This is a genomic window from Methylobacterium sp. Ger2507 (genome assembly GCF_055231875.1).
Genome location: NZ_JBUYVC010000001.1, coordinates 7,501 through 61,732, shown reverse-complemented (window position 1 = coordinate 61,732; position 54,232 = coordinate 7,501). Strand labels below are relative to the sequence as shown.

The 54,232-nt window shown below is 68.8% G+C and carries 61 protein-coding genes, 1 tRNA gene and 1 pseudogene (2 of these 63 running past the window's edge); 37 read left to right on the top strand and 26 right to left on the bottom strand.

Annotated features, from left to right (window positions below; all coding sequences use genetic code 11):
• The 4 genes in view from ACV7NL_RS00340 to ACV7NL_RS00325 are tightly spaced (at most 14 nt apart) and all read left to right on the top strand, a layout consistent with a single transcriptional unit that may run on beyond the window.
• Positions 1-107 carry the 3' portion of an ATP-binding protein gene (locus tag ACV7NL_RS00340; protein ID WP_463354577.1) on the top strand. The gene continues 1,825 nt to the left of window position 1, outside the view, so 107 of the gene's 1,932 nt are visible here — the last part of the coding sequence; its start codon lies off the left edge, out of view; the stop codon is at positions 105-107.
• Positions 79-1,827 carry a GAF domain-containing sensor histidine kinase gene (locus ACV7NL_RS00335; RefSeq protein ID WP_463354576.1) on the top strand — a complete coding sequence of 583 codons (1,749 nt, stop codon included), beginning with the start codon at positions 79-81 and terminating at the stop codon, positions 1,825-1,827. The genes ACV7NL_RS00340 and ACV7NL_RS00335 overlap by 29 nt, the downstream gene beginning before the upstream one ends.
• Positions 1,811-2,236: a response regulator gene (locus ACV7NL_RS00330; RefSeq protein WP_463354575.1), complete on the top strand. Its 426-nt coding sequence runs from the start codon at positions 1,811-1,813 to the stop codon at positions 2,234-2,236. The genes ACV7NL_RS00335 and ACV7NL_RS00330 overlap by 17 nt, the downstream gene beginning before the upstream one ends.
• A gap of 14 nt (positions 2,237-2,250) precedes the next feature.
• Positions 2,251-3,420 (top strand): sensor histidine kinase, encoded by a 1,170-nt coding sequence (locus ACV7NL_RS00325; protein WP_463354574.1) that lies wholly within the window; start codon positions 2,251-2,253, stop codon positions 3,418-3,420.
• A gap of 82 nt (positions 3,421-3,502) precedes the next feature.
• On the opposite strand, the pseudogene ACV7NL_RS00320 reads toward ACV7NL_RS00325, so the two are convergent.
• Positions 3,503-3,865, bottom strand: a pseudogene (locus ACV7NL_RS00320) (SDR family oxidoreductase); the annotation flags it as partial.
• 33 nt (positions 3,866-3,898) lie between these two features.
• On the bottom strand, positions 3,899-4,645 hold the full coding sequence (locus tag ACV7NL_RS00315; RefSeq protein ID WP_463354573.1) for a glutaredoxin family protein: 747 nt from the start codon (positions 4,643-4,645) through the stop codon (positions 3,899-3,901).
• 343 nt (positions 4,646-4,988) lie between these two features.
• Between ACV7NL_RS00315 and ACV7NL_RS00310 the strand changes: the two genes are divergently transcribed.
• From ACV7NL_RS00310 to ACV7NL_RS00300, 3 genes are all read left to right on the top strand, one after another.
• The gene (locus tag ACV7NL_RS00310; RefSeq protein WP_463354572.1) at positions 4,989-5,408 is read left to right on the top strand and encodes a BA14K family protein; all 420 of its coding nucleotides are present in this window, start codon (positions 4,989-4,991) and stop codon (positions 5,406-5,408) included.
• A gap of 168 nt (positions 5,409-5,576) precedes the next feature.
• The gene (locus ACV7NL_RS00305; protein ID WP_463354571.1) at positions 5,577-6,758 is read left to right on the top strand and encodes a glycerate kinase family protein; all 1,182 of its coding nucleotides are present in this window, start codon (positions 5,577-5,579) and stop codon (positions 6,756-6,758) included.
• A gap of 4 nt (positions 6,759-6,762) precedes the next feature.
• Positions 6,763-8,142, top strand: a complete 1,380-nt coding sequence (locus tag ACV7NL_RS00300) for an SLC13 family permease (protein WP_463354570.1) — start codon at positions 6,763-6,765, stop codon at positions 8,140-8,142.
• A 27-nt stretch (positions 8,143-8,169) separates the two neighbouring features.
• Here ACV7NL_RS00300 and ACV7NL_RS00295 read toward each other — a convergent pair whose 3' ends face one another.
• A complete protein-coding gene (locus tag ACV7NL_RS00295) occupies positions 8,170-9,486 on the bottom strand; it encodes a DUF2254 domain-containing protein (RefSeq protein WP_463354569.1) in 1,317 nt (438 codons plus the stop codon).
• A complete protein-coding gene (locus ACV7NL_RS00290) occupies positions 9,483-10,019 on the bottom strand; it encodes a mechanosensitive ion channel family protein (RefSeq protein ID WP_463354568.1) in 537 nt (178 codons plus the stop codon). Before ACV7NL_RS00290 ends, ACV7NL_RS00295 begins: the two co-directional genes overlap by 4 nt.
• Positions 10,020-10,035: 16 nt before the next feature.
• Between ACV7NL_RS00290 and ACV7NL_RS00285 the strand changes: the two genes are divergently transcribed.
• Positions 10,036-10,464 (top strand): hypothetical protein, encoded by a 429-nt coding sequence (locus ACV7NL_RS00285; protein WP_463354567.1) that lies wholly within the window; start codon positions 10,036-10,038, stop codon positions 10,462-10,464.
• 97 nt (positions 10,465-10,561) lie between these two features.
• Here ACV7NL_RS00285 and ACV7NL_RS00280 read toward each other — a convergent pair whose 3' ends face one another.
• Together ACV7NL_RS00280 and ACV7NL_RS00275 are read right to left on the bottom strand one after the other, a co-directional pair.
• On the bottom strand, positions 10,562-10,849 hold the full coding sequence (locus ACV7NL_RS00280) for a hypothetical protein (RefSeq protein ID WP_463354566.1): 288 nt from the start codon (positions 10,847-10,849) through the stop codon (positions 10,562-10,564).
• A gap of 25 nt (positions 10,850-10,874) precedes the next feature.
• Positions 10,875-11,327 carry a PRC-barrel domain-containing protein gene (locus tag ACV7NL_RS00275; RefSeq protein ID WP_463354565.1) on the bottom strand — a complete coding sequence of 151 codons (453 nt, stop codon included), beginning with the start codon at positions 11,325-11,327 and terminating at the stop codon, positions 10,875-10,877.
• A gap of 386 nt (positions 11,328-11,713) precedes the next feature.
• On the opposite strand from ACV7NL_RS00275, the gene ACV7NL_RS00270 reads away from it, so the two are divergent.
• The 4 genes from ACV7NL_RS00270 (at position 11,714) to cax (ending at position 15,066) form a co-directional block, all read left to right on the top strand.
• The gene (locus ACV7NL_RS00270; protein WP_463357032.1) at positions 11,714-12,265 is read left to right on the top strand and encodes a fasciclin domain-containing protein; all 552 of its coding nucleotides are present in this window, start codon (positions 11,714-11,716) and stop codon (positions 12,263-12,265) included.
• 105 nt (positions 12,266-12,370) lie between these two features.
• Positions 12,371-12,604 carry a hypothetical protein gene (locus tag ACV7NL_RS00265; RefSeq protein WP_463357204.1) on the top strand — a complete coding sequence of 78 codons (234 nt, stop codon included), beginning with the start codon at positions 12,371-12,373 and terminating at the stop codon, positions 12,602-12,604.
• A 52-nt stretch (positions 12,605-12,656) separates the two neighbouring features.
• A complete protein-coding gene (locus ACV7NL_RS00260; protein WP_463357031.1) occupies positions 12,657-13,910 on the top strand; it encodes a cation:proton antiporter in 1,254 nt (417 codons plus the stop codon).
• Positions 13,911-13,998: 88 nt separating this feature from the next.
• Positions 13,999-15,066 carry a calcium/proton exchanger gene (gene cax / locus ACV7NL_RS00255; protein WP_463354564.1) on the top strand — a complete coding sequence of 356 codons (1,068 nt, stop codon included), beginning with the start codon at positions 13,999-14,001 and terminating at the stop codon, positions 15,064-15,066.
• A 112-nt stretch (positions 15,067-15,178) separates the two neighbouring features.
• Here cax and ACV7NL_RS00250 read toward each other — a convergent pair whose 3' ends face one another.
• Both ACV7NL_RS00250 and ACV7NL_RS00245 read right to left on the bottom strand, forming a co-directional pair.
• The gene (locus tag ACV7NL_RS00250) at positions 15,179-16,555 is read right to left on the bottom strand and encodes a UdgX family uracil-DNA binding protein (RefSeq protein WP_463354563.1); all 1,377 of its coding nucleotides are present in this window, start codon (positions 16,553-16,555) and stop codon (positions 15,179-15,181) included.
• Between the two features lie 19 nt (positions 16,556-16,574).
• Positions 16,575-17,825, bottom strand: coding sequence for a putative DNA modification/repair radical SAM protein (locus tag ACV7NL_RS00245; RefSeq protein ID WP_463354562.1), 1,251 nt, complete (start codon positions 17,823-17,825; stop codon positions 16,575-16,577).
• A gap of 505 nt (positions 17,826-18,330) precedes the next feature.
• Between ACV7NL_RS00245 and ACV7NL_RS00240 the strand changes: the two genes are divergently transcribed.
• The 6 genes from ACV7NL_RS00240 to ACV7NL_RS00215 all read left to right on the top strand — a co-directional run bounded on the left by ACV7NL_RS00240 (position 18,331) and on the right by ACV7NL_RS00215 (position 22,433).
• Positions 18,331-19,104: an SDR family oxidoreductase gene (locus ACV7NL_RS00240; protein ID WP_463354561.1), complete on the top strand. Its 774-nt coding sequence runs from the start codon at positions 18,331-18,333 to the stop codon at positions 19,102-19,104.
• 51 nt (positions 19,105-19,155) lie between these two features.
• Complete coding sequence (locus tag ACV7NL_RS00235) at positions 19,156-20,232, top strand: alkene reductase (protein WP_463354560.1); 1,077 nt, start codon at positions 19,156-19,158, stop codon at positions 20,230-20,232.
• 137 nt (positions 20,233-20,369) lie between these two features.
• The gene (locus ACV7NL_RS00230) at positions 20,370-20,759 is read left to right on the top strand and encodes a hypothetical protein (protein WP_463354559.1); all 390 of its coding nucleotides are present in this window, start codon (positions 20,370-20,372) and stop codon (positions 20,757-20,759) included.
• A gap of 491 nt (positions 20,760-21,250) precedes the next feature.
• Complete coding sequence (locus tag ACV7NL_RS00225) at positions 21,251-21,436, top strand: hypothetical protein (protein WP_463354558.1); 186 nt, start codon at positions 21,251-21,253, stop codon at positions 21,434-21,436.
• A 76-nt stretch (positions 21,437-21,512) separates the two neighbouring features.
• Positions 21,513-21,923, top strand: a complete 411-nt coding sequence (locus ACV7NL_RS00220) for a hypothetical protein (protein WP_463354557.1) — start codon at positions 21,513-21,515, stop codon at positions 21,921-21,923.
• A gap of 201 nt (positions 21,924-22,124) precedes the next feature.
• Positions 22,125-22,433 (top strand): hypothetical protein, encoded by a 309-nt coding sequence (locus tag ACV7NL_RS00215; RefSeq protein WP_463354556.1) that lies wholly within the window; start codon positions 22,125-22,127, stop codon positions 22,431-22,433.
• Positions 22,434-22,641: 208 nt separating this feature from the next.
• Here ACV7NL_RS00215 and ACV7NL_RS00210 read toward each other — a convergent pair whose 3' ends face one another.
• Complete coding sequence (locus ACV7NL_RS00210) at positions 22,642-23,250, bottom strand: hypothetical protein (RefSeq protein ID WP_463354555.1); 609 nt, start codon at positions 23,248-23,250, stop codon at positions 22,642-22,644.
• Between the two features lie 63 nt (positions 23,251-23,313).
• Positions 23,314-24,243, bottom strand: coding sequence for a hypothetical protein (locus ACV7NL_RS00205; protein WP_463354554.1), 930 nt, complete (start codon positions 24,241-24,243; stop codon positions 23,314-23,316).
• A gap of 218 nt (positions 24,244-24,461) precedes the next feature.
• Between ACV7NL_RS00205 and ACV7NL_RS00200 the strand changes: the two genes are divergently transcribed.
• The 10 genes from ACV7NL_RS00200 to ACV7NL_RS00155 all read left to right on the top strand — a co-directional run bounded on the left by ACV7NL_RS00200 (position 24,462) and on the right by ACV7NL_RS00155 (position 28,413).
• Positions 24,462-24,704 carry a hypothetical protein gene (locus ACV7NL_RS00200; RefSeq protein ID WP_463354553.1) on the top strand — a complete coding sequence of 81 codons (243 nt, stop codon included), beginning with the start codon at positions 24,462-24,464 and terminating at the stop codon, positions 24,702-24,704.
• Between the two features lie 211 nt (positions 24,705-24,915).
• Entirely contained in the window at positions 24,916-25,095 is a 180-nt protein-coding gene (locus ACV7NL_RS00195) for a hypothetical protein (RefSeq protein ID WP_463354552.1), read from the top strand.
• Positions 25,092-25,373, top strand: coding sequence for a hypothetical protein (locus ACV7NL_RS00190; RefSeq protein ID WP_463354551.1), 282 nt, complete (start codon positions 25,092-25,094; stop codon positions 25,371-25,373). The genes ACV7NL_RS00195 and ACV7NL_RS00190 overlap by 4 nt, the downstream gene beginning before the upstream one ends.
• Before the next feature lie 2 nt (positions 25,374-25,375).
• On the top strand, positions 25,376-25,600 hold the full coding sequence (locus ACV7NL_RS00185) for a hypothetical protein (protein WP_463354550.1): 225 nt from the start codon (positions 25,376-25,378) through the stop codon (positions 25,598-25,600).
• 78 nt (positions 25,601-25,678) lie between these two features.
• On the top strand, positions 25,679-26,098 hold the full coding sequence (locus ACV7NL_RS00180) for a hypothetical protein (RefSeq protein ID WP_463354549.1): 420 nt from the start codon (positions 25,679-25,681) through the stop codon (positions 26,096-26,098).
• Positions 26,098-26,352 (top strand): hypothetical protein, encoded by a 255-nt coding sequence (locus tag ACV7NL_RS00175; RefSeq protein WP_463354548.1) that lies wholly within the window; start codon positions 26,098-26,100, stop codon positions 26,350-26,352. Before ACV7NL_RS00180 ends, ACV7NL_RS00175 begins: the two co-directional genes overlap by 1 nt.
• A complete protein-coding gene (locus ACV7NL_RS00170) occupies positions 26,342-26,761 on the top strand; it encodes a hypothetical protein (RefSeq protein WP_463354547.1) in 420 nt (139 codons plus the stop codon). Before ACV7NL_RS00175 ends, ACV7NL_RS00170 begins: the two co-directional genes overlap by 11 nt.
• On the top strand, positions 26,748-26,945 hold the full coding sequence (locus tag ACV7NL_RS00165; protein ID WP_463354546.1) for a hypothetical protein: 198 nt from the start codon (positions 26,748-26,750) through the stop codon (positions 26,943-26,945). The genes ACV7NL_RS00170 and ACV7NL_RS00165 overlap by 14 nt, the downstream gene beginning before the upstream one ends.
• Positions 26,946-27,145: 200 nt before the next feature.
• Positions 27,146-28,009, top strand: a complete 864-nt coding sequence (locus ACV7NL_RS00160) for a hypothetical protein (RefSeq protein WP_463354545.1) — start codon at positions 27,146-27,148, stop codon at positions 28,007-28,009.
• 17 nt (positions 28,010-28,026) lie between these two features.
• On the top strand, positions 28,027-28,413 hold the full coding sequence (locus ACV7NL_RS00155; RefSeq protein WP_463354544.1) for a hypothetical protein: 387 nt from the start codon (positions 28,027-28,029) through the stop codon (positions 28,411-28,413).
• Positions 28,414-28,430: 17 nt separating this feature from the next.
• Here the strand turns inward: ACV7NL_RS00155 and ACV7NL_RS00150 are convergent, their stop codons facing one another.
• Positions 28,431-28,994: a metallophosphoesterase family protein gene (locus tag ACV7NL_RS00150; protein ID WP_463354543.1), complete on the bottom strand. Its 564-nt coding sequence runs from the start codon at positions 28,992-28,994 to the stop codon at positions 28,431-28,433.
• Positions 28,995-29,517: 523 nt separating this feature from the next.
• Here ACV7NL_RS00150 and ACV7NL_RS00145 point away from each other — a divergent pair.
• On the top strand, positions 29,518-30,987 hold the full coding sequence (locus tag ACV7NL_RS00145; RefSeq protein ID WP_463354542.1) for a site-specific integrase: 1,470 nt from the start codon (positions 29,518-29,520) through the stop codon (positions 30,985-30,987).
• Positions 30,988-31,086: 99 nt separating this feature from the next.
• Here ACV7NL_RS00145 and ACV7NL_RS00140 read toward each other — a convergent pair.
• From ACV7NL_RS00140 to ACV7NL_RS00100, 9 genes are all read right to left on the bottom strand, one after another.
• A tRNA-Pro gene (locus ACV7NL_RS00140) sits at positions 31,087-31,163 on the bottom strand.
• 81 nt (positions 31,164-31,244) lie between these two features.
• Positions 31,245-32,054, bottom strand: a complete 810-nt coding sequence (locus ACV7NL_RS00135; protein ID WP_463354541.1) for a 4'-phosphopantetheinyl transferase family protein — start codon at positions 32,052-32,054, stop codon at positions 31,245-31,247.
• 166 nt (positions 32,055-32,220) lie between these two features.
• Complete coding sequence (locus tag ACV7NL_RS00130; RefSeq protein WP_056185192.1) at positions 32,221-33,093, bottom strand: RNA polymerase factor sigma-32; 873 nt, start codon at positions 33,091-33,093, stop codon at positions 32,221-32,223.
• 307 nt (positions 33,094-33,400) lie between these two features.
• Positions 33,401-33,991, bottom strand: coding sequence for a CarD family transcriptional regulator (locus ACV7NL_RS00125; protein WP_056185126.1), 591 nt, complete (start codon positions 33,989-33,991; stop codon positions 33,401-33,403).
• Between the two features lie 462 nt (positions 33,992-34,453).
• Entirely contained in the window at positions 34,454-34,792 is a 339-nt protein-coding gene (fdxA, locus tag ACV7NL_RS00120; RefSeq protein WP_056185129.1) for a ferredoxin FdxA, read from the bottom strand.
• A 273-nt stretch (positions 34,793-35,065) separates the two neighbouring features.
• A complete protein-coding gene (locus ACV7NL_RS00115; protein ID WP_056185132.1) occupies positions 35,066-35,356 on the bottom strand; it encodes an RNA-binding S4 domain-containing protein in 291 nt (96 codons plus the stop codon).
• A gap of 166 nt (positions 35,357-35,522) precedes the next feature.
• Complete coding sequence (locus tag ACV7NL_RS00110; protein ID WP_463354540.1) at positions 35,523-39,017, bottom strand: helicase-related protein; 3,495 nt, start codon at positions 39,015-39,017, stop codon at positions 35,523-35,525.
• Between the two features lie 65 nt (positions 39,018-39,082).
• Positions 39,083-39,436 carry a hypothetical protein gene (locus ACV7NL_RS00105; RefSeq protein WP_247636876.1) on the bottom strand — a complete coding sequence of 118 codons (354 nt, stop codon included), beginning with the start codon at positions 39,434-39,436 and terminating at the stop codon, positions 39,083-39,085.
• Positions 39,433-40,392 (bottom strand): DUF3108 domain-containing protein, encoded by a 960-nt coding sequence (locus tag ACV7NL_RS00100; RefSeq protein ID WP_247636875.1) that lies wholly within the window; start codon positions 40,390-40,392, stop codon positions 39,433-39,435. Before ACV7NL_RS00100 ends, ACV7NL_RS00105 begins: the two co-directional genes overlap by 4 nt.
• 315 nt (positions 40,393-40,707) lie before the next feature.
• On the opposite strand from ACV7NL_RS00100, the gene rpmB reads away from it, so the two are divergent.
• The 4 genes from rpmB to ACV7NL_RS00080 all read left to right on the top strand — a co-directional run bounded on the left by rpmB (position 40,708) and on the right by ACV7NL_RS00080 (position 43,313).
• A complete protein-coding gene (rpmB, locus tag ACV7NL_RS00095) occupies positions 40,708-41,013 on the top strand; it encodes a 50S ribosomal protein L28 (RefSeq protein WP_056185141.1) in 306 nt (101 codons plus the stop codon).
• Positions 41,014-41,142: 129 nt separating this feature from the next.
• Positions 41,143-42,072: an AEC family transporter gene (locus tag ACV7NL_RS00090; protein WP_056185146.1), complete on the top strand. Its 930-nt coding sequence runs from the start codon at positions 41,143-41,145 to the stop codon at positions 42,070-42,072.
• Positions 42,073-42,184: 112 nt separating this feature from the next.
• Positions 42,185-42,673 carry a nuclear transport factor 2 family protein gene (locus ACV7NL_RS00085; protein ID WP_463354539.1) on the top strand — a complete coding sequence of 163 codons (489 nt, stop codon included), beginning with the start codon at positions 42,185-42,187 and terminating at the stop codon, positions 42,671-42,673.
• Positions 42,674-42,692: 19 nt separating this feature from the next.
• Complete coding sequence (locus ACV7NL_RS00080; RefSeq protein WP_463354538.1) at positions 42,693-43,313, top strand: TetR/AcrR family transcriptional regulator; 621 nt, start codon at positions 42,693-42,695, stop codon at positions 43,311-43,313.
• Between the two features lie 173 nt (positions 43,314-43,486).
• Here the strand turns inward: ACV7NL_RS00080 and ACV7NL_RS00075 are convergent, their stop codons facing one another.
• Positions 43,487-44,770, bottom strand: coding sequence for a PQQ-dependent sugar dehydrogenase (locus ACV7NL_RS00075; protein WP_247636871.1), 1,284 nt, complete (start codon positions 44,768-44,770; stop codon positions 43,487-43,489).
• A 393-nt stretch (positions 44,771-45,163) separates the two neighbouring features.
• On the opposite strand from ACV7NL_RS00075, the gene trxA reads away from it, so the two are divergent.
• Positions 45,164-45,484, top strand: coding sequence for a thioredoxin (gene trxA / locus ACV7NL_RS00070; RefSeq protein ID WP_056185158.1), 321 nt, complete (start codon positions 45,164-45,166; stop codon positions 45,482-45,484).
• A 167-nt stretch (positions 45,485-45,651) separates the two neighbouring features.
• On the opposite strand, the gene ACV7NL_RS00065 is transcribed toward trxA, so the two are convergent.
• The 4 genes from ACV7NL_RS00065 to trpA form a co-directional block, all read right to left on the bottom strand.
• The gene (locus ACV7NL_RS00065; protein ID WP_463354537.1) at positions 45,652-46,503 is read right to left on the bottom strand and encodes an outer membrane protein; all 852 of its coding nucleotides are present in this window, start codon (positions 46,501-46,503) and stop codon (positions 45,652-45,654) included.
• A gap of 129 nt (positions 46,504-46,632) precedes the next feature.
• Positions 46,633-47,958: a bifunctional folylpolyglutamate synthase/dihydrofolate synthase gene (locus ACV7NL_RS00060; RefSeq protein ID WP_056185161.1), complete on the bottom strand. Its 1,326-nt coding sequence runs from the start codon at positions 47,956-47,958 to the stop codon at positions 46,633-46,635.
• Between the two features lie 76 nt (positions 47,959-48,034).
• Positions 48,035-48,943, bottom strand: coding sequence for an acetyl-CoA carboxylase, carboxyltransferase subunit beta (gene accD / locus ACV7NL_RS00055; protein WP_463357030.1), 909 nt, complete (start codon positions 48,941-48,943; stop codon positions 48,035-48,037).
• 62 nt (positions 48,944-49,005) lie between these two features.
• The gene (trpA, locus tag ACV7NL_RS00050; protein WP_247636887.1) at positions 49,006-49,863 is read right to left on the bottom strand and encodes a tryptophan synthase subunit alpha; all 858 of its coding nucleotides are present in this window, start codon (positions 49,861-49,863) and stop codon (positions 49,006-49,008) included.
• 221 nt (positions 49,864-50,084) lie between these two features.
• Here trpA and ACV7NL_RS00045 point away from each other — a divergent pair, with 221 nt between their 5' ends.
• From ACV7NL_RS00045 to gluQRS, 3 genes are all read left to right on the top strand, one after another.
• Entirely contained in the window at positions 50,085-52,283 is a 2,199-nt protein-coding gene (locus tag ACV7NL_RS00045; protein WP_463354536.1) for an ATP-binding protein, read from the top strand.
• 152 nt (positions 52,284-52,435) lie between these two features.
• Positions 52,436-52,777, top strand: coding sequence for a hypothetical protein (locus ACV7NL_RS00040; RefSeq protein WP_463354535.1), 342 nt, complete (start codon positions 52,436-52,438; stop codon positions 52,775-52,777).
• A gap of 104 nt (positions 52,778-52,881) precedes the next feature.
• Positions 52,882-53,817, top strand: coding sequence for a tRNA glutamyl-Q(34) synthetase GluQRS (gene gluQRS, locus ACV7NL_RS00035; protein ID WP_463354534.1), 936 nt, complete (start codon positions 52,882-52,884; stop codon positions 53,815-53,817).
• Between the two features lie 53 nt (positions 53,818-53,870).
• On the opposite strand, the gene ACV7NL_RS00030 is transcribed toward gluQRS, so the two are convergent.
• A protein-coding gene (locus ACV7NL_RS00030) for a M23 family metallopeptidase (protein WP_463354533.1) crosses the window boundary here: on the bottom strand, positions 53,871-54,232 show its 3' portion. It continues 1,732 nt past the right edge of the window; 362 of the gene's 2,094 nt are visible here — the last part of the coding sequence; the start codon falls outside the window, past its right edge; its stop codon occupies positions 53,871-53,873.

The following is a 54,232-nucleotide window of genomic DNA, read 5'->3' as shown; positions in this document are numbered from 1 at the left end:
AGCCTTACTCGGCCGACCAGATCGGTCGATTGCTCCGCCGTGTCATCGCCGCCGCATGCCGTCCGGAGCCGGAAACACATGGACGAACCCTTGACGCACAGCCCTGACCCGACGGATGGACCTTGGTCGACCGAACGCCTCGCCGCCCTAGACAGCTACGAGATCCTCGACACGCCGTCGGAGCCGGGCTTCGATGACATCGTGCTCTTGGCCCGCACAGTCTGCGCCGCTCCGGTGGCCCTAATCAGCCTCGTCACCGCGGACCGTCAATGGTTCAAGGCACGCTCCGGGTTTCCGTTTGAGCAAACGGGCCTCGATACCTCCATCTGCGCGCATACGCTTGGTCGGAAGGGTCTCCTGGTCATCCCGGACCTGACCCGCGACGAGCGGACACGGGGAAATTCCCTCGTTACGGGAGGACCGCAAATCCGCTTCTATGCCGGCGCACCCCTCGTCACACCCGAGGGCCACTCGCTCGGATCGCTATGCGTCATCGATACGGTCGCCCGCCCGGACGGGCTGACGAGCGAACAAGCAGAATGCCTTCGCGCGCTCGCCGGGCAGGTCATGGCGCAGTTCGAAGGACGTCGGGTCTCGCGGGCGAACGGTCATAGGCCGGACATACTCCGCGGGCGCCCGAATGCTGCCGTCGACGACGCGACTGATACGCCGTCCCTCGACGCCGACCGTCCCAGCGCGCCGCTCCCAGACATCCACGAACCTTCGGAGGCGGACTTTCGCAATCTCGCGGATACGCTTCCTCAACTCGCCTGGATCGCGGACGCGGAAGGCAACGTCTTCTGGTACAACCAACGTTGGTACGAGTTCACCGGCACGACCATCGATACGATGCAGGGGTGGGGCTGGAAGGCCGTCCACCATCCTGATCATATCGACCGGGTCGTCGCACGCATCTCGGATGCATTCGTGGCCGGCAAACCGTGGAATGATACCTTTCCATTGCGGAGTGCGGAGGGCGAATACCGCTGGTTTCTGTCTCGCGCCAACCCTTTCCTCGACGAGGAGGGGCGCGTCGTTCGCTGGTACGGGACAAATACCGACATCACCGAGCGCAAGCGCATGGAGGCGCGGCTCGCCTTGAAAGCCCGCGACCTCAAGCGCACGAACGAGGAGCTTGAGCAGTTCGCCTACGTCGCCTCGCACGACCTCAAGGCGCCGCTCCGCGGCATTGAGAACCTCGTCGGCTGGATCGAGGAAGACCTCGAAGGTGCGCTGACCGGCGACGTCCAAACCAACATGGAGCTCCTGAAAAGCCGGGTCCGACGCCTTGAGAGCCTCCTCGATGACCTGCTTGCCTATTCGAGGGCCGGTCGCGTCGACGTTGCCTTCACGGAAGTCGACACGAAAGCGCTTGTCGGGGACCTAGCGCTTTTGGTGAGCCCTCCCGACGGCTTTGCGGTCATCGCCGCGGACGACCTTCCGACGCTGAATGCGGCGAAGGCCCCCCTGACCCAGGCGATCCAGAACCTCATCGGAAACGCGATCAAGCACCATGACCATCCGGGGGACGGCCACGTCTGGGTCGATGCGCACTCCGCGGCGGATATGGTAGAGTTCGTGATCACGGACGATGGTGCCGGCATCCCGGAGCAGTTCCGCGAGCGCGTGTTCGGTATGTTCCAGACCCTGCGGCCCCGCGACGAGGTCGAGGGCAGCGGCATGGGCCTGGCCATCGTCCGGAAACTCGTCGAGCGACAGGGCGGCAAGGTCTGGCTGACCGAGGGTCGCGAGGGACGAGGCCTCTCGGTCCATTTCACGTGGCCGAAGGACGGTGCGAAGGGGAGTTCGGATGGGTTCGACGGTTAACCTGCTGCTGGTCGACGACGACGAGGTCGACGTCCAGGGCCTCAAGCGCGCCTTCAAGAAGAGCAAGATCGGCAACCCGATCACGGTCGCCCGCGACGGCATCGAAGCGCTGGAGATCCTCCGGGGCCAGAACGGGTACACGAAGCTGCCCAAGCCCCACCTCATCCTCCTCGACCTCAACATGCCGCGGATGAACGGCATCGAGTTCCTTGAGGAGATCCGTGGGGACGAGAACCTCCGCACGGCCGTGGTCTTCATGATCACCACGTCGAAGGCAGACGAGGACCGGATGAGGGCCTACGGGCACAACGTGGCCGGCTACATCGTCAAGCGCGATCCGGCCAACACCTTCCTGGAGGCCGTCTCCATGCTGGAGCACTTCTGGAAGGTGGTCGAGTTCCCGCAATAGGTCGCGACACCGTCGTGGCGTCCCGGACCCGCATCCTCCTGATCGACGACGACGCCGTCGATAGGACATCCGTGCGCCGCGCCCTCAAGAAATCGGGGCTCAAGCACGACCTGACCGAGGCGCCGGACGGCACGACCGGCCTGCGCCTGGCGAGGGAGGGCGCATTCGACTGCGTTCTCCTCGACTACCGCCTGCCGGACGTCGATACCTTCGACCTCCTCGGCTCCCTCCTCGCCCTGCCGGGCGAAGGTCACGCGGTGCTGATGCTCACCGGCGAGGCCGACGAGGATCTGGCGTTCCGACTGATGCGCGCGGGCGCCTTGGATTACCTCGCAAAGGCGGAAGCGACGCCATCGAGCCTCGCCCGGGCGATTCGTTACGCCGATGCCCGGCGTGGGTTCCAGTCCGAACTCGACGAGGCGCGGCGCGAGGCCGAGGCCAAGTCGCTCGAACTCGACACCCTCAACCGCCAGAAAACGCTGCTGTTCTCGATCATCGCCCACGACCTTCGCAACCCGTTCCAGGCACTGCTCGGTCTGTCCCAGGTCCTGAGTATGGCGGTCGCCTCCAAGGATTACGCCTCGATCGAACGCCGCGCCAAGGGCATCAACGATGCGGCGAGCCAGGCCTACGCCCTGCTGGAGAGCTTGTTCTCCTGGGCGAGCCTGCAGATGGACACGATAGCGGTGACGTTGACCGACGTCGACCTCGATGCGGTCGCGCGCGAGGTGGTTCGGGGGAGCGCCGAGGCGGCGTCCGACAAAGGTATCACGCTCTCGATGGACTGCGCCGGGCTGCGGGCCTGCGCCCAGCGCGATATGCTGGCCACGGTCCTGCGCAATCTCGTGAGCAACGCGGTCAAGTTCACCCTGCCCGGCGGCACGATCAGGGTGACGGCAGAACGGCTCGATGGCGGCGTCGAGATCAGGGTCGTCGACAGCGGCGTCGGAATGCCGGCGGGCAAGGTCGAGGACCTGTTCCGGCTCGACCGGCGGACGACCACCAACGGCACGGCGGGCGAGCGCGGAAGCGGCCTCGGGCTCCTGTTGTGTAGGGACCTCGTCGAGCGACAGGGTGGCACCCTCACCGTCACGAGCGTCATCGGTACTGGGACCACGTTCCGGTTCGCGCTGCCGACCGCGGCACCCGCCAAGCACGTCAACTCGCCGATGGCCGCCACATGAGCCTGGCAAAGGACGGGGATGGTCGCCCGACGGTCCCACTACGGGATCAGGTCAAGCCTGATCCTGTCCTCGCGAGCTCGGCCTACGCCGTCCCATTGCCTCCGGTGGCGCCGTAGACCTCGCCGTTGACGAGGCTCGCCTCATGGAGCGCCAGGAAGACGTAGATCGGCGCGAGCTCGACCGGCTAGCCCGGGCGACCTAACGGAACCTTGGACCCGAACTTCTCGGGCGCCTCCTGCGGTTGGCCCCCGAATGGCTGCAGCGCCGTTCAGAACGGACCCGGCGCCACCGAGTTCACGCGGATGCACTTCGCGAACGCCTGCTTGGCCAGTGCCTTCGTAAAGGCGACGATGCCGGCCTTGGTGGTCGCGTATTCCAGCAGGATCAGGGGGGGGGTGTAGGCCACCACGGACGCGGTGGTGATGATGCTTGCCCCGGCTGGGAGATCGCCTCGCGGATCATCATCGAGCCGGACGCCTCAATGATCCATCGCCAGCATCCAGACGGCCATGGCGACCATCATCAGGTTCTCAGTCAGCGAGACGAAGCCAAGCGGAACGTTGCCGGAGCCGCCGACGCACGCACACTTGATCTCACGCTTCTCGACGTAGACCGCCTTGAACACCGAGACCGCGCCGATTGTGCCGATGAACAGGGCTACCGGGATCGACAACCACTTCAGTGCCCCCGCAACCATCAGGATGCCGGCCAGCGCCTCGCAGAACGGGTAGGCGTAGGCGTAGCGCACCCAGCGCCGGGCCAGCAGGTCGTAGCCCAGGAACATCGACGAGAAACTCTCGACGTCCTGCAGCTTCAGGATCGCGAGCACGCACATGCTGAAGGCGACGAACCATTCGCCGGCCCGCACGGTCAGCGGCGTGCCGACGGCAGCGTAGCTCGCTGCCATGGCCATCAGTGCAGTCACCGCGAACACCGTCACAACGGGCGTGTACGATGTCGCCTTCGGATCGGCGACCGGCTTGCCGAGGTGGCGGCGCAGGTCGTCGTAGCCGCCGATGCGCTCGCCCGCGATGAAGGTCTGCGGCGTGGTCTTGACGCCGTGCTCGGCCTTGAAGCGGTCGGTCTCCTCGCGCGTCGTGAGCCAGTAGTCGTCGACCCGAAAGCCCTCGCGTTCGAGCAGGTCCTTGGTCTTCAGGCCGTAGGGACAGACGTGCTTCTCCATCACCATGCGATGGACGGTGGCCCTGCGGGTGGTGTCGAGCATCGGGGAATCCTTTCGGCAAGCGCCAGGGGACAGGTTGTCTGACCCCCGATGACGCGATGATAGAGGTCGGCTTCCCAGCGTGCGTCGCACGGAGCGCCAAGTACCCAAGATGGGGCTTCCAACCGTTGGAAGGTCAAGGAGCAGAAGAGAGCACGGCAGGATATCATTGAGGACCTGCGCAGCGACCGCGGGACAGGCTGCCCGGAACGTCCGGGACGGGCAGGTGTTTGTGAACTTCGGACCGCTGCGGACAGACATCCTTTTTCCGCCGGTTCGATCACTCGCATCCCCGGCCGCACCGGTGCCGGATCGCATGCGGCGCCCATTCAGGAATCTGGTCTCGATGAAGCTCTCGTTTACTCTCGCCGCCGCGGTCGCGGCGTCCCTGCTCGGACAGCCGGCGGTCGCCGGGCCCGCAACCGCCCCCATCGAGGCGCTGTCGGTCGGAACCTTGCCGACCACCTACGTGCAGTTCCGGCGCTTCGGACACCGGCACCGCGGCTTCCGGCGGGGTTACGGCTACCGTCGTGGCTATGGCCGGGGATATGGCTATCGTCGCGGGCCGGGCATCGGTGCGGCCGTCGGCGCGGGCGTGGCCGGTCTCGCCGCCGGGGCCATCATCGGCGGAGCCATCGCCAACTCCCAGGCACAGGGGGCGGCGGGTTCCGAGGCCGTGGCCGGATGCGCACGTCGCTTCCGGTCCTACGACGCATCGAGCGGCACCTACCTCGGCAACGACGGCGCCCGGCACGCCTGCCCTTGAGCCATCGATGACGCTGGCGGAGGCCGTATGGCAGCCCTGCGTCCGAACCTTTCGAGCGATACGGTCGCCACAGCCCGAGGATCCGCCGGGCGTCGTCACGGCGGATCCTCCTCATAAGCATGTCGCCGGTCGCGCGGCGAGCGACGTCGCGCAGGGAGCCACACAGCCATGAGCATCCGTGTCCTCGTGGCTCCCTCGGGCTTCAAGGGATGCCTTGATGCCGAGCGTGTCGCAAGCGCGATAGCCGCCGGTCTTCGACGCGCGTCCGACACCGTCGAGGTACGGGAGATGGCCCTCGCCGACGGCGGCGAAGGCACGGCCGCGACGCTTGCACGTATGTCGGACGGCAGTCTCGTTTCGACGAACGTGACGGGGCCGCTCGGCGAGCCGTTGGAGGCGTCCTTCGCCATCCTCGGCGGGTCCCTACGGGGGACCGCGGTCGTCGAGCTCGCTGCTGCCGCCGGATTGAGCCGCGTTCCGAGCGACCGGCGCGACCCGATGCGGACGACGACGCGCGGCGTCGGCGAACTCATCCTGGCCGCGCTCGACGCCGGGGCTGTACGGATCATCGTCGGGTGTGGGGATTCGGGCGTCAACGACGGAGGCGCCGGACTGGCGCGGGCGCTTGGTGTCCGTCTGCTCGACGGCGCGGGCCGGGATATTCCTGAGGGCGGGCTCGGGCTGGCCGAACTCGAACGCATCGATCTCGCAGGGCGGGATCTGAGGCTTGACCACGTGCCGGTCGAGGTTGCCTGCAATATCGAGAACGTCCTCACCGGCCCGCAGGGCGTCGCCCGGGTCTACGGCCCGCAGAAGGGCGCGAGCGAGGAGGATGTCCTCGCCATGAGCGCGGCGCTCGACCGTTTCGCCGAGGTCGTCGAGCGCGATTGCGGCATCGACGTCCGCCTGATGCCGGGGGGCGGTGCGTCCGGGGGTGCCGGAGCAGGGCTCCATGCCCTGCTCGGCGCCCGGCTCGGATCGCGCTTCGACGTGCTGTTCCCGCACTTCGACATCGACGAGGCGGTGACCTGGGCGGACATGATCGTCACGGCGGAGGGCGGCCTCGACTACAAGAGCGCCCGCGGCAAGATCCCGGCGGAGATCGGCAGGCGGGGCAAGGCCGCGGGCAAGCCGGTGATCGTGCTGGCGGGCAAACTGGGTGAGCGCTCGGACGACGTAATGGACGAGGGCGTCTGCGCATACTTCTCGGTGATCGGCCGGCCCCAGTCCCTGGAGGAAGCCATGCGCGACGTCGAGGAACAGCTTGCGCGCTGCGCCGAGCAGATGATGCGGACATTCCTGGTGGGCGCGGCGCAGGGACGGGCGTCCGTCGGCGCCGGTCGGGACTGAGGCGATGCGGATACGGACGTTGTCGGTCGTGGGCGCCCTCGCGTCCCTGTATGTGGCCGTCTCCCTGCCGGAGGGGCTCGATTGGCCGGCCCGGGCCGCGCTACTGGCCTTCGGCGGCGCGGCCATCCTCTGGATCATGACCGGACTGAGCGGGTCCTACGTCGCGGTCGCCGCCGCCATGGCCCTCGTCGCTTCGCGGGCGGTCGAGCAACAGGCCCTGATCGACGGGCTGGGCTCGAAGGTGGTGTGGCTCGTCATCGGTACCTTCGTCCTCGGCGCGGCCGTCGAAAAGAGCGGCCTCGCGGGCCGGCTCACCGCGTTGATCGTCGGACGCGGAACGACGGTAGGCGCCTTGATGTGGCGCATGACGCTCGGCACCATCCCGCTCGCCTTCCTGATCCCGTCGACCTCCGGACGGGCCACCGTGCTCCTCCCGCTCTATCGCAGCCTGATCGAGGCCGACGACGACGAGCGGGTCGCACGCGCCGTCGGACTATTGATCCCCGCCGTGATCCTCACCTCGACGATCTGCAGCCTGACCGGCGCCGGTTCGCACTTGGTCGCCGTCGACCTGCTGGAGCGGTTGTCCGACCGAACCATCGGTTTCGGCCAGTGGATGCTCTGGGGCCTGCCGTTCGGCGTCGCCGCCAGCCTGATGACCACCTACCTCATCGGTCGCCTCTTCCTCGACCGCGAGACGCGCTCCCGCCGCATCGGGGAGGTCGACGCTCCGGCCGGCCCCCTCACGGGCGCTGAATGGCGGACGGGCGCGGTCGTGGCGGCGATGCTCGGCCTCTGGTTGACCGAGGGTCTTCACCCGTTCGGCATCGCGACGGTGGCGGTCGGTGGGGCGGTGCTGCTCACGATGCCGGTGGTCGGCGTGCTCGATTGGGACGAGGGCGTCGAATCCGTGAACTGGTCACTAATTCTGTTCATCGCCGCCTCCCTGGTGCTCGGCCGCGCCCTGATCTCGACCGGCGCCGCCAAGTGGCTCATCGGATCGACCCTGGCGGCGAGCGGGATCACCGGCAGCAGCCCGACCCTCGCGATCCTGCTCGGCCTGACGGCGCTCGGGCTGTCGGCGCACCTCTACATGGTCTCTCACACCGCGCGGGTGGCGGCGCTGCTGCCGCCCCTTCTCCTCCTGGCGCAGGCGTTCCACCTCAACCCGGTCGCGGTCGCGTTCCTGGCGAATGTCGGGATGGATTACTGCCTGACGCTGCCGGTCTCTTCCAAGGCCCTGCTGGTCTTTCAGGGCGGCGAGCGTCAGGCCTGGACCTCGACCGACCTGCTCAAGCTGGGTGCTTTCTTGGTGCCTGCCTATGCGGCCCTGATGGTAGGAGCCTATTACCTGTTCTGGGCGCATGCAGGCCTGGCCCTCTGAGAGGCAGCGCAGCTTCCGGACCCGGCCCTACGACGTCGTGGAAGGGCCGGTGACCCATTCCAGGGCGATGACGGAGCCGAATCGACGGTGGCGTTCCTCCAGGTCGGCGAGGTCATGCGGATCGGCCACATCGCGCTTGGCCGCTGCGATGACGAGGTCGGCATGGCGGGCGAGCTCGTCGGCCCGGTCGGTCAGCCGCTCGACCTCGGCGACGCGGGTGAGCATGTCGAGCATCCGGGCCAGGACGTGCACCGAGCCGGCCGCGTTCTGGCGGATCATGTGGAACAGGGCATCGCATAGGCCGTCGTAGTCGGTCACCGGCACGACGAGCACAACCTCGCCGTCGCGCACGACCGCCCCGGTCGGCAAGTGACGCGACGCCACGCGGCACAGGGCATCGCCGAGGTGGTCGACGACGCTGCCGGCCGTGAACGGGTCGTTGATGCCGGGCGAGAGCGCCCGGACCGCCATCTCGACCAGCTGCCGGATCGAATATTCTAGGTCCTGGAGGGCGGCAGGGCGACGACCGAAGGTCAATGCGCCGCGAATGGCATCATCGGCGCCCTCGACGGCGGTGGAGAGGAACGCGACCGGGAACCCGCTCGGCACGTAGTCGCCGGGTCGTATTCGCAGCGCGACGACGACGCCGTGCTCGTGTGCCCAATCCGCCAGCCCGTCCTCGTCGAGCGCCTGAAGGTAGCCGCTGCCGGTCACGGTCACCCCTCCCGCCTTCGGCAAACTGGTGGGAGGCGTCATGCCCGCGCTGTCGTGGGTGCGCGCCTCGACGGCGGCGCAGAGGTCGCCATGGACGGCGTCGACCACGGTCTCGACATTGATGCTGACGGCGATGTGGTGGACGAACCAGACCAGGGTGGCCAGCGACAGCAGCGCCAGGGCGATGGCCCCGGTGATCGCGAGGTGCGGGACGAACGGGCTCTCCTGCACGGTACGGACCGTGCGCAGGACCATCAGCGCGTAGGCGAAGGTGCCGAGGAAGATGCCCAGAACGACCTGGTTGCGGGCATCGCGCGTGAAGTTGCGCAGCAATCTCGGCCCCATCTGCCCGGAGGCTAGCGTCAGCGCCGCGATGGTGATGGAGAAGGTCGTGCCGGCGACACCGATGGTCGAGGACGCCACCGCGCTGAGGAGCGCCCGGGCACCCTCCGCCCCGCCCGAGTAACCCCAGTTCTGGTTCGGCGAGGAGGCGTCGTAGCCGGCCACGTGCGCTGTCTCCAGCCAGACGCCGAGCTGGGCCAGCCCGAGGCAGCCCAGAACGATCAGGGCGGGCCTGAGCCAGAACAGATCGCCCAACCACTCGATCCAAGCTTGGAGGCGCGCCCTCATGCCCGTTCCTCCTCGCGGAGGGCGGTCTCGTCATAATCCTCGCGGAGCACCTGCCAGTGCGCACGCGGCGGGCTTTTGCCGGCGGGCCAGCCCTCGCGCTGGCGGGTACGGTCGCCGTCAGAGGCTTCGGTCTGATCGTGCAGCAGCACCTGGCTCGTCGGGTACGGCAGGTCGATGCCGGCTGTGGTGAGCGCGTCCTTGACGTTCGAGATGGCGTGGTCGAGCGCGTCCACCGCATCGCGCCGCCGGGGCGGGTCGATCCAGAACCGCGCCGTCATATCGACGCCGGCCGCCCCGAGCCCTGTCACGAGCGCTTCCGGTGGCGGGTCGGCGAGGACGCCCTCGTTGCCGCGCAGGGCGTCGACGATGACGCGGCGGGCGTCCTTCATGTCGTCGCCGTTCCCGATGGTGAGCGGGAAGGCGAGCCGGCGCTTGTCGTGCGCCGTGATGATCGTGATCTTGTCGACGAACAGCGTCGCGTTCGGGATCAGGATGCGCTGATTGTCGTAGGTCCGCAGAACGGTCGCTCGCACCCAAACGTCCTCGACCGTGCCTTCGTGGGAGCCCGCCCGGATCTGGTCCACCGATGACGAAGGGGCGGGTCAGCAGGATGAGGATGCCCGCGAGCAGGTTCTGGAGCACGTCCCGGAACGCGAAACCGATGGCGACGCCGCCGATGCCGAGCAGGTTGAACAGGTCCGCGGCCGAGACGGAGGGGAAGGCCGCCGAGGCCGCCACCAGGAACGACACCAGGATGATCATGCCGCCCGCGATCCGGCCGAGCACCGCGGCCGAGCCGGGCGATGCCTGCCGCAGTTCCGCGGCCCGGCGCACGGCGGCGCGGACGCCGCGGACGACGAGCAATCCGACACCGAAAAGGACGAGGGCGATGACGAGCCCCGGCACGAGTGCCGCGGCCGAACGGCCCAAGACCTCCAGACGCCCGAGCGCTTCCGAGAAAATCATGCGGTGTCTTGACTCATGGAAAAGCCGCCGGTGGCGGATGTGCCAACCGGCGGCGCTTCATCGACAATCCGCGAGGGCGGCAGGCCCTCGCGGTTCGGTTCCGTACCAATCAGCGGCGCGGGCCGCCGGTTGTACCGCCGTACTGCTGCCCGCCGAACCCGCTGCGCGAGGGCATGCTGGCATTGCCGCGGCTGGCGGAGCCCTGTCGCATCCGGTGTTTGCGGTGCATCATGCGATGACGGCGCATCTCCCTCCGCGTCATGCGAACCTGAACCAGGTCGCTGCTGTCCGAGGCCGTCACGCCAGAGGCGTTCATCGGCAGGGCCGCCGAAGGAAGGGTCGATGCCCCGAGGCCGAGGCCAGCCAGGAGCGCCGAGGCGAGAATGGTGTACTTCATGGTCGTATCTCCTTCCTCTGGCCGATCACTTCTTCATCTTCGAGTAGGTGAACTTCGGCGCGTTCTTCAGCGTGTCCTTGTCAGTATCGGCGTAGACCGCCCACTTGCCGTCCTTGTCGTGGATGGCGAGGGTCGACGGGTCGAGCACGACGTAGCTCTCGCCCATGCCGAGGAAGCCGCCGACGCTGACCACGACGCCGGTCACGGTCTTGCCGTTCTCGATCACGAGATCCTCGACCTCGCCGACCGTCTCTTTTTTGTTGTTGTAGACGGTCGTACCGACGAGCTTGGACGACATCACGTCGGCCGGCTTCACGGTCACGTACTTGAGCTTCACTGTCGCGGTGTCGGCCATCTTCATCCCCATGTCGGAGGACGAGCTCATGCCCGTGGTCGAAGACGCGGGCGTCGTCTGGGCGAGCGCCGGGACCGAAAGACAGGCGAGCGCGAGGGCAGCGGTGATCGTGCGGTAGGACAAGATATTCTGCGGGTGGGGACTTCGAAGGTGCAAGTCGGGCTGCCCGACCAGGGGGCCAGTGATATGCCCTTCCAGGCTGCACGGTTCGAAGCGACAACGTCCTCGTTCAGGAAACGTTCAGAAAAATCGCCGGCCACCACATGAACGTTTGGTAAGTTGCTGACCAGAAACGGATCATAAACGGGCTTGGCGAGGTCGGTCATACCCTCTGATCCGTAGTACAATGACACGATGTATAACATGAACGATATTTAATCCCAGTCCGCGACTGCCGAATAGATGACTTTCTTGTGATCGTTGCGCTGAAACTACGAATGACAAGGACCCGTAACGCTATCACGAGCCTCGATGATCGAGCCTTGATGACGTCAACAGGACCTTCAATGATGCGTATGACCCTGACCGCCGCCTTCCTCGTCGCCGGCATCGCCGTCGCCGCCCCGGCCTTCGCCGAGACCTCCCCGATGGTCGGTGGCGCGCCGATGATGGCCGACAAGACCATCGTCGAGAACGCGTCCAAGGCCAGCAACCTCACGACCCTGGTCGCCGCGGTGAAGGCCGCCGGCCTCGCCGACACGCTCAGCGGCAGGGGTCCGTTCACGGTGTTCGCCCCGACGAACGCCGCCTTCGCGAAACTCCCGGCCGGCACGGTCGACACGCTGCTGAAGCCCGACATGAAGAAGACGCTGACGGGCGTGCTCACCTACCACGTCGTGCCCGGCAAGCTCGACGCCAAGGAGCTGATGGCCAAGGCGAAGATGGGCGGCGAGGCCGCCAACCTGAAGACGGTCGAGGGCCAGGTGCTGACCGTGAAGATGGACGGCAACCGGCTCGCGCTGATCGACCAGAAGGGTGGCGGCGCCTTCGTCGAGCAGGCCGACGTGTTCCAGTCGAACGGCGTCGTACACGTCATCGACAGCGTCCTGATGCCGAAGTAACCCATAGCCATGGACGGCCCGCCTGCCATGTGCCGGCAAGCGGGCCGAGTTTTTCCGCCTATCCCCTTCCGGGAACATTTGAGCTTGGCCATTCATTGGATGGCCATGAGGTTCCTGACGACGTTCCTGGCGGCGACGGCCGTCTGCATTGCACTGTTGGTCAGCGCATCCTTCTGGATCGACGCCCCGCGCCACGACACGCAATCGCCAGGGCTGACCGCAGCCACGGTCCTCGGTACCGACGGAATGGAGCCAACGGGTGTTCTGTCCGATACGGGCACGGGAACGGTCGCCTCCGGCCGGAACGACGAAGGCGTGGCGGTCGGAGACCAAGGCTAGGTTCGGCGCGCGAGACCTCCCCGTCGAGCCTCGCTACATTCGGAGGCTCTCCATCATCTCGATCTTCGACCTCGCCGCCCTGTTGCTGACCCTCTCGGCCCTGTTCGGCTGGCTGAATCGTCGCTTCCTGCGGATGCCGCATACCATCGGCCTGCTGGTGATGGGGCTGGCCGCCTCGCTCTCCCTAGTCGGCCTCGACCTGGCCTTCCCGAGCCAGCACCTCTACGCGGATCTCACCAAGGTCCTAGGCCAGGTCGACTTCACCGACGTGGTGATGAACGGCATGCTGGCCTTCCTGCTTTTTGCCGGCGCCATGAGCCTCGACCTGCGGATGCTTCGCGACCGGGCCTGGGCCGTCGCGACGCTGGCGCTCGTCGGTACGTTGATCTCCACGGCCATCGTCGGCGGCGCCTTCTGGCTGGCGGCCGACGCCATCGGACGACCGATCCCGCTTGCCTGGGCCTTCGTCTTCGGCGCGCTCATTAGCCCGACCGACCCGGTCGCCGTGCTGGCCACCCTGAAGAACGTCAAGGTGCCGGAAACGCTTGAGGTCGAGATGCAGGGCGAGGCGCTGTTCAACGACGGCATCGGCATCGTGCTGTTCACGGTGCTGGTGGCCTTCGCAGCCGGGATCGGGGGCGAGGCCACCAGCGCGGGTGGCGTCGTCAAGCTGCTTGTGCAGGAGGCTGGTGGGGGCATCGTCCTCGGGGTGGTCACCGGCTACGTCGCCTACCGGGCCATGCGGGCCATCGACGACTTTCCCGTCGAGGTACTGATCACCCTGGCGCTGGTCGCGGGTACCTATGCCCTCGCCCAGAAGCTCCACTTCAGCGGCCCTCTCGCGGTGGTCGCGGCCGGGCTCCTCGTCGGCGACCGGGCTCCGCGCGATGCGATGAGCGAGGAGTCGCAACGCTACGTTTCGGCGCTGTGGACGCTGATCGACGAGGTGCTGAACTCGGTGCTGTTCCTGCTCATCGGCCTGGAGGTGCTGGTGCTGCGCTTCGAGGCGAACGGTCTGCTCCTTGCGGTTTGCGCTGTCCCCATCGTACTCGTCGCCCGCCTGGTGGCCGTCTCTACGCCGCTCCTTGCCTTCCGCTGGGGCGGACACCTATCGCCCCGCAACTTGCCATTCCTGACCTGGGCAGGGGTGCGCGGCGGCATCTCGGTGGCGCTGGCTCTGTCCATCCCCGAAAGCGACGCCAAGCCCGCGATCCTGGCAGCGACCTATGCGGTGGTGCTGTTCACCATCATCGTCCAGGGCTCGACCCTGGGGCTGGTGGCGCGACGCACGCTGCGCGACGTCTGACGGCTCCCGACAACGGTCGCTGTTCGCCCTGTTCGGGGCTGGGCGTACCCATCATGCGACGCCCGCCATAGGACCCCGTATCCCCGTCATGGTCTTCACCGTCCTCCTCATCCTCATCCCGATCTCGGCGGCGTTGAAGTATCTCGTCGGCGCCTCTCCGCTCCTGGTGTTCATCTCCAGCGCGCTCGCCATCGCCGTGCTGGCCGAGTGGGTCCGGCGCGCCACCGACCAACTCGCGGACCGCGTCGGGCCTGCCATCGGCGGCCTGCTCACCGTGAGCTTCGGCAGCATCGCCGAACTCGTCTTGGCCCTGTTCGTGCTGATGCGCGGGGAGGCCGCCGTCGTGCAGGCCCAGATCGCCGGCTCGATTATGGGGACGAGCCTGTTCGGGCTCGGGCTCGCCATCATCGTCGGCGGCGCGACGCGGGAGCGGCAGAAGTTCAGCGCCGAGCGGGCCGGATTGCTGTCGACCCTGCTGATCCTCGTGGTCATCGCCCTGCTGCTGCCGGCGGTGTTCGACCTGAGCGGGCGAATGTCGGGACAGGCCGCGTCGCTCGGGATCACCGACGAGGAGGTCAGCCTCGGCGTCTCTATCGTGCTGCTTCTGCTCTACCTTGCCAACCTCGCCTTCACCCTCGTCACCCATCGAGACGTGTTCTCGAACGACAAGGGCAGCGGCGAAGCCGACTGGAGCCTGACGTTCGCCATCGGGGTCCTCGTCGCCGCGACGGTCGCCATCGCGTTCGAGTCCGAGATGCTGTCGGGGACGATCACCCAGGCCGCGGGGAGCCTGCATCTCTCCCCGATGTTCCTCGGCGTGATCGTGCTGGCCCTGGTCGGCACGGCCGGCGACTTGTTCGCGGCGGCGTGGTTCGCCCACGAGGACCGCATGGGGCTGGTGCTGAACATCTGCATCGGCTCGGCCATCCAGGTGGCGCTGGTGCTGGCGCCGCTGCTGGTCATCATCTCGTGGGCGCTCGGCCATCCGATGACGCTGGTGTTCTCAAACCCGCTGCACCTCTTCGGCATCGCGAGCACCGCCTTCATCGTCAACGCCATTGCCCGGGACGGCGAGACGACGTGGTTCGAGGGACTCCTGCTCCTCGGGGTCTACGTCCTGTTCGGCCTGGCCTTCTTCTTCGCGAGCTCGGCCTAATCGCAGCCGATTGAACGGCAGCTTTCGGGCAGTGTATCATATTATGTTTAGGGCCATGTTGGGTCGGAACCAGACGGTTCGAGGGTAAGGATGCCACACGCTAACTCTTGGCCTACAGGCGCAATGCCGCCATCTTCAGATCCGCGACGAAACTCGCGAACTCATGATCGGCGCGATTCTCGTCAGTGAGCCGGAGCAGGTAGCTTGGGTGGACGGTGACCCACGCCTCTCCGCCATCCGGCATCGCGACGGGTCGCCCACGTTCCCGCGTGACCGTCACGGCCCGCCCTAGCAGCGACCGAGCGGCCGTGCCGCCCATCGCGATTGTCACGCGGGGTCGCAGGATGGCGCGCTCCTGCTCGACCCACCAGCGGCAGGCATCGATCTCGCCGACCCCGGGCTTGGCATGGATGCGGCGCTTCCCCCGGGGCTCGAACTTGAAGTGCTTGACGGCATTCGTGACGTAGACCCGGGAGCGGTCGATCCCGGCGGCCGCGAGCGCCTTGTCGAAAACCTCGCCGGCCGGGCCGACGAAGGGCTGGCCCGAGAGGTCCTCCTGGTCGCCCGGCTGCTCGCCGACGACCATGATCTCGGCATCGAGCGGTCCCTCGCCGAACACGGTCTGCGTCGCCGGCTTCCAGAGGGGACACCGACGACACGTCGTCGCCTCCTCGCGCAGCAGGTCCCAGGGCTTGGCCCCGTTCCGGGCGGGGACCGTCCGGCCCTTCGCGATCATGCCGGCCTCGCGCGCCTGGGCGCCGGCGATGAGCTCGGGGACCAGCGCGGTCTCGAACATGTTCTTCCAGTATTTCTTCGGCATCTCCTTCAGCATCGCCCCGGGCATCAGGCGGGCCGGGTTGAAGGTTGACCGATAGTACGTGCGCCAGACGTCCTCCAGCGGGTCGCCCTCGGGCGCGTCGGAACGCTGCGCGCCCGGCCCCTCCGTCACGGTCTCGCCGTCCCAGTGGATCGAGGACTGCGGCGTGAGGATCGACCAGCGCATGGCCGTGAAGCGCCCGACGAAGAAGGCGGCGTTCGCCCGGACGATGTGGTGCTCGGGCTCGAACCAGCCCATGAAGCGCGGCTCCCCGTCGACCTCGACCTCGCGGAAGCGGAGGAAGGCCCGCATCTTGTGCATGTCGCGCCGGATGGTCTGGAACATCGCCTGCACCCGGCACAGGGCGGGGTCGGCCTGGTCGTGCAGCAGGCGCGGGTCGGCCGCGACCCGGACCATCAGGCCGTAGAGCAGCCCGAATCGTTCGGGATCGCGATGGAGGATGACCCTCTCCAGCATGTGCACGAACGCGCTGGGCAACCGGAGGGCCGGGGCCTCGCCCGCCGGGGCCGGCGCGCCGCCGAACAGGTCGGTCGGCCGGTCGCCCACCTGCCAGACGATCTCGCTCGCCGGAACGCGTGCGGCCGCGAGGTTGCGGGCGGCGGTCCTCCACCCGTCGAAATCGTCCTCGGCCTCCAGGATGGCGACGTGCATGGTTGTCCCGTCCCCCGACTCAGGCGGCGAAGAGTTCGAGCTGCTTCGGCTTCGGGGCCAACATCGCGCGCAGGTCGGCCTGGTCGGCGAGGATGACGGGCCGCCAGTCCGAGGCGACGATGAAGGGCCGAACCTTGGCGACCGAGACCGTGAGGCGCCCGATATCCTCCAAGCGCAGCGTCCGGCCGCGCCGTGCCTTGAGCAGGCCCGCCACCGCCCGGGGGCCGAGGCCGGGCACGCGCAGCAGCATCTCCCGGGGCGCCCTGTTCACGTCGACGGGAAAACGGTCGCGGTACTTCAGGGCCCAGGCGAGCTTCGGATCCATGTCGAGCGGCAGCATGCCCGTGGCCGGGTCGGCGGCCTCGGCCACCTCCTGCGGCTCGAAACCGTACTGCCGCATCAGGAAGTCCGACTGGTAGAGCCGGTGCTCGCGCATCAGCGGCGGGCGCTGAAGCGGGAGGACGGCCGAGGCGTCCGGGATCGGGCTGAAGGCCGAGTAGTACACACGGCGCAGGTGGAAGCGGTCGTAGAGGGTCGAGGCCCGATGGACGATGTCCCGGTCCGTGGCGGCGTCGGCGCCCACGATCATCTGCGTCGACTGCCCCGCCGGCGCGAACTTCGGGGCGGACCTGTACTTTTTGACCGCGTCCTGGCCGTCCTCGATGGCCGTGCGCATGCCGCCCATGGCGCCCTCGATCCGGGCCTCGGACTTCTCCGGCGCAAGTCGCCTCAGGCCGCTCGTCGTGGGGAGCTCGACGTTGATCGAGATGCGGTCGGCGTAGCGGCCGGCCCGCTCGATGAGCTCGGGGTCGGCGTCGGGGATGGTCTTGAGGTGGATGTAGCCCCGGAAGTCGTGGTCCTCCCGCAGGGATCGGGCGACCTCCGCGATCTGCTCCATGGTGTAGTTCGAGGTCGACATGATGCCCGACGAGAGGAACAGCCCTTCGATGTAGTTCCGGCGGTAGAAGTCCAGGGTCAGCTGCACGACCTCCTGCGCGGTGAACCGAGCCCGGCGCACGTTGGAGCTCTTCCGGTTGATGCAGTAGTGGCAGTCGAAGATGCAGCTGTTGGTCAGCAGGATCTTCAGGAGCGAGATGCAGCGCCCGTCGGGCGTGTAGGCGTGGCAGATGCCGCCCCCGCCCAGCGTCGAGCCGATGCCCTTGCCGTCCTTCGAGTTGCGCTTCGTCGTCCCCGAGGATGAGCACGAGGCGTCGTACTTGGCGGCGTCCGCGAGGATCTCAAGCTTCTCGCGCGTATCGAGCTGAGCCATTTCGTACCCTGTCTGTTCCGGCGGCGAGGGGCTTCCCGGAACCGCACGCGTCGACGCCCTGCGACGCGCCGTCGAAACGGTTTCTGATGGCCCTGAGGCCCGATGCGGGAAGCTCTTCCTGTGTCCGGTATAATCGTACTTGATCGTCCATTTGTAAAGCTAAGCCGTTAAAATCGGTGAGGATTTCGCATGGTCCGCCACCTCCGTCCGCGACGGTTCTGAAGGGCCTGCGGATGTGGCGGGACGCTCGTGCACCGGGGCTTCGGACGTTCGCGTCGGAGGCCACCGCCGGGATGGACGGCCTGAACCGAACCTGGGCGCGCATCGTCCAGGTCTCCGAGATCGCCATTCCACGTGGAACCAGGCGGGCCCGAGAGGCTTGTACATTAATAGGACGACATCGTACCATTAATTCCGGGACATCGGGTCGGGACGTGCGACGCGCTCCCGCCCGCCCCGGGCAACCTATTAGGATGAGCGATCCGCAATGCGATTGGATGGACAGGTGGCCCTGGTGACCGGGGCCTCGTCGGGAATAGGCCGCGCCATCGCCATGGCGTACGCCAAGGCCGGCGCCTCGGTCGTGCTGAACTACCGGAGCAACGACGACGCCATCGCCGAGATGGGCCGCGAACTCGATGCAATCGGGACGTCGTGGTCCGCTGCGAAGGCCGACACCGGGGACGAGGACGCCGTCGCCGGGATGTTCGAGGCCGCGGTGACGCGGTTCGGGGCCATCGACATCGTCGTGGCGAACGCCGGCGTCCAGCGGGACAGCCCGACCCTCGACATGACGCTCGACGCCTGGAATGCCGTCATCGCGACCAACCTGACGGGCCAGTTCCTCGTCTCCCGGGCCGCGCTGCGCCGGTTCGTGGCCCAAGGCCCCCGCGACGTTTCGGTGGCGTCGGGAAAGCTAATCCTGATGGGATCGGTCCATGACCGCATCCCGTGGGGCGGGCACGTGAACTATGCGGCCTCCAAGGGCGGCACGGCGATGCTGATGCGCAGCCTCGCCCAGGAATTCGCCCCGCGCGGGGTGCGCGTGAACGCCATCGCCCCGGGCGCCGTGAGGACCGGCATCAACGCCGACGAGATGCAGGGCGAGAACCTGCGGAAAACGGTGTCGCAGATCCCTTACGGCCGCATCGGGCGCGTCGAGGACATCGCCTCGGCGGCCGTGTTCCTGGCCAGCGACCTGTCCGATTACATCGTCGGCGAGACCATCCTCGTCGACGGCGGGATGAGCCTCTACGCGGCATTCGCCGACGCCGGCTGATCCCTTTTCCCCTCCGCCACCGAAACCAAACCCGCCCTCGCAGGATTAACCATGCCCACCCTCTTCGATCCCATCCGCCTCGGCAGCATCGATTGCCGGAACCGCATCTTCATGGCGCCGCTGACGCGCGGCCGCGCCACCCATGCCCACGTCCCGACCGACCTGATGGTCGAATACTACCGCCAGCGCGCGGGTGCCGGCGTCATCTTCTCGGAGGGGACCGGGATCTGCCAGGAGGGGCTCGGTTGGGCCTACGCCCCGGGGATCTGGAACGAGGAGCAGATGGCCGGGTGGCGCAAGGTGACCCAGGCGGTGCACGAGGCGGGGGGCAGGATCGTCCTGCAGCTCTGGCACATGGGCCGGGTGGTCCATTCCTCGTTCCTCGGGGGAGGCCGGCCCGTCTCAGCTTCGGAGACGACGGCCCCGGGGCATGCCCACACCTATCAGGGCAAGGAGGAGCACGTCATGGCTCGCCCCCTGACGGCGGAGGAGATCCCGGCCCTCGCCCACCAGTACGGCGCGGCGGCCCGCAACGCGATGGAGGCCGGTTTCGACGGCGTCCAGATCCACGCGGCCAACGGCTACCTCATCGACCAGTTTCTGCGGGAGACCTCGAACTTCCGCCGGGATGCCTACGGCGGCAGCGTCGAGAACCGCATCCGCCTGCTCTCCGAGGTGGCGGAATGCGTCGTGGATGCGGTCGGCGGGGATAAGGTCGGCGTCAGGCTGTCGCCCAACGGGGACTCGCAGGGGGTCAATGACTTCGATCCGGTCCCGCTGTTCACCGCGGCGGCCAGGCGCCTCGACGAGGTCGGGGTCGCCTACATCGAGGTGCGCGAGCCGCCGCCTGGCGGGGACATGCTGGTCGCCGCCTCCGAGCAGGTGCACGCCGACATGCGCAAGGCGTTCGGCCGGACCTTCGTCATGAACAGCAACTTCGACCTCGCCCGGGGCAACGCGACCCTGGCCGCGGGCGAGGCGGATGCGATCTCGTTCGGCCGCGCCTTCATCGCAAACCCGAATCTGCCGACGGTCCTGCGGGAAGGTCGGGAGCCTGCCAAGGACGACATAAAGACCTGGTACGCGCCGCCCACGGCGAAGGGCTACACCGACTACCCAGAGACCTGAGCGAACGTCGGCAGGACGCGGCAGGACGTCCGAGGGGACCTGCCAGCCCTGCCGCGCACATCGTCGTCGACGACGGCCCGGTCTCGGGCCGTCCGTGTCCCACCTGAGGGGGTGAGACCGCACGAGGCACTCAAGCCATGTCCAAAAAGCTCGCAGCCCCGATCCTGATCGCCACCACCCTGATCGCAACCACCCTCGCGGGTCCGACGTCGGCGTGGGCGCAGTCGGCGACCCGGCGCCCGGTCATGCTGATCCACGGCAACTACTGCGGCCCGGGCAACAACGCCCCCCTGGCGCCCATCGACGCCCTGGACGCCGCCTGTGCCCGTCACGATGCCTGCACCCCCGACGAGGGCTTGCCGTCCAAGGCATGCAATCGACGGCTGCAGGACGAGGCGGAAGCCCTCGCCAATAATCCCGGGCAATTGCCCGACATCCGTATGGTCGCCGGCATCGTCGCGTCCGGTGCCGCTATGATGCCCTTTCACTCGGAGGACCAGCCGAACCGACACGCTTCCGCAAGGTAGGCTTTCCGGTGATGCACCACCCTCGGTCCCTCGTCATTCGTCAGTCCGAGGGAAGGCTTGACGCTTGGCAGGCGAGCAGTGGTCGGCTTGCCCGGGGACAAAGGGCAGGCCGGTCCTCCACCGCGGAGCGCCCGGCCATCCCGGAGCGTCGTCGCTGGATCGCCTCGGCGTTGAAAGAAGCTCACGCCAAATGCGGTAGGTATCCTGGTCCCAGCTGGACCGACCGCCTGTCCACGAGGATGGTGCGCCTCCTCGGCGCTCCAGGGTCCGACAGTTTCGGTGTCAGAGAGATGATCGCCACCTTCCAGTCCGGCATGCCGGGCAGGGGGGCGTCGATCACGCCGACGAGGACGATCACCCCCCTTCGTCTGAAGGGACGAGCTCGTCGCCCGGCATGACGCCGAGGCCGGCCGCCGCGGGGCCGAGGCCCTGGAACGGGCCACCGCCGAGCGGATTGCCGACGCGAGGGGACCGCCGAGGACCTCTGCCGGGTGGCCAAGGCCCGCGTCTCGTCGGCCAAGCCGTGCCGGATGCCGGGGATGAATTCCCAAATAATACGGACGCAACTCAGGGCCGGCGACATCGAGGGCTGGGGGCTCGACCGCCTCCTCGCCGTCGCCGCGTCCCTCGGGCTCCGGGCCGAGATCCGCCTCGTACCCGTCGAGCCCGCCGCCTAGGACGCCGTCCGGCCGGACACCGTCCTTGTTGTAGGCGTGACGGCCCTGGACACTCCCTGTAGCAGGGAGACCGGTCATGACATTCTTCGACAACTCCGCCGTCCAGAGCATCGTCGACGAGCTCGCTGTCGACCTGGAACAGGACGACGATTTCGCCCCCCCGCCCACGCCGGAATCCGCGTCGGCCGCCGCAGCCAAAGCCCGCCGCGACGAGGCCGAGCGCAAGCGGAACGAGCGCGCAGCCCGCCGCGCGAAGGGCCTGCCCGATCCCCGCGTCGTCGACGGCCTCATCGTTCAAGCCCTCGTCGAGGCGTTCAAGGCGGCCGGGGCGCAGCAGCACATCCAGCGCAATGGAAAGCTCGGTGGCCTGATGCTCGATGCCGAGGCAATCGCCCGGACTGCCCTCAAAGGGCTCGCCGGCCGTGAGCTCTCGAAGGACATCCGCAGCAAGATCATCCGAGATCGGCTGTTCCCCCAGGCACGCTGAGGCGCGCCCGGCGTACCTTCAACAATCCGATTCACGGCCAGGGTGTAACGGGGCGCTTCCTTAGCTGGGGGTGCCCCGTCTGCTTTGGCGTCCGACCAGGGACTGGTTAACCGCGATGCGAGGTGGAGTGCGCACGACTCTTTCGGAGCCGCCCCAGAGCTGCGATCTTCAATGGGCAGCAGGCGACCGAGGGAGGCCAAGATGAGCAAGTCCTACAACAGCTACCCGGACGCCTCCCGCGTCGCCCACACCTTCGAGAGCGCGGCCCTGGGCCTCGCATTCGTCGCAGCCCGGGCCTGGGCCGACACGAACGCGCGCCTCCAGGCCGACGCCCAAGAGGCTGCCGTTTACCAGGCCGCCTCCGCCCGTCTCGCCGCCGCCCGCCTAAAGCTCGCCCGGGCCGAAGCCGCCGCCGATGCCGTCCGTCGCGAGGCCGCCCTCCGGGAGCGGGCCGCCCAGCGTCGGGATCTCGTCCGCCGGGCAGCCCTGCTCGCCCGTTTCGCCGCCTGAATGCTGACGTCAGCATGTGTGCGCACGTGGCGTGCTGACGAAGTGCGCACACGGCTGCACAGGGAAAGTATCTACCCATAATCGACATGGTGCGGCGGCGTGCCGCATGGGGTGCGCAGGTAAAAAAAGGCCCGCCAAGGGGTGTCCCGGGCGGGCCTTTCTCGTCTCGTGGGGTGGACGCCGTCCGGGTGAGCGGACGGTGTCCGGGTCAGCGGCCCCCGAAGCGGACGGTGTCCTGGGGCTCCTCGTCGACGTCGGCCCAGCGGATCGACTGGACGATGCGGGGGTCCGGGTTGTGCCCCTCGGCGGCGAGGCGGTCGTAGAGGGACTGCGTGTACTCGCGGTAGTTCGGGACCCTGGGCATCGTCGCAATGGGGACCTCTCGGGTGAGGTGCCGCCCGATCTGCTCGGGGCGGAAATTGACGAACAGGGCCAGGCGGTCGCGCGGCAGGCTGTCGAGGTAGTCCTTGGCCTGATCGTCCAACATGACGGCGATGGTCTCGTCGTCGCCCTCCATCGGCATCAGATACTGGAGTGCGGCGCGCCCGAGGTCGGTGTGGTGCGTCGGGCGGATGTCGGCCTTGTGGACACCGGCGGCGGTCATCGCGGCTTTCGTCTCGGTCTCGGCGACGAGCTCCTCGACCTGCTGGACGAGCTCGCCCTGGGCCTGGGCGGCCTGCTGCGGCGGCGAGAGCGCCTGCAGCACGAACTTCGTGCCGTCCCATACGAGCTTCGGCGCGGACAGCAAGGCGATGAGGCCAAGCTTCGCGGCCGAGGCGACGAGGGCGACGATTCGGGTGACGTAACGAACGGCCATGGTGTGCTCCTGTGCGTGGGGGTGGTGGTTGGATTGTGCCGGTGGCGACGAAAACCAGAAGGACTAGAAGTGCGCGGCTCCGAAGATCCGCATCCTCAGGGCGTCGGGTAGCTGCCGCCGGTGCCGGTGCACGGCGGCCAATGCCTGCGAGGCCATGATGACGCTCAGGCACTTCTCGGCCGCGAGGACGTGGCCGGCGTGCGAGTGGCTCTTGCCCCAGCCGCTGTCGTTCCTCACCGTCGCCAGGTCGGAATCGCGCCCGGACAGGATCTGGGTCGCCTCGTGGACGGCCTCCCGCACATCCGGGTCCTGAGCCAACGTCAGCCAGTCCCGTGACGGGTCCTTTGCGATCCTTTCCCGGACGCGGGCGATGGCGGCGTCGACCTCGCGAACGAGGCGGCGGGCGGTCTCGCCGGCCTTGATCGTGGGCACGTCGTCGTACTGCGGGGGCTCGGCGAGCACGGCGGCGGCAAGCTCTGCCTTCCCCTTCGACCAGGCCCAGTCGAGCTTGGTCAGGTGCGTCCGCAGGGCCTCGATGTGCGCACGGCTGTCCGTGGCGTAGAAGCCGGCGAGCCGGTCGGCATCGCGCTTCGCCGCCGCCGCCTCGTCGGCGAGCCGGGCATCCTCGGCCGCCAGCGCCTCCTCCGCGTCTGCCAACGCGGTCGTCAGGGTGATGCCCGGCAGCGTCGGGTCCTCCCAGCATACGGGCTGGAGCATGCCATTGTTCGGCTGGGCCGTGCCCCAGGAGAAGCCGGCGATCCGTAGCTCCTCGCGGGCGACGCGGTACGCGCGGGAGAACACGGTGGGATCGCCGTCGCCCAGCCAGAACACCCGCGGGCCGTTCCGCGTCGAGACCTCGCGGGCCCGGCGCCACGTCAGGCCGAGGGCGGCGCCAGGCAGGGCCGCCTCGACGTGTTGCGGCTGCTGGGCTGCGGCGTAGGCGGTGAGGACGATGCCCCCGGCCGCGAGGATGAGAAGGATCAAGGTCAGCATGGGCGCCTCCACGAATTCGCTAATTCGTGAATTGTGCCACGCCTCAGCGGCAATACAAGTGGTCTTCGAGATTTTCTCAAGATGTTAAGTTGACATGTCAACTTGCCATGTCGACATGACCAGCATTGATCGAGGTGCTTCGACTTTCGAAGCAATTATGTCGCAGGCGAATTAGCTAATTAGTGCTATCTATAGTCATCCATCACCGGGAGGCCGCGATGGCGGATGGCGATATTCAGCACACTTCGGAGCCCCTCACGCAGGATGCAGTCCTGCTGCTGCTGCGGCAGGCGTGCGTCGAGGCCGGCGGGCAGGCGGCATGGGCGGCCCAGGTCGGGATCTCGGGGGGCTACGTCTGCGAGGTTCTGAGGGGCCGCCGCACACTCAGCGATCGCGTCCTGCGCGGCCTCGGCCTGCAGCGTGGCGAGCCAACGTTCGTCCAGCGGTCGGTGCTGTCGTGAGCGTCGACGTCTACATCCGCCCCCGCCCGATCACCGTTGCCGACGTCTGGGACTATTGCTCGCCCGAGGCCGCCCACGAGCGCTGGTTCTGGCTCAAGCACCACCAACTCGTCCGGCTCGCCTCCGAGGGCCGACGTCTCCGTTGCGTCGCCGCCGGCGAGCCTGCCCGTCACTCCCAGGCCCGCTCGACGACCACGGCGAGGACGCTGCGGTGGTCGATGCTTTCCGCCGGACCGGGACCGTGGCCGCCGCCGGCGCCCAGACGGGGCAGACGTACTGGGTCGTGCTCCGAATCCTCCGCGAGGCAGGGATCACCGTGCCGCCGGTCGACCGATACGCGACCGCCCGCAAGGCCGCCGAGACGAAGCGCCAGAGGAGGCTCGCGGCATGACGGTCCGTAGTGAATTCGTCACCGGCCTCGCCCGGCTCGACGGCGCCGCATCCAAGGCCCGTCTGATTGCGGTCCGGAAGGCGGTCTACGCCCGGCTCGACGAGCTCCGCGATCCCGACCTTCGACACCCCCTGCAGCTTACCGCCGACGGCGTCGACCGGATGCTGTCCAAGACGAGCCGTCTCGCCGTCGAGCACCTCGCCGAGGGCCTCGCGGTCAGCCACGGCGAGCCGCCGACGCGGAAGCCGACGCTCCCCTCCGCCAACCCGAGGCGCTGACCATGGCCATCCACCGCGAAGGGGCGACCTTCACCGTCGACGCGCTCGTGGAGGTCGTGCCCGGCGCCCGCATCATGGTGTTCGCCAAGGGCACCGTCCCAGCCGAGGGCGACTTGCTCATCCTCAGGACCTCACCACCGCGGTGGCGGGCGGTCGAGGTCTACTCCGATGACACCGGGTGGCACGCCAAGTCGGTGCCGGCCCTCGGGCTCAGCATCGCCGGCTGAGCCCCCCCCCCCGCCGACGCGCCAGGCGACAGTGGCCACCGAGACCCCCGAGCAACCCACGCCCACGAGGAGCGTCCCATGCAGAACGAGACCGACGTTGTCGGCGCCATGGCCAAGGCCGTGGTCTTCGAGTCCCACAACCGCGGGTTCGACGACACCCCGGACGAGCAAGCTCGCGTCGTCATCGAGCAGCTTGCACAGGCCGGCTTTGAGGTTGTGAGTACCGGCTCAATCGAGAACCTTCACACCACCCTCCGGACGGTGGAACTCGGATTGAAGCTGGAGCGCGAGCGGAAGAAGCTCGCTCGGGAGAGGGAAACGTCCGTCCTGTTGAACTCCGGCCCCATCGACCTTCCCCGGTCCGTCGCCCGGGTCACTGTCGCGACCGACACCACGCCGGACGGCACCAACGTAATCACGTTCGGGTGGAGCGAGGACGGCACGGAATGCTGGGTCCTCAACCACACCTTCGTCCCCAGCCTAAAGGCGGCCGCCTGATGCGCACCGTCCTCACCCTGATCGCCGGCGGCCCCGAGCGGGTCGCCATCACCACGGTGGGAATCGCAGTGACCGGCTTCCTCGCCTCCGGGCACGCCGACGCGCTGCTGCGGGGCCTGTTCGTGACGACGGTGTTCGCGACCGCGAGCCTGCTGATCGGCCTGTCGCTGTGCTTCCTGGCGGCGGCCATGGGGCTCGACGTCGAGGGCGCGGTCGCCAAGCCGTCATCTAAGGAGGCCGATCATGGCCGATAGCAACATCCTCACCGACCGCTTCGATTCCATGGCGGCCTGGCGCTACCTCACGCGGGAGCAGAAGGAGATCGTGGGGCTGGCCGCCCTCGATCTTGTCGTCGCCCGGGGCATCGCCGAGCACGCGCCGGACCCGGCGTCGCGCGCCGGCTACGAGGTAGAGCGGCTCGCCCTAGCGGCCCTGCTGGAGGCCGTCCTCGATGGTGGAATCCTAGCGGACCACCACTGGGTCGAGGCGGCGCCACACGGTTCATCCTTCACCGAGGTCTACCGGCTGCCCGAGGTGATCGGACAAGTCTGCCATGCCTGCGGTTGCAGCCAAGAGGACGCCTGCGACGAAGGATGCGGCTGGGCGTCGGAGACGCTGTGCACCGCCTGCGCCGGCAAGGACCATGGCCATGGCGGCGCGTGACCTGGGGGCGTGGCGGGCCGAGACCGCCATCGTCGATGCCCTCGTGGACGGGCTCCTCGCCCGCGACGGGCGGGCTCAGGCCGCGGCCGTGGACGCCATTCCGGACGACGACGTCGCCCACCGGCGGATCTGGGCGCGCGCCGTGCTGCTGGTGTCCTGGCACGCAGCGCACGGGCCGGACTGAGATCGCAACTCTATGCTTGTTAACCACATTCAAGCATCAGCAAGCATCAGCATACATTTTTGGTTGCAAGCATTCGCGTGACCTGCGATGATGTCAACTCGGGTCAGTCTTAATCATTAACACTGGAATGACTCGCCTTCGGGCGAGGTTTCGGGATTCCTCCACGCATCGAGGCCGCATGCCTCTGCTGGGAGACGACCGTGACGGACTGGAAGAAGATCTTCGACAACGAGCTGACCGAACCCGAGCGGGATAGCCTGCGCGCGTTTCTGGCTCGCGCCGACGACGACGACACGCACGAGCACCTTACCCTTCACACGGCGGGCGGCTGGGTCCCGCAGTGCTCTGAGGAGCCGGTCACGCTCGATCACTGCGTGAGCTTCCTTGCGTCGCTCGTCGACGTACGGGCCGGGCACAACAGCCGCCTCGACTGGCGCATGCTCTTGGAGCTCATCGCCCCGGACGAGGACGCCAAGAAGCTGCTCGCTCTCTACGAGCGCGAGACCGGGGTCACGGACGACCAGGCGTTCCCGGCCCACCTCGACCCGGACGAGCCCGAAGGGTGGGAAGTCGCCGAGCGGCTAGCTCGGGAGCAGGCGCGCCTGGTCGAGGAGCATCAGCAGGAGCGGCGGGACTACCTGGAGGCGATGCGCATCCGGCGAGAGGACGAAGCGGAGCGCGTCCGCGAGGCCCAGGCGCGCCGGAATGCCCGGCGACCGGCAGTGCTCGCCGCAGACCCGAGCCGTCAATTCAACTTCGGCTTCCCCCAGGTCGCCCCGCCTCCCGTCGCGCCGCCTCGGTGGAGGAACAAGGAGCGTCCGGTCATCGAGAGGCTGATGGCCGCGTGGCTCCACGATGGGCGCCCTTCGCCCATCGTGTCGTACATCTGCACTGGCCGGCGGGGGCGTCTCGTCTGGGCTCTCGTCCGGGTGTTCGATGGCGGTCGCGCGCTGATCGTCTTCGAGGACGAGAACGCGGACGCCCGCGGCGCGGCGCCTTGGATGCGGTACCGCGGGCGGGACTTCGACTACTGTTCAGCCACGCACGAGTGGGAGCGGCTTTAGTGGAAAAGCAGGAGCCGATGATGGCCGAGGCTGACGGCTACGATTCCGACGAGATCCCCGAGGTCGCGATCCTGTCGGTGACGGCCTGGATCGCGGAGGTCGCAGCCGGGAACCCCGAGGAGGCGCGATACGCCGAGATCTACGGCATCGACGAGGATTACCTCGCGCGTCCGGAGTGGGTGATCCACCGCGTGTTCTCGGCCAGGCTCAACGACGAGGTGCGGAATGAGATCTACGAGGGGGCTTCGATGCTGCTGCACATCTGCGGTCCCCAGGCCTTACCCCACGTCGAAGAGCTTTACTGGGCCTACGAGGCCGACGACGGCGATTCCCCGACGACGCGCGCAGAACGCCGCGCCGCCCGCATCAAGGCCGGATGCTACAGCAAGGCCGACGTCGCCTGACTGCAGCGTGATGGCGCCTAGTCCTCGGCCTCGGCGTCCATCTCCGTCCCGAGGGCGAGCTCCTCGGGGACCGCCGGCGTCGCATCCTGCCGCTCGCGGATCTCGTCGAGGGATGCGGGCCGGTAGGACCAGCGATCCACGCCGACGTCGCACGAGCGGTTCGTGTCCGGCAGCAAACCATGTGTGTGCCCGTAGCAGTGGCGGACGCCCCTGAAAGCGCCCGGCCAGGCGCGCATCGGATAGTGGCTGAACACCCAGCGCTTGCCCTGCAACTTCGGTGTAGCGAACAGGTGCTGGGAGTGCCACGGCAGGTCCAGCACCCGCTTACGGTCGTGGTTGCCCCTGACGAGCACCTTGCGGCCTCGGAGCCTCCGAAAAATCTGGGCGCACCGCTCCGGGCTCGCCCCGAGGGCGAAGTCGCCGAGGTGCCAGACCTCGTCTCTGACGCCGATGGTGGCGTTCCAGGCGTCGATGAGGCCCTCGTCGTGCTCCTCGATGGAGGAGAAGGGACGGGCCATTGTCCGGATACATGAGCCGTGGCCGAAGTGGCTGTCAGCGGTGACAAAGGTCTGGAAGGTCATGGGGCAGCATCCTCTGGCGAGGGGGCTGCGCACGGTGTCACGCCCCCGGGGGAATGGGTCTCTCGATGGGCGCGCGTATCGGTTTCACGGGTCTCTCCGGAGGTGCCGGGTGAATCATCAGATGTAGACGAGGCCGGTTACGAAATCCCTGGCCCCCGGCGAGGTACCTGGGGATCCCGGGACCAGCAGGGGCACCACTTACAACGCGTCGCTTGCGGGCGACCAAAGGAACGTCGAGTCTCCCTGCCATGGCATCGACTTACGAACTCATCGTGTCCGACGACGTGTGGCGGGACGCCTCCGGTGGCCTCAGCCTGGCCCTGGAGGGCGCGCCCGACGGCATGCCGATGGGGCTGGAAGATGCGCAGTGGGCGCCCGAGTGCCGCGGCCTGTACGGCGCGCCGGCGTTCACGGTGCCGATGCTGCGCGGGGCGATAGCCCGGAGCGAGCTCCAGTCGGAGCGGCGGGGTCGGCTGATCATGGTGACTCGCGCGGGCTTGCGCGCATGGAGAGGTGGGGACGGATGGCAGGGCGAGCAAAGGCCGCAGAGCGCAAGAGAAAGAAGCCCAGGAAGCTCGGCGTCGGACGCCGCGGCGAGCCGTACCTGTGGTACCGCCCCGGCCGCATCGGCACCGACGGCATCGAGCGCGGCGGCGTCTGGATCATCATGCACCGCGGCGCCCAAGTCCGCAGCACTGATTGCAGCCTTGGCGAAGGCCCGGAACGCGAAGCGCTCCGGCAGCTAGAGGACTACAAGACCAGCCTCGCCATCCAGGCGGTCGACGCCGTCCCGATGACGAAGGGCCGGCCGGCGCACGAGGTGTCTCTCGCCGAGGTCCTGAGCCGATACCTGGAGGCCAAGCGCGGCACTCTCGATCCGGTCACGGGCCTGATGAAGGACGGCATCAGCCGTCACCACGAACTCGCCCAGCGGGTCGAGACGCTGCTCCTCTGGTGGGGCGAGCGCACCCTCACCGACGTCGACAGCGTGACGTGCAAGCAATACTGCGCCTCCCGCGTCGGGACGCCCTGGAAGGCGCATGCCCGGAAGGGTCTGACGCGGGACGGGGAAAAGCGCCCCGACGATGCCAAGCCGGTGCGCACGGGCTACTCGAAGCCCGCGAAGGCGAGGTTCGTCACCGAGGGCGGGGTGCGCCGGGAACTGGAGGACCTGCGCGCGGCGGTCAACACCGCGATTCGCGACAACCTGACGAGAGACACCGTCCATGTGACGCTGCCGGCGAAGGGCGAGGAGCGCAACCGGTGGCTGACCCGCGCGGAAGCCGCTAGGCTCCTGCTCCGGGCGTGGCGCAAGCGCGAGGTCCAGACGATCAGGAGCGGTCCCCGCGCCGGGGAGACCTACACGATGCCCCGGCGGCCATCCCGGCACACGGCGCGCTTCATCCTGGTGGGCCTCCGGACCGGAAGCCGGTCCGGTCCGATCTGCGGCGCATCGTTCATCAAGACGGTCGGGAAGCCGTGGATGGAACTGACGACCGAGACGACGATGGAGGAGCGGACCGAATCCGTCACCGTCGACGGGCAGGTCTACGAGCGGAAGGTCACGGTCCCGGTCATCAAGCGCGTCGCGATCTTCCACCGGAAGGCGCTGGGCAAGAAGGAGGCCGACAACAAGAAGGCCCCGACGGTGCGGATGCCGGACAGCCTCGTCGCCCATCTCTGGCGGTGGCATCACGTCCTCGGCCAGACCTACGTCGTCGAGTGGGAAGGCAAGCCGGTCGCCTCCAACAAGAAGGCGTACGCGAACCTCGTCTACGAGGAGGGCCTCGGCGACGAGGTTGTCAGGCATAGCCTCAGGCACACCGCCGTCACGTGGGGCATGCAGGCCGGCGTCGATATCTGGCAGTTGGCCGGGTACGTGGGACTGACGGTCGAGATGATCGAGCGCCGCTACGGGCACCACAGCGCCAAGCACATGGAGGGCGCGCGCGAGGCGCTCGGCCGGCGGGGCGGGAAACGGAAGGCGGCCTGACCTGCGGGGACGCGAAGGATTGCGCGACCAATCCTTGGTCGGATGTTTGGTCGGGATTTACCTCTGCGCCTCGGGAAGGCTCGTTGCAGAGGGGAAAACTGGTCGGAGTGGCAGGATTTGAACCTGCGACCCCCACGTCCCGAACGTGGTGCGCTACCAGACTGCGCTACACTCCGACAGTGCCGACGGCTTGGGCCGGCGACGAGCGGACGTATAGCGAGCCCCTTGCAGACCCGCAAGCGCTTCCTTGCGGGAAATCATCCGATGGTGGCGAGTCCGGTTCGCGCGGCCCAGTCGGTCGGCAGGCGGAGCCGGCGGACGGCTTGATTCGGCAGGGGGATCGCGACCGTCCCAACGGCGTCCGGTCCCAAGGGAAGGTCGCACAGCGACCAGCCGGCAGGGCCGGATCGCATCCACCGGACCGCGCCGGCGGCCGGGGGAACGCTGACGCTGAAGTGGTCGAGGGGCAGCGAGAGACCCGTGCCGAGGGCCTTCACCACAGCCTCCTTGCGGGTCCAGCAGCCGAAGAAGGCGGCGTCCCGGTCCGGCGCGGGCAGGCGGGTCAGGTCGGTGATTTCGTCGGGGTGAAAGTGGGGGCGGGCGATGGCCAGGGGATCGCCGATGGGTCGGATCGCCTCGACATCGACGCCGATCTCCGACTCGGATGCGATTCCGATGAGGACATGCCGACCCGAATGCGACAGGTTGAAATGCAGCGCGGGCCGTCCGGTCCGGATCAGGTGAGGCTTGCCGGTGGCGCTGGTGGCGAAGCGAAGGTCCAGGGGCGGCGCATCGAGGGTGTGGGCCAGGACCAGGCGCAGGGCCGCGTGGCTCTGGCGGTAGCGCTGGCGGTCCTCGGCGCGGCGAAAGCGATCGGCCCGCGCCTGCTCCTCAGGGGACAGCAGGCCGGTGCCCGGTTCGGCATCGTCCGGGTCGAGGTAGAGATCCACCCGCCACACCGTGGGGCCGGAACAGGGGCCGGGCATCGCCTCGACCCAATCGGATGCCGGGGCAGGGGGCACACCGATCGCGGCGGGGGAAGGTCGATGCTGGGGGCCTCGGGGCATGTCCCCATCGTGAACCAAGCGACGCCCGCTGCCCAGCCGCTTCTGACGAGCGCCCACGCCGCGTGGCCCCGCCCCTGAGAGGGGCCGGGACGCGGGATATCGTTTTTGCGATGGGTTCAGTCGACAGGCCCAGGCGCCGGGACAGAAGCTTCAGGCGCCGCGATCGCTACGCGTAGACGTTGCCGCCCGATTGCGGGAAGCGCTCGGCCAGCGCACGGCGCAGCTTCTCCAGGGCACGGTTCTCGATTTGTCGCACGCGCTCCTTCGAGATGCCGAGGCGATGCCCGAGGGCTTCGAGCGTGGCCTGGTCCTCGGCGAGGCGGCGCTCCTTGAGGATGCGCAGCTCACGCTCCGACAGGACGGTCAGCGCTTCGTTGAGCCAGATCAGGCGGCGCTCTCCGTCGACGGTCGCCGACACCGTCTCGTCGGGCAGAGCAGCTCCATCGACCAGGAAGTCCATGCGCTCCGAGGAAGCCTCGCTCTCTTCGCCCACGGGGGCGTTGAGCGACATGTCCGGACCGGAGAGGCGGGCGTCCATGAGGGCGACGTCCTCGCGCGAGACGCCGATGGCGGTGGCGATGCGGCGGTGGATCTCGTCGCCGACATGCTCCTCGGTCGATTGCATCAGGCGCGCCCGGAGGCGGCGCAGATTGAAGAACAGGGCCTTCTGAGCGGAGCTGGTGCCGCCCCGGACGATCGACCAGTTGCGCAGGATATAGTCCTGGATCGAGGCGCGGATCCACCAGGTCGCATAGGTGGAGAACCGCACCTCGCGCTCGGGCTCGAACCGGGCCGCTGCTTCCATCAGGCCGACATGGCCTTCCTGAACCAGATCGGCCATCGGCAGACCGTAATGGCGGAAACGGCCGGCGATCGCGATCACCAGACGCATATGCGCGGCGATGAGCCCATGCAGCGCGCGCTCGTCGCGTTCATCCTTCCAGCGAACGGCAAGCCCACGTTCCTCATCGCGTGCAAGGAAGGGCGCCTCCATCGCCGTGCGTATGAACTGCCGCCGGATCCCTGCGATATCCGCCATCCCCGCCTCCGCCTCGATGAAACGTGTGTTTCTGACCACAAGGCACCGGAACCGATCCCAATCGGAACCTGAGCCTTCGCGTGGTAACGCGACAACAAGAGGTGGGTGGGTTGGTTCCCGGCCGGTCCCCCTCGAACACGCGGTCGTGAGCGACCCGGCGGGAGCTTCGGGGCCGCGAGCGACGATCAGAGGCTGGGAGTAACGGAAGCAACCATGAAAAAAGCCCGGCACTGGTGCGCCGGGCTCGAAGTCGTCATTGAGGAACCCCCGATGGCGCGAGGCCATCGGCAGGCAAAAACTTGGACGATCAGGCCGCCTCTTCCTGAAGGTCGTCGCTCTCGGCTTCCCCTTCCGCCTCGGCTTCGCCCTTGGCGCGGCGCGGGGACTTGGCGAGGCTCTGCTCGATGAGCTTCAGCGCCTCGGTCTCGGTGATGCGGTTCACCGACGAGATCTCACGCACGACCCGGTCGAGGGCCGACTCGTAGAGCTGGCGCTCGCTGTAGGACTGCTCGGGCTGGGCCTCGGAGCGATAGAGGTCGCGGACCACTTCGGTGACCGACAGGAGGTCGCCCGAGTTGATCTTGGCCTCGTATTCCTGCGCACGCCGCGACCACATCGTCCGCTTGACCCGGGCGCGGCCGGTGAGGAGGTCGAGGGCCTTCTTGACGAGTTCCGGTTCGGCGAGCTTGCGCATACCGACGCTGTTGGCCTTGGCGGTCGGAACGCGCAGGACCATCTTGTCCTTCTCGAACGACACGACGAACAGCTCGAGCTTGTAGCCGGCGATCTCCTGCTCCTCGATGGCGGTGATGCGACCGACACCGTGGGCTGGGTACACGACCGCTTCGCCGGTCTTGAAGCCTTGGCGGCCTGCCGTCGTCTTCTTGGCTGTGGTCATGCGAGAAGCGCCTCCAGAACATTGCGCGGCCTTGAACGCCGCGCCGAACCCTGTAATCCGGGGTGGGTCACCCGGCTTAAGCCCCTTGTCCGGTGGATGGGCATCGACGATGCACAACCAGCCGGTTCCCGGGCAAGCCGATGCGCGCGCAACGAGAAATCGTCCACCGAAAGCGGGAGGGCTTTCGGAGACCGATCGCATGCGACCCCAATCCACATTGGAATGTGAGACCCATCAGGTGATGGCCGGAGGCAGCACGTCGAGCACGAACGACGGCAGGCCTTGTCAATAACACAAACCGACCGCCGAATCAAAGGATTGCCGGCGAGACGCAGCGTCGTTGGAGGCGGGACGCACACGCTCCACAGCCTCCCGGCGGCGTCCGTGCGCCGCCTCATCGATCGGCCCGTTGCGCCGGCCCGGCCCGCTGTCACGCGGGCCTTGGCGAGACGATCGCGGCGATCAGTCGCCGGTGCCGGGCTTGGCCGAGAAATGCGCCTCGAACTTTCCGGCGACGCCGTCCCAGGTCTTGGCGTCGGCCGGAGCGTCCTTCTTCTGGGTGATGTTCGGCCAGCTGCGCGCGTAGTCGGCGTTGACCTTCAGCCAGGTCTCCAGGCTCGGCTCGGTGTCCGGCTTGATCGCCTCGGCGGGGCATTCCGGCTCGCACACGCCGCAATCGATGCACTCGTCGGGGTGGATGACGAGCATGTTCTCGCCCTCGTAGAAGCAGTCCACCGGACACACCTCGACGCAGTCCATGTACTTGCACTTGATGCAGTTGTCGGTGACGACGTAGGTCATGGGGCCTTCAGTCCTTGATCCGGCGGGCATGTCCCGATGCCGGCGCATGGTCGCTCGCGCAGATCGATGCACGGATGTCTTGCTGCAGGGCGAGATGGGGCTGCAGGGTGACGGAGATGCCGGATCGCGCGGGCACGAGGAGTCGCGCTGGCTCTAGACCCTGTCCGGAGGGCTGACAAGCGCAGTGGCGCCTCGGTGCCGCAACCGCGCTGCGGTGTCGCTCCGCCGCCACGCTCCCTGGAACCTTTCGACCGATCGCCGTCGGTCCGCTCCTCAATCCGGCATGTCGCCGACCACAATGTCGCCGACCACTTCGTACAGCTGCTGCGCCTCGGGTGCCGGTCCGCGACGCTCACCGAGGTCACGGATGCGGGCGATCACCGTGGCGTGGGCGGCCGCGACCGTGACGACGTCGCCGAGGCCCACCGCCGTGGCCGCGGAGGCGGCCCGCTGCCCGTTCACCCGGACGTAGCCATCGGTCACGAGGCGCGCGGCCAGGGTTCGGGTCCGGGCGAACCGCGCGAACCACAGCCATTTGTCGAGCCGCTGACGTCCCGGCTTCATCCGAGTCCGGGCAGGGTTCGCGACAGGAGGCTGCGGTTTTGCGGCGAGGGCGGGCGTTCCAAAGGCCTGCTTGTCAAAAACCTGCGTTCCAAAACCCGTGGCGTTACGAGGGATCTCGGCAGGGTCGCGCCGGCGCGCCGACCCGAGCCTGCCGAGCGTGTTTCACTCAGCGCTTGCGATCCGGCCCGGCCTCGAGCTGGGCTTTGAGGGCCGCGAGCTTGGCGAAGGGCGAATCCGGGTCCGGGGCGCGCTCGCGCCGCTGCGGACGCGGCTCGTCGCGGGGAGCGGCCCGCGGCTCGTCGCGGCGCTCGGGCCGGACCCGGCCGGGCTCGAAGCGTTCGCGCCGCTGCGGCCGTCCGTCCGGGCGACCCTCGCCGCCGGGACCACGGCGATTGCCTTCCGGACGCTCGCCGGGGGCGCCGGCGCGCGGACGGTCGCGTCCCTCGCCGCCGCCACCGGGGCGACGGTTGTCCGGGCGGGCGTCGCCGGCGGCGCGGTTCGGAGCGCCGCCGTCGCGGCCCGGGCCGCGCGGGCGGTTCTGGCGCGGATTGGCGTTGCGCTGGTGGCGCTGGAGGCGCCAGACCTCGACGGTCGCCACCTCTCCGGCCGCATCCGCCGCCGTGGCGTCCGCGTCGGGCGAGGTCTCGGTCTCGGTCAGGGCCGCTGCCGGCTCGGCCGGGGCGACTTCGGTCTCGGTCTCGGAGGTTGCGTCCTCCGCCGGATGCTCGGCGCTCTCCGCCACGCTGGCCGCATCGGCGACCGGCTGCGGGGCCGGATCGGGCTGATCCTGCGTCGCGTCGTCTGCGGCGCGGGTGTCCTCGACCGAAGCCGCGTCCTGCGCCGTGTCGTCGGACGAGGCTGCCTCATGCGGTGCCTCGGTGGCGTCCGGCGCGGTGGCGGCGCCGGAATCCTCGGTCGAGCCGGGCAGCATTTCGGACGGCGCGTCGTGGTCTTCGTTCGGAGACGCGTCTGTGATGGAAGATGCTTCGGTGCCGGCAGACGCCTCGGCATCCGGTGAGGCCTCGGCGCTGGCCTCGCCCTCGGGCGCCGCTTCGCCCGCGGCCTGGGCCGGGGTGTTCTCGTCCGTCACCGTCTCGTCCGTGGCCGTCTCGTCTTTCGCCGTGTCGCCGGCCTCCGCGACCGTCGGCTTCACCGGCTGGGTCGAGGCCGCCGGAAGCAGCGGCACGGTGATGGCCGGGCCCGGACGGGTCTCGGGGGCGTAGCCGAGGGATTTCAGGATCGAGGCGAAGTCCTCGCCCGAGCAGCCGACCAGGGAGGTCATGCCCACGGTCGCCACGAAGGCGTCGCCGTCGGCCGTCCCCACCGGGGCGTCGCCCGGCGTGGTGCCGGGCCGGTAGGCGATGGCCGGGCGGATGAGATCGGCGAGGCGCTCAAGGATGTCGACGCGCACGGCGCGCTCGCCGCAGACGCGGAAGCCGGCGGCGCGGTAGAGGCCCTTGGCGATCTCGGGGTCGACCTTGATCGAGGTGCGGCCGGAGCTGGCGAGGTGGGCGATCTCGTCGAGGCCGCGCTGATCGAGGCCGCCATTCTTCAGCGCCCAGAGCTGGGCCGCGAGGGTGCGGGGCGCCGGCTTCAGCAGGGCCGGCAGGAAGATGTGATAGGCGCCGAAGCGGACGCCGTGGCGGCGCAGAGCGCCGCGGCCGTCCTGATCCAGGGTGCGCATCTCGTGCATCACCTTGGCGCGCTCGAGCACGCCGAGGGATTCCACCACCTGGAAGCCGATGCCCTTGGCGAGGCCCGTGAGATCGGCCGCCGTCTCGATCTCCATCAGGGGGCCGAGGAGCCGGACCACGGTGGCCCTGAGCCAGGCGACCAGCCGGGCCTCAACCTTGTCGCGGGCGGGGCCGGTCAACTGCTCGTCGGCGAGCAGGCGCACATGCGGCTCGAACAGCTTGTCGCCGGGCGTCAGCTTGGCGACCGGGTCGCCGGTCCAGCGGATGACGCCGTCGTGGCTCAGCACGAGGGAGGCATCGGCAGCCGACGAGAACCGCTCGGCGCGGGCCTCGATCTCGCCGCCGAGCGCCTTCTCGGCCGCGCTGCGCAGGGTCTTGGCCTCATGTCCTTCCGCACCGGGATCCGGAACGAACTGGAAGCCATGCAGATGGCCGACATGCTGGCCCTCGACGGTAACGTCCCCGCCGGCGGTGATCTCAGCTTCCAACATCGTATTCTCTCTCAGGCGCCGCATCAGGACGCTGGTGCGCCGATCGACGAAACGGCTCGCAAGGCGCTCGTGCAGGGCGTCAGACAGCCTGTCCTCTACCCGACGCGTCTCGCCCTGCCAATGCACCGGATCAATGAGCCAATCCGGACGGTTCGCCACGAAGGTCCAGGTTCGCCCCTGCGCGATGCGCTGGGACAGGGCGTCGATGTCGCCGTCGGTGCGGTCGATCATGGCGACGTGCTTGGCGAACCAGTCGTTGGGAATGCGCCCTGCCATGCCGCGCATCAGGAAGCGGTAGAGCTGGGCGACGAGGTCCGCATGGGTCTGGGGATGGACCTTGCGGTAATCGGGAACGCCGCAGACGTCCCACAGGCGGCGTACGTTGGCGGGACTGTTAGCGAGGTCGCGGATGTCGTCCTCGCGGGCCAGGATCTCGAGGGCCGACTGGTCCTCGCCCATCGGCGCGCGGGTGAGCCCCTTTTCGCGGGGATGCTCGTCCAGGCTCTCCTGAAGGCGCTTCAGGGACCCGAAGTCGAGGTCCGGGTTGCGCCATTGCAGGACCCGCAGGGGCTCGAAATCGTGATTCTCCAGGGCCTCGATCATCTCGGGCTCGAACGGGGCGCAGCGCCCGGTCGAGCCGAAGGTGCCGTCCGAGAGGTGGCGCCCGGCGCGGCCGGCGATCTGCCCCATCTCGGGGGGCGTCAGCTTGCGGAAGCGGGTGCCGTCGTACTTCCAGTTCGCCGCGAAGGCGACGTGGTCGACGTCGAGGTTGAGGCCCATGCCGACCGCGTCGGTGGCGATGAGGTAATCGACGTCGCCCGACTGGTAGAGCTCGACCTGGGCGTTGCGGGTCCGCGGCGACAGGGCGCCGAGCACCACCGCCGCGCCGCCGCGCTGGCGCCGGATCAGCTCGGCGATAGCGTAGACCTCCTCGGCCGAGAACGCCACGATGGCGGAGCGGCGGGGCAGGCGCCCGAGCTTCTTCTCGCCCGCGAAGGTGAGCTGCGACAGGCGCGGCCGGGTCGTCGTGTGGACGCCGGGAATCAGCGACTGCACCAGCGGCAGCATGGTCGAGGAGCCGATCAGCAGCGTCTCCTCGCGGCCGCGCTGGTGCAGCAGGCGGTCGGTGAAGACGTGGCCCCGGTCCATGTCGGCGGCGAGCTGGATCTCGTCGATGGCCACGTAGGCGACGTCGAGGTCGCGCGGCATCGCCTCGATGGTGGAGATCCAGTAGCGCGGCCGGTCCGGCTTGATCTTCTCCTCGCCGGTGACGAGGGCGACCTTGTCGGCGCCGACCTTGGCGACCACCCGCAGGTAGACCTCTCGCGCCAGCAGGCGCAGGGGCAGGCCGATCATGCCGGTCGGATGGGCCAGCATGCGCTCGATGGCGAGATGGGTCTTGCCGGTATTGGTCGGCCCGAGCACCGCCGTGACGCCGCGTGCGCGGGCCTGCGGGGAGAGGGAGGGGCGGATCATGAGTAAGGGGCGGTCCCTTCGGCGAAGCCGGCAGGCTCAAGGATGGGGAGACCGCCGCGACGCCGTCAGGGGCGGCGCTGTCGTGGCGGCTGGCCCTCATATGGGTCGCCATAGCGTCGGCTGCCATCCCGGCCATACCCGCCATTCCGGTCCGAGCCGGGCAGGCCGAGGCTCGGATAGATCCCGATCTCCACGGGCGGCTGTATCCGCTGCGGTGCGACATCGGCGCAGAGGGTATCGGGCACGGCCGTCAGCGGCCCGCGCCGGGGCGGGCGGTTCTCGATGACCTGGGCCGAGGAATAGGCGTCGCCGCCGCAATCGGGTCCCGTCGACAGGATCGATTGCGCGCTCGCGCCGGAGGCCCCGAGCGCCAGAGCGGCGCCGACGAATCGCGCGGCGAGGCTGTGGCGTCCGGTCACTGGGCCAGGCTGGCTTGAGTGGCGGAATTCGAAGCGGCTGCGGCGGTGCTGCTGCCCTGCGGTCCGCCGGTGCGGGTCCAGCGGGTGGCCTCGATGATGTTGGTGCCGACCGTGGTGCGCACGGCGATTCGCACCGGCAGCAGCACGCGGGTGCCCTCGACCGGGGCCAGCCAGACCGACATCTCGCGGTTGTCCTCCATGAACTTCACGCCCGGCCGGTCCGGCCGGTGGCCGGCGATCGGGGTGTAGCGGGCGTTGCAGACCAGGACCGGGCCGCTGTAGCCGGGTTTGGCCACCGCGCGGGTCTCGCCGTAGCTCAGCGCCACGTCGAATCGGGTCGCCCCGTCGAAGATCGGCAGCGTCCGGTTGCAATTGGCCGGGTCCATCGGATCGGCCCGACCCTGCACCGGCATCATCAGGGCGCTGGCCGGGTCGATCACGCCGCGCTTGTTGGCGGCGGTGATCGGCACCCGGTCGCCCATGTCGATGAGGGGCGGAGTGATCTCCGCCTGGGTGACGGTGCCGCGAGCGAGCGCCATGCGCACGGCGATGCCGGAATTGGAGGTCTTGGTGGCGATCGCGAAACTGCTGGGCTGGGGCGCCGACGCGATGGCGCCGCTGGCGCGGGCCGAGCCCATGCCGCCCGTCACCACGCCGACGAGGCCGGTGAGCCGGGCCGAGACGTCCATCCGGTAGCCGGATCCCTCGAACACCCCCGCCACTTGGGCATTGCCGATGGTGAGGCCCGCCAGGGCGATGTCGTAATCCACCGTCACCGTCGAGGCGGCGGCGGCCTTCGGCCGGGCCTGCGCGGGCGGCCCGACAAGCGCCACGGGAACAGCCACCGCGAGGGTCAGCGCGCTGGCGCCGAGCAGCCGGGCGCCGAGCAGCCGGACGTCAAGCAGCCGGGCGCCGAGACGAGGAAGCGGGGCAGGGCGCTGTCGGGTGCCGCACATGGCTGGAAACTCGGGTTCGCTGTCGGTCCCCGGCCGAACGCGCCCGGGACATCTGGCCATCATCGTCCGCTCTCATGGTTAACACATCGTTCGGGCGGGTGCAGCGGAGGCGTCGGTGCCGGCCCGCCCGGCCCGGGCGGAGCGTCGAAAAATCGGCCCACGCCTTGACGTCACGGGGCACTCTCCCCTATAGGCTCGCGCCTTCAATGAGAACGCCGCTCCACCGGGCCTGGCGTGCGAGAAGCCGCTTGCCGCGACGCGGCCGGGTTTCCCGCCAGCCTGTCGGACATGCGGAACGAGACGGGAAATAGAACAATGTCGCGCCGTTGCGAACTCACGGGCAAAGCCGTGCAGACCGGCCACCTCGTGAGCCACTCGAACCGCAAGACCAAGTGCCGGTTCCTGCCGAACCTGTGCCAGGTCACGCTGCAGTCGGATGCCCTCAAGCGCCGCGTGCGCCTGCGCGTCACGGCCCATGCGCTGCGCTCGGTCGAGCACCGCGGCGGTCTCGACGCCTTCCTGATCAAGGCCCGCGAGATCGAGCTGTCGCAGACGGCCCGCCTTCTCAAGCGCGAGCTGCACAAGAAGCTCGCCGAAGTCGAGACCCCCGTCGCCGCCTGAGGCCTCCGGGGCGTCGAATCGGTCGGGGAGCGCTCCCGACCGCGCCGCCTTCCGCCAGATCATCGAACGGCCGCCGCACGCGACAGCGCGTACGGTGGCCGTTCGCGTTGGAGCACCGGTTTCCCGTCGATGACCGTCCTGTCGCTCGTCGCCCCGATCTTCGGCCTCATCCTGGTGGGATGGATCGCGGCACTCGCCGGCTTCCTGTCCGACAAGGTCAGTGACGGCCTGTCGGAATACGTCTTCTCGATCGCGGTTCCGGCTCTGATCATCGCGACGCTGACCCGTCCCGGGCTCACTGGCGAGATCACGCCCTCCTACTGGGTCAGCTATTTCGGCGGGGCCGCCCTGTCCTGGGGAATCGGGTCGGCGCTGAGCCTGCGCCGCAAGGGCGTCGAGCGCCGCGGGGCGATCCTCCACGGCTTCGCCGCCAGCCAGTCGAACACCGTGTTCATCGGCGTGCCGATGATCCTCCAGGCCTATGGCGAGGAGGGGGCCTTCCCGCTCTTCATGCTGCTGGCCGTGCACCTGCCCCTGATGATGGGCTGCGCCACCTTCCTGATCGAGGCGGACGGCGAGACCTCCATCCTGCGGCGCCTGCGGGGCCTCGCCCTGGTCCTTCTGCGCAATCCGATCTTCCTCGCGCTCGTCCTGGGCCTCGGCCTCAAGGCCATCGGGGTGGCACCCACCGGCATGGCCAAGGCGCTGGTGGATTCGCTGGCGGGTACGGCCTCGACCTGCGCGCTGATCGCCCTCGGCGCCGGCCTCGTCCGCTACCGGGTCCTCCACGACATGCCGAGCGCCCTGGTGATCACCAGCCTGAAGCTTGTGCTGCATCCCCTCGTGGTCTGGGTCCTGGCCTTCCACGTCTTCACCATGCCACCGGCCTATGCCGGGGTGGCGACCCTGTTCGCCGCGATGCCGGTGGGCATCAACGCCTACCTGCTCGCCGCCCGCTACAAGACCGAGACCGGCGTGGTGGCCGCCGCCGTGATGCTGTCGACCCTGCTGGCGACCTTCACCACGATCGCCTGGCTGACGCTCCTCGGCCACGCCTGACGGCGCGGCGGAGCTGCTCGGGTCGCGCCGATCTTGACCGCTGTCCCGCCTGTTTGTACCGATCGGTACAGGACCGGGAAAGCCGCGGTCCAGCCGTGCCGGAGCCTTGCCGATGTCCGAGACCCTTGCTGCCGAATCGCGTCCTCCACTGCCGCCCTTCACGCGGGACACGGCGATCGTGAAAGTCCGCGCCGCCGAGAACGGCTGGAATGGCTGCAACCCGGAAAAGGTCGCCCTGGCCTACACCGCCGACAGCCGGTGGCGGAACCGCACCGAGTTCTTCAGCGGCCGGCCGGCGATCGTGGATTTCCTGCGCCGCAAATGGGAGCGCGAGCACGAGTACCGCCTGATCAAGGAGATCTGGGCCTTCACCGAGGACCGGATCGCCGTCCGCTTCGCCTACGAGTTCCACGACGCGGCGGGACAGTGGTTCCGCGCCTACGGCAACGAGAATTGGGCCTTCGACGCCAACGGCCTGATGCGCGAGCGCCATGCCAGCATCAACGACCTCTCGATTCGCGACACCGAGCGCCAATTCCACTGGGACCGCGCCGCCCCGCGTCCCGATGACCATCCCGGGTTGAGCGCTCTCGGCCTGTAAGAGACCGGTACCGGTGTCGATGTCGGGAGTAGGATCGGGGGCATCGTCGCGGGCGCGTGCACGGGAGGCCGCGATCCCGGTGCTGGCGGAGGTGTTTCGCGAGCACGGCTACGAAGGGGCCAGCCTGGCCTTGCTCGGCGCCCGCACCGGACTCGGCAAGGGCAGCCTCTATCACGCCTTTCCGGGCGGTAAGGCCGAGATGGCGGAGGCTGTCCTGGACGCCATCGAGGCCTGGTTCGAGACGCGTCTCTACGCTCCCCTGCGCGACGAGTCCGATCCCGAGGCGGCGATCCGGCGCATGCTGTCCGAGACCGAGGCGTATTTCCGCTCCGGGGGCCGCGCCTGCCTCGTCGGCGCCTTCGCGCTGACCGAGGGCCGCGACCGCTTCGGCGACCGCATCCGGCGCTACTTTGCCGTCTGGTGCGATTCGCTGGCGGCGGCCCTGCGGCGCAGCGGGTTCACCGAAGCGGCGGCGAAAGGCTTGGCCGAGGAGACCGTCGCGGCCATCCAGGGCGGTCTGGTCCTCGCCCGCGCCCTCGACGACCCGGGGGCATTCGGTCGGACGCTGGAGCGCCTGCGGCCGCGGTTGATCCCAGGGGACAGGGACAGGACAGGGGCTGAGGGCAGGGAGGTCGGGTAGGCGTCTTGCCTGACGGATAGGCGTCTTGCCTGACGGGAAGGCGTCTTGGCTGACGGGAAGGCGTCTTGGCTGACGGGAAGGCGTCTTGGCCGAAGGCCGGAGCGCATCTCCCTCCCCCGCAGAGGGGGAGGGACGAGCCGGCGTCCCCGACGAACGCCTCAGGGCATCCGGGATCAGCTGCCCGGAGTCAGCTTCAGGATCTTGCCGTCCGGGCCGTCGGTGACGGCGTAGACCGCACCGTCGGTGCCGACGCGGACATCGCGGATGCGGTCCTCCAGGGGAATGCGCTCCTCGCTGACGACCTTGTCGCCGTCGAGTTTCACCGCCACGAGGCCCTGGCTGACGAGGCCGCCGATCAGGAAGGCGTCCTTCCAGGCCGGGAAGGCGTCACCGCTGTAGAGCGCCATGCCCGAGGGGCCGATCACCGGGTCCCAGTAATAGACCGGCTGGGCGGTGCCGCCCGCCTGGGTCTTGCCCTCGCCGATCTTCTCGCCGCTGTACTCGAGGCCGTAGGTGACTTCGGGCCAACCATAATTGACGCCGGGACGCGGGCGGTTCAGCTCGTCGCCGCCGCGCGGCCCGTGCTCCACGGTCCAGAGCCGCCCCTGCGGATCGAGGGCCGCGGCCTGCACGTTGCGGTGGCCGTAGGACCAGATCTCGGGCTTGGCCTTCTCGCCGCCCGTGAAGGGATTGTCCTTCGCGGCATTGCCATCGGTGTCGATGCGGAAGACCTTGCCGAGACCGCTGGTGAGGTCCTGGGCCTGGACGCGCGTGACCTTGTCGGAGCGCTCGCCCACGGTGACGAAGAGCTTGCCGTCCGGGGCGAAGACGAGCCGCGAGCCGAAATGCTTGTCGCCGTCATAGCTCGGCATCTGCCGGAAGATGACCTTGACCTCGTCGAGGCGGGCGGCGCCCTTGTCCTCGACCAGTTTGGCCCGCAGCACGCTGGTGCCGTTGCCCTTGTCGCGCGGCTCGGCGTAGCTGAGATAGATCAGACGGTCGGCGACGAAGCTCGGGCTCAAGGCCACGTCGAGCAGGCCGCCCTGTCCGCGGGCATCGACCTTCGGCACGCCGGGAATCGACGGCCCGGCGGTTCCGTCCTTGGCGACGATGCGCAGCTTGCCGGCTTTCTCGGTCACCAGCATGCGTCCGTCCGGCAGGAACTCCATCGCCCAAGGGCTGTCGAGGCCCTTGGCGACGACCTCCGTCTTCACCTTCGTGGCGACCTCGGGCTTTGGGGCGCGGGTCTGGTTGGGCAGCAGCGGCTTGTAGGGCGCATTCGGCGCCTCGGTTTCGGCGGGGCTGTTGCCGGTGGCGGAACTGGTGGGCGCCGCGAAGGCGTCGCCGCCGATCCGGGGCTGCCGGGGCTCGGCGCCCGCCGGCTCCTGCGCGTGGACGGCCGCGCCGAGGCTGAGAAGGGCTGCGGTGGCGAGCAGGCTGTGCGGGATGCGCTTCACGTCGGATGGTCCTCCATGCCGGCACGTTGGCCGGCTCCGGGTCGAGCCCCCTCGGGCAGCGGCCGGGCCGCCGCCGTCGGGATGCCTGGGACATGGGGCGACGGACACGCTTTGGCGAGGGTGGCGGCCTCTCGGGCCACCGTCGCGGGGTTCGGAACAGGTCCGGCCGGCCTCATCGGGCTCGACATCTGAAGGGTCCCGACGAAGAGACCAGGTGGACAATCTGCAGAGTCCAGGGGAGGGCAGCCCTGCATCGGCCACAGGACGCCTTGACCGTTCCCCGCCGCATCGCCAACTCTGGCCTTCGACGATCCGTCTCGCGGCTCGATGTCGCGACGCGAGGACGGCGGATGAGACGTTTCGCGAAGAGCGGAACCGGAAAGGAAGTTTCCCATGGCGACGGTGAAAGTGACCGACGCGAGCTTCGAGCAGGACGTTCTCCAGTCCGCGGAGCCGGTCGTAGTGGATTTCTGGGCCGAGTGGTGCGGCCCGTGCCGTCAGATCGGTCCGGCGCTCGAGGAGATCTCGGCCGATCTCCAGGGCCGGGTCAAGATCGCCAAGGTCAATGTCGACGAGAACCCGGGCATTGCCGCCCAGTACGGCATCCGCTCGATCCCGACGCTGCTGATCTTCAAGGACGGCCAGCTCGCGAGCCAGAAGGTCGGCGCCGCCCCGAAGGGCGACCTGTCCCGCTGGATTCAAGCGAGCGCCTGAGCGCGGGGCCGGTCCGGCGCCGCGACCCACGGCCTGAACGGACAAAGCCCGGCCGCGAGGCCGGGCTTTTTTGTGGGGCGTCGGATGACCGAACGCCGATGATGGCCCAAACGAAGAAACCCGGCCTTGCGGCCGGGCTCCCTCGTTTCGAGACCGTAGATGTCGGCTTAGTACGAGCCGAACTTGTAGTTCAGGCCGGCGCGGACGACGGCGAACTCGGCGCCGCTGTTGCGGTTGGTGAAACCGGGCTGGCGGTAGAGAACGTTGTTGGTGTCGACGGCGTAGACGCCGGCGTTGCGGTTGTTGTTCTCGAGGTTCACGTACAGGCCTTCGACCTTGAGCGTGACGGCCGACGAACGGAAGAAGTTCAGGAACGAGTCGGTCGGGAGCGCGTACTCGATGCCGCCGCCAGCAGCGTAGCCGGTGCGGAAATCGTCGTTGCCGCGGAAGCCGCCGAACGAACGCTCGTTGCTGCCGGCGCCGTAGGCGAAGCCGCCGGTGCCGTAGAACAGGACGCGGTCGAAGGCGTAGCCGAGGCGACCGCGGACGGTGCCGAAGTAGTCGAGGCTGGCGGTGCCGCGCGGGTCGACGAAGGTGACGCCGGCGATCGGAGCGAAGCCGGGGGTCAGGATCGCATTGTTACGGCTACGGCCGAAGTCGACGTACTGGGCGTCAGCTTCGATACCGACGACCACGCCCGAACCCGGGGTGAACTGGTAGTTGTAACCGATCTGACCGCCGCCCGTGAAACCTTCGTTGGAGTTGTTCGAGTAGGCGACCTGCGACGGACCGCCGTTGAGCGGAGCGACGAGGTTCGGGAACACGTTGTTGTAGACGTTGGTGCCGCGGTCGGAGGCGTCGAAGCCGTAACCCGCGTTGAAACCGGCGTAGAAGCCGGTCCAGGTGAACACCGGCACCGGCACGAACACCGGCGGAGCGGCGCGGCGCGGCAGGTCAGCGGCCGAAGCGGCTGCGGTGAGGGCCGTGAAGGCCGCGAAAGACGTAAGAAGCTTTTTCATTATTCTGATCCCCAGCGAAGTGCCCGATCGAGGGAGAACCTACTTCAGTTTCCACAGCCAAGATGTAGCGCCGCGGTCACACCGCAGAGTTGATGTGAGCGCCGGTGGGACTGGAAAAGGTTAGGGAATTCAGGTCGGCGGCGTTCCGTTCGCAGTCAGGACGGCGCCGACGAGGTAGAGCGAACCGCAGATCAGAATGCGTGGCGGTTGCTCGAAGGCGATGTCGGAAAGACTCTCGAGAGCCGCTTCGACACTTGAGGCCACGGCCGCGTTCAGGCCCACATCCGTGGCGATGCTGGCGACCTCTTCCGCCGGCCGGGCCGCCATCTGTCCGGCGATCGGGACCGCCACAAGGGCGCGGGCCAGACCGACGAAGTTGCGCAGGAACCCCTCCGCGTCCTTGGTCCCAAGCAGGCCGACGATGAGCACCAGCGGGACGTCGGAGCGCTCGCCGAGATCCGCCATTGCGGCGGCGAGGATGCGCCCGCCATCGATGTTGTGGCCGCCGTCGAGCCAGAGTTCGGCGCCGAGGGGCACCAGATCGGACAGGCGCCCGCGGTTCAGCCGCTGCAGGCGCCCCGGCCACTCGACGGCGTTGAGCCCGGCCTCGATCGCGGCGGTACCGATATCGCCGAAGCCGGCGGCACGCAGAGCCGCGATGGCGGTGCCGGCATTGGTGAACTGGTGCCGGCCGTTCAGGCGCGGCTTGGGCAGGTCGAATAGGTCGGTATCGTCCTGGTAGACGAGACGCCCGCGCTCGGCATGGACCGAGAAATCCTGGTTGCCGACGCGGATCGGGGTGGCCCCCACCGCTTCGGCGAGCTGGCACAGCACCGAATCGGCTTCGGCGTAATCCTGCGCGGCGATGATGGCCGGGCATCCCTTCTTGAAGATGCCGGCCTTCTCGGTGGCGACCGCCTCGACGGTGTCGCCGAGATATTCGGCGTGGTCGCGCCCGATGGGCGTCACCACGGCCGCCGCCGGCCGATCGATAACGTTGGTGGCATCGACCCGGCCGCCGAGCCCGACTTCCAGCAACAGCACGTCGGCCGGATGCTCGGAGAACAGCAACAGGGCGGCCGCGGTGGTGATCTCGAACACGGTGATCGGCTCGCCCTCGTTGGCGGCCTCGCAGCGGGCCAGGGCGTCGGCCAGCTGATCCTCGGGGACGAAGTGTCCGCCCCCGATGGCGCCGATACGGATGCGCTCATGGAAGCGCACCAGATGCGGCGAGGTGTAGACATGGGCCGCCAACCCCGCGGCCTCGAGGATCGCCCGCATGAAGGCGATGGTCGAGCCCTTCCCGTTGGTGCCGGCCACGTGGATCACCGGCGGCAGCTTGCGCTCCGGGTGGTCGAGACGGGCGAGCAGCCGCTCGATCCGCCCGAGCGACAGGTCGATCGTGCGCGGGTGGAGGGCGAGGAAGCGCGCCATCAGCGCGTCGGAGGAATCCATGATCGAACGTCGTGTGGCGGAGGGGAGGGGATCGCGGAGAAGGAATCGTGGAGACGGACGCGCGGCGTGTGCCGCTTCAGGCGAGTTCCGCAACCGGGGCGGCCGCCCGGACCGGCGGCGACCCGGGCTCCTGATTGGTGAGGAGGCCGCACAGGGTCGCGATCGTGTCCTTCAGGGCGTGGCGGTGGACGACCTGATCGACCATGCCGTGGTCGCGCAGGTATTCCGCCCGCTGGAAACCGTCGGGCAGCTTTTCGCGGATGGTCTGCTCGATGACGCGCGGGCCGGCAAAGCAGATCAGCGCGCCGGGCTCGGCCAGATGGACGTCGCCCAGCATCGCGTAGGAGGCGGTGACGCCGCCGGTGGTGGGGTTGGTGAGCACCACGATGTAGGGCAGTCTGGCCGCGTTGAGCCGGCGCACCGCCACGGTGGTGCGGGGCATCTGCATCAGCGAGAGGATGCCTTCCTGCATGCGGGCGCCGCCCGAGGCGGAGAACAGGACGTAGGGGGTGCGCTTGTCCAGGGCGGTCTCCGCGCCGCGCACGAAGGCTTCGCCGGCCGCCATGCCGAGAGAGCCGGCCATGAAGGCGAAGTCCTGCACCGCCAGGGTCATCGGCAGGCCCGAGACGCGGCCGAAGCCGACCTTGAAGGCGTCGGTCATGCCGGTCTTGGCCCGGGCATCCTTGAGCCGGTCGACGTAGCGCTTCTCATCGCGGAACTTGAGCGGATCGGCGGCGACCTCCGGCAGGGGCACGTCGATCCAGGTGCCCTCGTCGAACATCATCTTGAGGCGCGCCTGGGCGCTCATCTTCAAGTGATGCTCCGAGCCGGGGATGACCCAGTGATTGCTCTCCACCTCCTTGTGGAAGACCATCTGGCCCGTATCGGGGCACTTGACCCACAGGTTCTCCGGGGTCTCGCGCTTGAACAGGGTCTTGATCTTGGGGCGAACGACCTCCGAGATCCAGTTCATCGGTTCAACCATCATGCGACGGTGTCCTTGTGCGGGCTCGAAGCGAGCGAGCCGGAAGGTCTCGCGAAATTGCGTCAGGCGCGGGGCGCGGAGCGCACGCCCTCGGCCAACTCGCGCACCAGGGCGCTGACGGCCGCGACCGTGCCGCCGTTCGAAGCGCCTTCGGCGTCGAGGGTGGCCCGCATGGCGTCAACCAGGGCGGAGCCGACCACCACCCCGTCGGCTCCGCGAGCGATCGCCGTGGCATCGGCTCCGGTCCGAACCCCGAAGCCCACCACGATCGGCAGGTCGGTGTGGCGCCGGATCCGGTCGACCGCCGCGGCCACCCGGTCGAAGTTCGGCGTGGCGGTTCCGGTGATGCCGGTGATCGACACGTAGTAGACGAAGCCCGCGGTGTTCGCGAGGACGGCGGGGAGCCGCTTCTCGTCGGTGGTCGGCGTCGCGAGGCGGATGAAGGCCAGCCCCTTGGCCAGCGCCGGCAGGCAGAGTTCGTCATCCTCCTCCGGCGGAAGGTCGACCACGATCAGGCCGTCGATCCCGGCGTCGAGCGCATCGTCGAGGAAGCGCTCGACGCCGTAGGTGTGGATCGGGTTGAAATACCCCATCAGGATCACCGGCGTCTCGGTGTTGCCCTGGCGGAAGCGCCGCACGAGATCGAGGGTCCGGGCCACGCCCTGGCCGCCCTTCAGGGCACGCAGGCCCGCCGCCTGGATCGCGGGGCCGTCCGCCATCGGGTCGGTGAAGGGCAGGCCGAATTCGACGATGTCGGCTCCGGCGGCCGGCAGGGCTTCGAGCACCTTCAGCGAGGTCTCAGCATCGGGATCGCCCGCCATCACGTAGGTGACGAGAGCCGCGCGGTTCTCGGCCCGGCAGCGCGCGAAGGTCGCGGCGATGCGCGCCTGACCGGGATTCACCGAACTCGTCATCGTCATGACACCCACGTCTAACGGTCCTCGGCGCCGCGGCGGGGGCGGCTCGGGATCAAGCCGCCGCGCCTACACCATCAGGACCGGCCCGTGAAGCGCACCGCCGCACCGCATCGCATTCGATCCCGATCCGCAACGGTTTCTTAACGGCCTTTCGAAAGCCCGCCTTCAAGTTCCTCCGGCATGGTCCCTCGCGGCAGGGGTCGGTCCTGCCGGAGGCCGGTCCCATGACGCTGCAGGATGTCCCGCTGCAGGTTTTCGCGATGCCGCCCTGGGTCTGGCAGACCGTGGGCCTTGGTCTCGTATCCGGCGGGTTCGGCTTCGCGGCGGGCTGGTGGGGCCGCGCGCGTCGTGTTGCCCCCGGCCCAACCGTTTCCATCGAACGCCCTGCCTTCGCCCGCGACGGCAGCCGGACCGAGCAGCTCGAGGACCGGGTCTGGCGCCTGTCGGAGAGCGAGGAGCGCTACCGGGCGCTGGTCGAGGCCAGCACCGAGATCATCGTGCAGCGCGACGCGCAGGGGCGGATCACCTTCGCCAATGGCGGCTTCGGGCGACTCGTCGGTGCCGAGCCGCTGTCGCTGGTCGGTACGACACGGACCGCCGAGGTCCTGGAGACGAACGAGGGCGTGCGAAGCTCGGATGGAATCCGCCGCGTCGAGATGCGGCTGGTCCCCTTCTCCGGCGCGCCGCGCTGGTACTCCTTCATCGAGATGCCGATGCCGGGGGGCTCGGGCGAGCCCCAGTGGCTGCGCGCCGGCACCGACATCACCGAGCGGGTCGAGGCCGCCCGCTCCCTGGACGAGGCGTTGAACCGGGCCGAGGCCGCCAACGTGGCGAAGTCCCGCTTCCTCGCCACCGTCAGCCACGAGTTCCGCACCCCGCTCAACGGCATCCTGGGCATGGCCGATCTCGTCCTCGACACCGGCCTCGACCCGGAACAGCGCACCTATGTCGAGGCCGTCCGGACCTCCGGAAAGGCCCTGCTCAGCCTCATCGACGGCATCCTCGATTTTTCGCGGATCGAGGCGGGCCGCCTCGATCTCGCCGCCGAGCCGTTCGATCCGGGCGAGATCGCCGAGGCCGTGGTGGAACTGCTGGCGCCCCGGGCCCAGGACAAGGGCATCGAGATCGCCGTCGACATCGCCGACGACATCCCGCGCCTGGTGGTCGGCGACGCCGACCGGGTCCGCCAGATCCTGATCAACCTCGCGGGGAACGCGATCAAGTTCACCAATGCGGGCGGGGTCGGCGTCGAGCTGCGCCGCGAGGCCGGCGACCTCGTCATCGCGATCTCGGATACCGGTCCGGGCATCCCGTCCGAGCGCATCCCGATCCTGTTCGAGGAATTCGAGCAGGGTGACAGCAGCGCCAGCCGCCGTCACGAGGGCACCGGGCTCGGTCTCGCCATCACCCGGCGCCTCGTCAACCGGATGGGCGGGCGCATCGACGCGACCTCGCGCCTCGGCCAGGGCAGCACCTTCTCGGTGACGTTGCCGCTCCCCGTCGCGGCGGCGGATCGCGAACGGCCTCCGAGCCTGTGCGGGCGCCGGGTCCTCATCGTCGCGGCCTCGCCGTTCCAGGCGCCATTCCTGGCCCGGCGGCTCAGCCGCTCGGGTGCGTCCGCCCTCGTGGTGCCGAACCTCGATGCCGGTCTCGATGCGATCGCGGCCGCCGCCTTCGATGCGGTCCTGGCCGATCGCACCCTCGGCGACGCGGCGGTGCGCACGCTGGCGCTCGAGGCCCGACGCTGCGGCGTGCGCTGCAGCCTCGTCCTGCTCTCGCCCTTCGATCGCCGCGAGTTCGGCACCCCCGCCGCCGCCGGCTTCGACAGCTATCTGGTCAAGCCGGTGCGCGCCCGCTCTCTGTTCGATCGCCTGCTGGCGCCCGCCTCGTCGCAGGCCGAGTTCGTCGCGGCGACGCGGCGCGGATCGGAGGAACCCGGCGCCGCGATTCCGGCGCGTCTGCCCGCCACCGCGCTCGAAGCGCCGGCAAATCCCGGCGCATCCGGTCCTGTCGCATCCTCTCCCCCGACCACCGGACCGCGCGTGCTCCTCGCCGAGGACAACCCGATCAACGCCCTGCTGGCGACCAAGGCCCTCCAGCGCCTGGGCGCGCAGGTGGTGCTGGCCCATGACGGGGAGGAAGCGCTGGCCCGCATCCGCGAGGCGACCCCCGACACCCCCTTCGATCTGGCCCTCTTGGACATCCGGATGCCCGGGATCGACGGCCTGGAGACGGCCCGGCAGATCCGCGCGATCGAGGCCGCCGAGGGGGCGCCCGCCCTGCACCTCGTGGCCCTCACCGCCAATGCGGGCCGGGACGACGAGCGCATCGCACGCGCGGCGGGCTTCGACGGGTTCCTGGCCAAGCCCCTCGACCTGCGCGCCCTGCCGGGCCTGCTGGAGCGCCGCGCGGCGGCTGCCTGACCGCGACGGTTTTCGCTTATCGCTGGCGGATCGACCGTTAAGCGAGGACCGCGCCGCGCGATCACGTCACGGTCGGGAGCGATCCTTTAGCGCCGAGGCACCGGGATTGCCGGAGCGTTGACACGCCGGGCGGGGCGCGCGAACACCGCGCCATGGCCGATCACCTTTCCCCGGATTCTCGTTCTCCGGATCTTCGTTCTCATGATTCTGCGCCCGCGGATGCAGGGACGCGCAGCCACGACCGCCGGGTCGCCTGGAGCGTCGTCGCGCTCACCGCCGTGACGGTGCTGATCGGCGCCCTCGCGGCCGCGCCGGTCCATCACCCCGCTTCTCACCCCGTCGTGGCCAACCCGAGCCAGGACGCGACCTGCGCCGAATGGGGCGACGGCTGCCGCGTGTGCCAGCGCGCCGAGGACGGCATCGCCTGCTCGCTGCCGGGGATCGCCTGCACCCCGAAGGCGGAGCAGAGCTGCCTGCGCCGCGTCGGCGGCTGACGGGTCTTTCGTCGGCCCTGTTCTCGGCCGGGTACGTCCGATAAACGACCGGGCCTGGCATCGGCCGCCATGAAGGGATCTTGCCTGATGCGGGAGGCTGCCTCGTGAAGGCCCCGCCGGTCTTCCGCTTCGCTCCGAGCCCGAACGGGCGGCTGCATCTCGGTCACGCCCGCTCGGCCCTCCTGAACGCGGCGCTGGCCGAGAGCGCCGGGGGACGACTTCTCCTGCGGATCGAGGACATCGATCCCGTCCGCTCGCGGCCGGAGATGATCGCGGCGCTACGCGACGATCTCGCCTGGCTCGGCCTTCGCTTCTCCCCGCCCGAGCGCCGGCAATCGGCCCATCTCGAAACCTATCGGCGCCAGGTCGACGGGTTCGCCGCCCGGGGCCTCGCCTATCCGTGCTTCTGCTCGCGCGGCACCATCGCGGCCGCAGTCGCGGCGGACACCGCGCGGAGCGGACAACCGGCGCCCCGCGACCCCGATGGAGCGCCGCTCTATCCGGGACTCTGCCGCCACTTGCCGCCCGGGGAGGCCGCGGCGCGGCTGGCGGCCGGCGAACCGCATACTTGGCGCCTCGACATGGCGCGTGCGCTGGCGGCCGCCCCCGGTCCCCACACGATCACCCACGTCGCGGTCGAGACCGTTCCGGGCGAAGGTGCGCCGGCGGGGGAGGGGAGGGGGCCTGGATACCGCGTCGGACCGGAGCATCGCGAGACCGCCGATCCCGCCCGCTGGGGCGATCCCGTGATCGCCCGCCGCGACGTGCCGACGAGCTATCACCTCGCCGTGGTGATGGACGATGCCGACCAGGGCATCACCCACGTCGTGCGCGGCGCCGACCTGCGCGCCAGCACCGACCTGCACGTGCTGCTCCAGGCGCTGATCGGCGTGCCGTCGCCGCGCTATCACCATCACGCTCTAGTGCTGGATTCCTCCGGCGAGAAGCTGGCGAAGTCCCGGCATTCGCCGTCCCTGGCGGACCTGCGCGCCGCTGGGGAGAGCGCGGCCGAAATCCGCCGCCGCCTCGGCTTTTCCTGACGCGAAGCCCTGCGTTTCGATCTCGCGTGCGAGCCGGCTCGGCGGTGCCGGCCTCAGCGCATCGCGTCCCGCTGCGCCATCGCGGAGGCCGTGCGCGACTTCTGCATGGTGCCCTCGATCTGCTCGCGTTGGCGGGTGAATTCGGCGAGCATACGGCCGTCGAGCTCGCGCCCCCGGGGCACGCGGATCTTCATCGGATCGACGAAGTGGCCGTTGATGATCACCTCGTAATGGAGGTGCGCGCCCGTCGACAGGCCGGTGGACCCGACATAGCCGATGACTTGGCCCTGCCGCACCTTGGCGCCGGGGGTGACGCCGCGGGCGAAGCGGGACATGTGGTTGTAGGTCGTGACGTAGCCGTTGATGTGCTGCAATTCGATGCGGCGGCCGTAGCCCGAATCCCAATCCGCCTTCA

Coding starts and splice junctions, on each gene's coding strand:
- ACV7NL_RS00300 (WP_463354570.1), top strand. CDS start 6,763: ATGCGGATACGGACGTTGTCGGTCGTGGGCGCCCTCGCGTCCCTGTAT.
- ACV7NL_RS00205 (WP_463354554.1), bottom strand. CDS start 24,243: ATGCTGACCTTGATCCTTCTCATCCTCGCGGCCGGGGGCATCGTCCTC.
- ACV7NL_RS00165 (WP_463354546.1), top strand. CDS start 26,748: ATGGCGGCGCGTGACCTGGGGGCGTGGCGGGCCGAGACCGCCATCGTC.
- ACV7NL_RS00315 (WP_463354573.1), bottom strand. CDS start 4,645: ATGCTCGACACCACCCGCAGGGCCACCGTCCATCGCATGGTGATGGAG.
- cax (WP_463354564.1), top strand. CDS start 13,999: ATGGTCTTCACCGTCCTCCTCATCCTCATCCCGATCTCGGCGGCGTTG.
- ACV7NL_RS00100 (WP_247636875.1), bottom strand. CDS start 40,392: ATGTGCGGCACCCGACAGCGCCCTGCCCCGCTTCCTCGTCTCGGCGCC.
- ACV7NL_RS00215 (WP_463354556.1), top strand. CDS start 22,125: ATGAGCAAGTCCTACAACAGCTACCCGGACGCCTCCCGCGTCGCCCAC.
- ACV7NL_RS00155 (WP_463354544.1), top strand. CDS start 28,027: ATGATGGCCGAGGCTGACGGCTACGATTCCGACGAGATCCCCGAGGTC.
- ACV7NL_RS00335 (WP_463354576.1), top strand. CDS start 79: ATGGACGAACCCTTGACGCACAGCCCTGACCCGACGGATGGACCTTGG.
- ACV7NL_RS00110 (WP_463354540.1), bottom strand. CDS start 39,017: ATGATCCGCCCCTCCCTCTCCCCGCAGGCCCGCGCACGCGGCGTCACG.
- ACV7NL_RS00330 (WP_463354575.1), top strand. CDS start 1,811: ATGGGTTCGACGGTTAACCTGCTGCTGGTCGACGACGACGAGGTCGAC.
- ACV7NL_RS00085 (WP_463354539.1), top strand. CDS start 42,185: ATGTCCGAGACCCTTGCTGCCGAATCGCGTCCTCCACTGCCGCCCTTC.
- ACV7NL_RS00280 (WP_463354566.1), bottom strand. CDS start 10,849: ATGAAGTACACCATTCTCGCCTCGGCGCTCCTGGCTGGCCTCGGCCTC.
- ACV7NL_RS00145 (WP_463354542.1), top strand. CDS start 29,518: ATGGCAGGGCGAGCAAAGGCCGCAGAGCGCAAGAGAAAGAAGCCCAGG.
- ACV7NL_RS00190 (WP_463354551.1), top strand. CDS start 25,092: ATGACGGTCCGTAGTGAATTCGTCACCGGCCTCGCCCGGCTCGACGGC.
- ACV7NL_RS00180 (WP_463354549.1), top strand. CDS start 25,679: ATGCAGAACGAGACCGACGTTGTCGGCGCCATGGCCAAGGCCGTGGTC.
- ACV7NL_RS00245 (WP_463354562.1), bottom strand. CDS start 17,825: ATGGCTCAGCTCGATACGCGCGAGAAGCTTGAGATCCTCGCGGACGCC.
- ACV7NL_RS00305 (WP_463354571.1), top strand. CDS start 5,577: ATGAGCATCCGTGTCCTCGTGGCTCCCTCGGGCTTCAAGGGATGCCTT.
- ACV7NL_RS00175 (WP_463354548.1), top strand. CDS start 26,098: ATGCGCACCGTCCTCACCCTGATCGCCGGCGGCCCCGAGCGGGTCGCC.
- ACV7NL_RS00250 (WP_463354563.1), bottom strand. CDS start 16,555: ATGCACGTCGCCATCCTGGAGGCCGAGGACGATTTCGACGGGTGGAGG.
- ACV7NL_RS00185 (WP_463354550.1), top strand. CDS start 25,376: ATGGCCATCCACCGCGAAGGGGCGACCTTCACCGTCGACGCGCTCGTG.
- fdxA (WP_056185129.1), bottom strand. CDS start 34,792: ATGACCTACGTCGTCACCGACAACTGCATCAAGTGCAAGTACATGGAC.
- ACV7NL_RS00150 (WP_463354543.1), bottom strand. CDS start 28,994: ATGACCTTCCAGACCTTTGTCACCGCTGACAGCCACTTCGGCCACGGC.
- ACV7NL_RS00270 (WP_463357032.1), top strand. CDS start 11,714: ATGCGTATGACCCTGACCGCCGCCTTCCTCGTCGCCGGCATCGCCGTC.
- ACV7NL_RS00080 (WP_463354538.1), top strand. CDS start 42,693: ATGTCGGGAGTAGGATCGGGGGCATCGTCGCGGGCGCGTGCACGGGAG.
- trpA (WP_247636887.1), bottom strand. CDS start 49,863: ATGACGATGACGAGTTCGGTGAATCCCGGTCAGGCGCGCATCGCCGCG.
- ACV7NL_RS00200 (WP_463354553.1), top strand. CDS start 24,462: ATGGCGGATGGCGATATTCAGCACACTTCGGAGCCCCTCACGCAGGAT.
- rpmB (WP_056185141.1), top strand. CDS start 40,708: ATGTCGCGCCGTTGCGAACTCACGGGCAAAGCCGTGCAGACCGGCCAC.
- ACV7NL_RS00210 (WP_463354555.1), bottom strand. CDS start 23,250: ATGGCCGTTCGTTACGTCACCCGAATCGTCGCCCTCGTCGCCTCGGCC.
- ACV7NL_RS00060 (WP_056185161.1), bottom strand. CDS start 47,958: ATGGATTCCTCCGACGCGCTGATGGCGCGCTTCCTCGCCCTCCACCCG.
- ACV7NL_RS00045 (WP_463354536.1), top strand. CDS start 50,085: ATGACGCTGCAGGATGTCCCGCTGCAGGTTTTCGCGATGCCGCCCTGG.
- ACV7NL_RS00115 (WP_056185132.1), bottom strand. CDS start 35,356: ATGAAGCCGGGACGTCAGCGGCTCGACAAATGGCTGTGGTTCGCGCGG.
- ACV7NL_RS00310 (WP_463354572.1), top strand. CDS start 4,989: ATGAAGCTCTCGTTTACTCTCGCCGCCGCGGTCGCGGCGTCCCTGCTC.
- ACV7NL_RS00265 (WP_463357204.1), top strand. CDS start 12,371: ATGAGGTTCCTGACGACGTTCCTGGCGGCGACGGCCGTCTGCATTGCA.
- ACV7NL_RS00090 (WP_056185146.1), top strand. CDS start 41,143: ATGACCGTCCTGTCGCTCGTCGCCCCGATCTTCGGCCTCATCCTGGTG.
- ACV7NL_RS00230 (WP_463354559.1), top strand. CDS start 20,370: ATGTCCAAAAAGCTCGCAGCCCCGATCCTGATCGCCACCACCCTGATC.
- ACV7NL_RS00295 (WP_463354569.1), bottom strand. CDS start 9,486: ATGAGGGCGCGCCTCCAAGCTTGGATCGAGTGGTTGGGCGATCTGTTC.
- ACV7NL_RS00065 (WP_463354537.1), bottom strand. CDS start 46,503: ATGAAAAAGCTTCTTACGTCTTTCGCGGCCTTCACGGCCCTCACCGCA.
- ACV7NL_RS00040 (WP_463354535.1), top strand. CDS start 52,436: ATGGCCGATCACCTTTCCCCGGATTCTCGTTCTCCGGATCTTCGTTCT.
- ACV7NL_RS00135 (WP_463354541.1), bottom strand. CDS start 32,054: ATGCCCCGAGGCCCCCAGCATCGACCTTCCCCCGCCGCGATCGGTGTG.
- trxA (WP_056185158.1), top strand. CDS start 45,164: ATGGCGACGGTGAAAGTGACCGACGCGAGCTTCGAGCAGGACGTTCTC.
- ACV7NL_RS00235 (WP_463354560.1), top strand. CDS start 19,156: ATGCCCACCCTCTTCGATCCCATCCGCCTCGGCAGCATCGATTGCCGG.
- ACV7NL_RS00130 (WP_056185192.1), bottom strand. CDS start 33,093: ATGGCGGATATCGCAGGGATCCGGCGGCAGTTCATACGCACGGCGATG.
- accD (WP_463357030.1), bottom strand. CDS start 48,943: ATGGTTGAACCGATGAACTGGATCTCGGAGGTCGTTCGCCCCAAGATC.
- ACV7NL_RS00170 (WP_463354547.1), top strand. CDS start 26,342: ATGGCCGATAGCAACATCCTCACCGACCGCTTCGATTCCATGGCGGCC.
- ACV7NL_RS00220 (WP_463354557.1), top strand. CDS start 21,513: ATGACATTCTTCGACAACTCCGCCGTCCAGAGCATCGTCGACGAGCTC.
- ACV7NL_RS00125 (WP_056185126.1), bottom strand. CDS start 33,991: ATGACCACAGCCAAGAAGACGACGGCAGGCCGCCAAGGCTTCAAGACC.